The organism is Variovorax sp. DXTD-1, assembly GCF_003984625.1.
Taxonomy (GTDB): Bacteria; Pseudomonadota; Gammaproteobacteria; order Burkholderiales; family Burkholderiaceae_C; genus Variovorax.
The window spans coordinates 394,767-443,924 of sequence record NZ_RWKH01000001.1 but is presented as its reverse complement, the minus strand read 5'-3'; the positions used below and the strand labels follow the sequence as shown (position 1 = coordinate 443,924).

The window sequence follows — 49,158 nt, the reverse complement described above, 5'->3', positions numbered from 1 at the left end:
ATCACCACCATCGCCTGCGGCCAAGCCATGAAAAAGCCCGATATCAAGCTCAACCCGCATCCGAAGATGCGCTATGAAATCACGCTGACCATCGAGGACGCCCCGGGGCCGTTCGATGCCGTTGAAGGATTCTCTAGCTACCAAGTGTCGAATAACCGCTGCGTACCACTGCAACCCATCAGCGGAGCGCAGCACACACCCAGAAAATCCGTGCCGTTGAGCCTGACCCGCGTGAGTGACAAGCTCTACAAGGGCACGTTCTACGTCGACTACTTGCAGGACGAAAACTACTTCGGCCTGGGCGTATGTCAATGGTCGATGACGTTCGTCGGCTTCAGTCTGCAGATCGGGAACCTGGTATTTAGTCATTCCCTTGATCTCAACGAAGCCCTGGCGGGCAAGCCAGTGCCTAGGTTTTTCAACAACGGGTCTTACTTCAGCGAGTACGCCAAGTCGAAGAAGGACGACCACCCGCTTATCAGCAGTGGCAGGGAAAACCGGTCCGACTTTGGGCAAGACTCGAAGAACACTTTCTCGATGACGCTCACTGCCAAGGAGAAATTCCAATGACGATTAAGTCCACGGATTACGCATTGCTGGCAAAGGATTCGTACAACGATCCTGATCTCGACCCGAAGAAAAGAGAGATCACCCTTGACGGTGTCAAGTACAAAATCGTCGACCATGAAGACAAACCGACGACAGGCTTCCAGGCAACGGCCTACCAGCGGGTCGATACGGGCGAAGTTGTCATTGCATTTCGTGGCACCGAGTTTGATCGCGAGCCCGTGCACGACGGCGTCGTCGATGTCGGCATGGCGTTGGCGGGCGTCAATGCGCAAGCGGCCGATGCCGACGCTTTCACGGAAAGGGTGATGGAGAAAGCCAAGGCCGATGCACAAAAAAACAATCAACCCCTGAACGTCACCGTCACCGGTCACTCGCTGGGTGGCACGCTGGCCCAGCTGGAGGCGCACAAGTTAGGCCTCAAGGGCGAAACCTTCAACGCCTTCGGCGCCGCCGGGCTGGTGCATGGCGTTCCCAAGGGCGGCCACCAGGTCATCAATCACGTTCGCGCAGGCGATGCGGTGAGCGCGGCCAGTGCGCACTTTGGCGAGGTGCGGGTCTATGCGGTCCAGCAGGATATCAATACGCTGGGCAAGGCCGGGTACCGCGACGATGGCAGCATTGTGAGTGTGCGCAACCCCGCCAAGGCGACCGATTTCAGTGCGCATCGCGTCGACAACTTCGTGCCCAACAGCGAGACGCTGGGCCGCTCGATCATCTCGCGGGAGAACGAGGCGCGTTATGACGCCCATCACAGCATGATCGATCGCTACCGCGACGACGTACACAGTGCCCGTGTCACCCTATCCGCATCCACCCCTCTGCGCTCTGGGGTACAGGCTGGCCAGACGGTCGTTGCGGGTGCAAAGGCCGTTGGCCATGCGGCGGGGCAGGCCTACGATGCAACCAGCACTGCGGTTGTTTCGGGGGCGAAGACCGTCAGCCATGCGGCCGAAACGACGGGCAAGGCGATTGTTTCAGGCGCACAGGCCGCCGGTCGCGCAGCCGAGCGCACCTACGATGCCACCAGCACCGCTGTTGTTTCGGGTGCTAAGACCGTCGTCCACGCTGCCGAAAGGACTGGCAAGGCAGTCGTTTCGGGCGCGCAGGCGGCCAGCCAAGCGGCCGAGCGAACCTACGATGCCGCGCGCGAGCAGGTGATCACGGGCGCCCAGCGGGCAGAGCGGACGCTGGAGGAGACCGGTCAAAAAATTCACGAGGGCGCCTCCCGCGCGATGGACAAACTCACCCGTCCGTGGCTTCACAGCCAGACTGAGGCAGCCCCGCTCTTGAACCAGCCAGGGCACCCTGGCAATCGGCTGTACAAGCAGGCCTTGGCCGGCCTGGAGAAGATCAACGCCGAGCGCAGCATCCCTTCCGATCAACGCACCTGCAATGCCGCCGGCACGTTGGCCGCATCGGCGTGTGAATCCAGGTTCAGGCAGATCGATCATGTGGTGCTGAACGACAACGGCAGCAAACTCATTGCGGTGCAGGGCCCGCCGGGCGCCGCGCTGTCGAAGGTGATCGGCGTGGACACGACGGCAGCCCTGAACACACCCCTTGCGCAAAGCTCGCAGGCCTTCGCCGAGGCGCACAACCTGCAACAGAACCAGCAGTTCCAGCAGGTGAATCGGCCTGTACTAGCGCAAACCGGGCCCGTACTGGCTTGAGCTAGCGCTGTCAGTCATTCCAGCCCATTACGTTACCCAAGGGAATTTGAAGTGAAATCAAAAACACACATCAAGAGCATCGCTCTCGGAGTTCTTTTCAGTGTTTTCATGGCACCCCTTGCCGCATACGCGCAGGACAACATTGTCAGGGTGCAAACTCTCCAGGACGCGTGGCAGGTACGCCGCGCGGAGACGCGTGCATTCATCACGGCAATTGGTGACGCGAAAGCCACTCAGGCGCAGCATGCCAGCGCGCGGCGCGCCTTCGATGCGCGTTTGACTGCCGCCGAGAAGGGCGAACTGACGCCCATGGAGACCATGGAACTGTTTCAGGTCTTCTACATCCCAAAGGGGTTGCAGCAAAAGCCGCCGCGCTTCGACACAATGCTTCGAATCATTGCCGCGCAGGCCACGATGGGTTGGTACGACGCGTTGCGCTTCGCGGACGACAGTGGCCGGGCCGAGATCTCGAGCAACGAGGCCTTTTTTACGCTCGCCTTCGATAAGAACACTCGGGACTTTGTCCGGTTCATGAAGGAGCAGCCCGATCAGGCCGCCGCAGCGGTCAAGGCCGGCATCCAAGATGCCCGCGACAAGATCGCGGCCAAGCACATCAACTACGACCCGACCTGGCCGGCCTCCTATGGCATGTTGCGCATGCAATGCGCCATGACGAACGCCAAGACATGCGAGGGGCCCACGCCGCGCCCCGCTGGCGAATGGCCTGCGCTGCTCGATCAGGCCGCCCAGCGGGTCAGCACCGTCTACCGGGCCGCTAAAGGCGAGTGAATGACACCTGCTCCCGTCTTGTCGATCTGAAACCGGCGTCCTGCGCCATCAGTCGTTGAGCAACTGCCGCAGCACAAACGGCAGGATGCCGCCGTGCTTGTAGTAGTCCACCTCGATCGGCGTGTCGATGCGGAGGCGCACCGTCACTTCCTGGTGCGAGCCGTCGGCACGATGCACGACCAGCTTCACGTCCATCTGAGGCTTGAGTTCGCCGCCAATGACCACGTCGATCTTTTCGTCGCCCGTGAGGCCCAGCGTCTGCCATGAATCGGCGCCGCGGAACTGCAGCGGCAGCACGCCCATGCCGACCAGGTTGGCGCGGTGAATGCGCTCGAAGCTGCGCGCCACCACGGCCTTGATGCCCAGGAGCTGAGTGCCCTTGGCGGCCCAGTCGCGCGATGAGCCGGTGCCGTATTCTTCGCCGCCGAAGACCACCGTGGGAATGCCCTGCTCCATGTACTTCATGGCGGCGTCGTAGATGAACATCTTCTGGTTGCCGGGTTGGAACAGCGTGACGCCGCCCTCTTCCTGCGTGCCATTGATGTCCGGTGGAATCATCAGGTTTTTGATGCGCACGTTGGCGAAGGTGCCGCGCATCATCACGTCGTGGTTGCCGCGGCGCGAGCCGTAGCTGTTGAAGTCGGCCTTGGGCACGCCGTTCGCCTTGAGCCAGATGCCGGCGGGCGAGCTTTCCTTGATGGACCCGGCCGGCGAGATGTGGTCGGTGGTGATCGAGTCGCCGAAAAGCGCCATGATGCGCGCGCCCTTGAAGCCGGCGTCCGATGCATGCGGCTGCATCTTGAAGTCCGCGAAGAACGGCGGCTCGGCAATGTAGGTCGACGTGGGCCAGTCATAGACTTGGCCCGTGGTGCCCTGGATGCTGCTCCAGAACTTGCCCGGGTCGGTCTTGACCTTGTCGTAGTTCGCGCGGAACGACTTGGCGTTCATCGCGAAGCGAAGGTTCTCGTCGATTTCCTTCGGCGTGGGCCAGATGTCGCCCAGGTACACGTCCTTGCCGTTCTTGCCCTTGCCCACGGGCTCGGTCATCAGGTCGACCATCACGTTGCCGGCAATTGCAAAAGCCACCACCAGCGGCGGCGAGGCCAGGAAGTTGGCCTTCAGGTTCGGATGGATGCGCGCCTCGAAGTTGCGGTTGCCCGAAAGCACGGCCGCGCCGACCAGGTCGTTCTTGATGATGGCGTCGTTGATCTCGGGCGTGAGGTCGCCCGCGTTGCCGATGCAGGTGGTGCAACCGTAGCCGGCCAGGTAGAAGCCGAGCTTTTCGAGATACGGCAGCAGGCCGGCCTTCTCGAGGTATTCGGTCACGATGCGGGAGCCGGGCGCGAGCGAGGTCTTGACGTGCGGCTTGACCGTGAGGCCCGCCTCCACCGCCTTCTTGGCCAACAGCCCGGCCGCGAGCATCACGCTCGGGTTGGAGGTGTTGGTGCACGAGGTTATGGCCGCGATCAGCACGTCGCCGTTGCCGATGGTCACCCCGCCCTTGGGCGCGGCAGGCGCCGTGGCGTTCACATGGGCGGCGGCCTTGGTCGACCGATTGGCCACCATCTCGACCAGTTCGCGCGGCGCGCCGGGGGGCGGCGGCGCGGCTTCGTTGTCGTCGCCCTGGCCGCTCGTGGTCAGCGGATAGCGCAGCTTGAGCCGCTCGGCCGGCTGGTTGAATCCGTTGGCGTCGTTGGGCTTGCTGAAGAGCTCGGAGAACTTGGTGGACAGGTGGCCCAGGTCGATGCGGTCTTGCGGCCGCTTCGGACCCGCGAGGCTCGGCGATACGGTGCCCAGGTCGAGCTTGACGATCTTGGTGTAGTCGATGTCGCCTGGCGCCGGCATGCCGAAGAGGCCTTGCGCCTTGTAGTAGGCCTCGAAGCGCTCGACCTCTTCCTTGGTGCGACCGGTGCCTTCGAAGTAGGCGACCGTGGCTTCGTCGACCGGAAAGAAGCCCATGGTGGCACCGTACTCGGGCGCCATGTTGCCGATGGTGGCGCGGTCGGGCACGCCGATCGAAGCAGCGCCGGGTCCGAAGAATTCGACGAACTTACCCACCACCTTCTCGGCCCGCAGGATGGAGGTGACATACAGCACCAGGTCGGTGGCCGTCACACCTTCGCGCAGCTTGCCGGTGAGCTCGAAGCCCACCACGTCGGGCGTCAGCATGTACACCGGCTGACCCAGCATGGCGGCCTCGGCCTCGATGCCGCCCACGCCCCAGCCGACCACGCCAACGCCGTTGATCATGGTCGTGTGGCTGTCGGTACCGACCAGCGAATCGGGGTAGTACACCGGCACCTCGGCGTTGTCGCTCGAACTCTTGTAGACGCCGCGCGCAAAGTATTCAAGATTGACCTGGTGCACGATGCCGAAGCCTGGCGGCACCACGCGGAAGGTGTCGAAGGCTTGCATGCCCCATTTCATGAACTGGTAGCGCTCGTTGTTGCGCTGGAACTCCAGCTTCATGTTGAGGTCGAGCGCCTTCGGCGTGCCGTAGTAGTCGACCATCACCGAGTGGTCGACCACCAGGTCGACCGGCACCAGCGGCTCGATGGTCTTGGGCGACTTGCCGAGCTTGGCGGCCACGCTGCGCATGGCGGCCAGGTCGGCCAGGAGCGGCACGCCGGTGAAGTCCTGCAGCACCACGCGGGTGACGACGAAGGGGATTTCATCCACGCGGTCTGCGTTGGGTGCCCAATGCGCCAGTTCTTCGACATGCTTGGGCGACACCTTCTGCCCGTCGCAGTTGCGCAGCACCGACTCGAGCACGATGCGGATGGACACCGGCAGCCGGTTCACGGAGGGATATTGTTTGGCCAGCTCCTTCAGGGACCAGTATTTGCCCGATGCGCCGGACGGGGTCTTGAAGGTCTTGAGGGTGGACGCAAAGGCGTGCGCCGGTGCTTTGGCCATTGAGGAACTCCTGTTGGTTCGATCTGTTCGTGGAAGCACCTCAAAGATAGCAGGGATCGATGTCAGTTGTTGTAGTCGGTCTTCCCTGCAATGCCCCCGAGGTGCCACGTTCCTCATGGCCGCAAATGCCGGGTAAATGGGTGTTGCCGGCATCCGCTCTCGCTCAGGCCAGGGCCATGTTCGCGCTGCCGCGGGTCCGGCGCAGGCCCGTCCATTGCAACTCGGCCAGCACCACCACGCACAGCGCCTGCGCCAGCACCCAGGCCATGCCCAACGCAGTGACCGCGAGCAGGCCGCTCATCAGCAGCGCCACGCAGGCCACGGCCCAGCCGAAGTTGCCGACCACCACCAGCCCGATGAGCGTGCGAGGCGGTGTGCGACGGGTGGCCATGAAGGCCGCGGCTGCCGCATATGCCAGCAGGAATACGCCAGTCCCCATGAGCAGCGGTGCCGGCAGGCCGGTCAGCCGCGACAGCGCATCGGTGAACGCCACCTGCATTGCGCCGGTGGCGGCGCATGAAGCGGCGTCGGCCCACATGACATTGGGGAGGAAACGGGGGGACGCAAAGACGGACATGAGAATCTCCTTCGGGTGGTACGCCGCAAGCCTGTCCTGCCGCGTTGGACCCAATGATTTCGAAAGGCGGGCACAGCGTCGATAACCTCGGAGGTCATGGCGCGCCGGCGCCCTCGCGCCAGAATGCGGGCCATGAACATTCCCCGCACTCATTCGTCCAAGGCCGGCCAACCCGGCGCGCGCGACCCGTTCGGCGCGCATCTTCGGCACTGGCGCACGCATCGCCGGCTGAGCCAACTCGACCTCGCGCAAGAGGCAGAGGTTTCAACCCGGCACCTGAGCTATGTGGAAACCGGCCGCGCCGCGCCCAGCCGCGAGATGGTGCTGCGCCTGGCCGAACGATTGGAAGTGCCGCTGCGCGAGCGCAACGCCCTGCTGGTGGCAGCGGGCTTCGCGCCGATGTACCGGCAGCGCTCGCTCGACGACCCTGCCCTGGCCTCGGCGCGTCGCGCCGTGGACCTGGTGCTGAAGGGCCACGAGCCGTTTCCCGCCCTCGCGGTCGACCGCCACTGGAACCTGGTGGCGCACAACGCGCTGGTGCCGATGCTCATGGCCGGCGCGGCGCCGGAACTGGTTCAAGCCCCGATCAATGTGCTGCGCCTGAGCCTGCACCCCGAGGGCCTGGCCTCGCGCATCGCCAACCTTGCGCAGTGGCGCGCCCATCTGCTCGAACGTCTGCAGCAGCAGATTGCCGCGACAGGTGATGCCGTGCTGCAGGCGCTGCACGACGAGCTCGAGGCCTACCCCACGCCCAGCGTGAGCCATGACGCGCCGGCCGCCAACACCGAACTGTCAGGCGTCGTGGTGCCCTTTCAGCTGGTCACGCCCAACGGCGTGCTGAGCTTCATCAGCACTACCACCATCTTCGGCACGCCAGTGGACGTCACGCTGCAGGAGCTGGCGGTGGAGTCGTTCTTTCCGGCCGATGCGCAGACGGCCGCGGCGCTGACCGCGCTGGCGGCCCAACCTGCTGGCTGAACTGTGCATGCGTCAGGTCGCGCAGGCTGCCGCGCGAGTCGCGGTAAAAGCTCATTCTTGAGCAGGAGTGCCGGCTTCACCCGCCGGCCGAAGCCCCCCCCTGCTCGACGGCAACGAGCGCAGGGCCGGCCGGTCCCTAGAATCGCCGCACCCAGTCAGGACGGCTGGTGCAGCGCCCCCCCTCAATGGAACCCGACATGCTCCAAGCCTCTGAATTGCGCCAGTTCTTCCCCGTGATCGTAACGCCGAGCCATGACGGCAAGTTCTTCCAGAACTACGTCGTCTCGATGATGAACTTCGCCATCGAGGCCGAGCGCGCGGGAATGCATCTCCAGGTGCTGTTCCACCAGGGCGAAAGCCTGGTGACCCGTGCGCGAAACAACTGCGTGGCCCAGTTCCTGGCCAACCCGCAATGGACGCATCTGTTCTGGATCGATGCCGACATCGGGTTCTCGGCCGAGGCCGCCTTCCGGCTGCTGCGTTCGGGCTACGACATTGCAGCCGGCGTGTACCCCCTCAAGCGCGAAAACTGGCCTGCGGAGGGCGTGGCCGAAGGCACCACGCGCCAGCGGTTCGACGCCACCTTCACGCGCTACACGGTCAATGCCAAGGCGTCGTCTTCGTCCGGGGCCGGTGCGCAAATCGACCTCGAAGTGCAGCCGGACGGCTTCATGAAGATGACCGAAGCACCGACCGGCTTCATGGCCATCAAGCGCAGCGTGTTCGAACGGCTCATCGCGAGCTACCCCGATCTCAACTACGTGCCCGACAGCATCGGCGAAGCCGATCTTGGCCTGCACTACCGCTTCTTCGATGTGATGGTCGATCCCGAGACCCGCCGCTATCTCTCCGAGGACTATGGCTTCTGCCGCCTGTGGTCGGGCCTGGGCGAATCGATCTACATCGACGCCAATTCCAACCTGACCCACCAAGGGGCCAAGACCTACGGCGGCGACTTCGCGACATCCCTGCTGACCTCGTTGCCCCATGCAGTGGGCGGTCCGCTCGGCTCGACCATGGTGCTGACCGGCCAGGAATACCTGAAGCCGAACCCGCCGCCGCTTTGATTCAGCAGCAGCCTACGAACAGCGCACATGAAAAAGCCCCGCCGAAGCGGGGCTTTTTCAAGAGCGGGAGCTCTGCGCCGATCAGGCCGCGACCACGGCAGCAGCCGCTTCGGTCTTGTACTCGTCGAGCTTGTCGAAGTTGAGGTACTGGTAGATCTGGGCGCTCGATGCGTCGAGCACGCCCGTTGCGGCCATGTACTCCTCGCGCGTCGGAATGCGGCCAAGGCGCGAGCAGATGGCGGCCAGTTCCGCCGAGCCAAGGTACACGTTGGTGTTCTTGCCGAGGCGGTTCGGGAAGTTGCGGGTGCTGGTCGACATGACCGTCGCGCCCTCGCGCACCTGTGCCTGGTTGCCCATGCACAGCGAGCAGCCCGGCATTTCGGTGCGCGCACCGGCATTGCCGAACACGCCGTAGTGGCCTTCCTCGGTGAGCTGGTGTGCGTCCATCTTGGTGGGCGGTGCAATCCACAGCTTGACCGGGATGTCGCGCTTGCCTTCGAGCAGCTTCGAGGCAGCGCGGAAGTGGCCGATATTGGTCATGCACGAGCCGATGAACACCTCGTCGATTTGCGCGCCGGCCACGTCGGACAGCGTCTTCACGTCGTCCGGGTCGTTCGGGCAAGCCACGATCGGCTCATGGATGTCGGCCAGGTCGATCTCGATGACGGCCGCATAGTCGGCGTCGTCGTCGCCCTTGAGCAGCTGCGGGTCCTTGAGCCAGGCTTCCTGCGCGGCGATGCGGCGTGCCAGCGTGCGGGCGTCGGCATAGCCTTCGGCGATCATCCACTTCATCAGCGTGATGTTGCTGTTGATGTACTCGATGATCGGTTCCTTGTTCAGGTGCACCGTGCAGCCGGCGGCCGAGCGTTCGGCCGAGGCGTCGCTCAGTTCGAAGGCCTGTTCCACCTTCAGGTCAGGCAGGCCTTCGATTTCGAGGATGCGGCCCGAGAAGATGTTCTTCTTGCCCTTCTTCTCGACCGTGAGCAGGCCGCTCTTGATGGCGTACAGCGGAATGGCGTTGACCAGGTCGCGCAGCGTGACGCCGGGCTGCATCTTGCCCTTGAAGCGCACGAGCACCGACTCGGGCATGTCCAGCGGCATCACGCCGGTGGCGGCCGCGAAGGCCACGAGGCCGGAGCCGGCCGGGAAGCTGATGCCGATGGGGAAGCGGGTGTGGCTGTCGCCGCCCGTGCCCACGGTGTCGGGCGTGAGCAGGCGGTTGAGCCAGCTGTGGATCACGCCGTCGCCCGGGCGCAGCGACACGCCGCCGCGCGTGCTGATGAAGTCGGGCAGCTCGTGATGCATCTTCACGTCCACCTTCTTGGGGTAAGCCGCGGTGTGGCAGAACGACTGCATCACGAGGTCGGCCGAGAAGCCCAGGCAGGCCAGGTCTTTCAGCTCGTCGCGCGTCATCGGGCCGGTGGTGTCCTGCGAGCCGACCGAGGTCATCTTGGGTTCGCAGTACGTACCCGGGCGAACGCCCTGGCCTTCAGGCAGGCCGCAGGCGCGCCCGACCATCTTCTGTGCAAGCGAGAAGCCCTTCTTGGTGTCGACCGGGCTTTGCGGCAGGCGGAACAGCGTGGAAGCCGGCAGGCCCAGCGCTTCGCGCGCCTTGGACGTGAGGCCGCGGCCGATGATCAGCGGAATGCGGCCGCCGGCGCGCACTTCGTCGAACAGCACATCGCTCTTCACCTTGAATTCGGCAATGACCTTGCCGTCCTTCAGTGCCTTGCCTTCGTAGGGGCGCAGCTCGACCACGTCGCCGGTGTCCATCTGGCTCACGTCGAGCTCGATGGGCAGCGCGCCTGCGTCTTCCATGGTGTTGTAGAAGATCGGGGCGATCTTGGTGCCCAGGCACACGCCGCCGAAGCGCTTGTTGGGGATGAACGGAATGTCGTCGCCGGTGAACCAGAGCACCGAGTTGGTGGCCGACTTGCGGCTGGAACCCGTGCCGACCACGTCGCCCACGTAGGCGACCTGGTGGCCCTTCTGCTTCAGCGACTCGATGAACTTGACCGGACCGCGCTTGCCGTCTTCTTCCGGCTCGAAAGCCGTGCCTTCGCGCTTGTTCTTGAGCATGGCCAGCGCGTGCATGGGGATGTCCGGGCGCGTGGTGGCGTCGGGCGCGGGCGACAGGTCGTCGGTGTTGGTTTCGCCGGGCACCTTGAAGACCGTGATGGTCAGGCTTTGCGGCACTTCGGGCCGGCTGGTGAACCATTCGGCATCGGCCCAGCTTTGCAGCACGCCCTTGGCGTTGGCGTTGCCCTTGTCGGCCTTTTCCTTGACGTCGTGGAACTGGTCGAACATCAACAGGGTTTTCTTCAGGCCCTCGGCCGCCACGGCGCCCACTTCGGCGTCGTCGAGCAGGTCGATCATCGGGCTGATGTTGTAGCCGCCGAGCATGGTGCCGAGCAATTCGGTGGCGCGAGCGCGCGAGATGAACGCGTTCTTCTCGGTACCGTGGGCCACGGCCGCCAGGTAGCTCGCCTTGACCTTGGCCGCGTCGTCGACGCCGGCGGGCACGCGATAGGCGAGCAGATCGAGCAGGAAGGCACCGTCCTTGGCATTCGCGCTCTTGAGGAGCTCGATGGCTTCGGCGGTTTGCTTCGCGCTCAATGGCAGCGGCGGAATACCGAGCGCGGCGCGTTCGGCAACATGGTCAACGTAGGCTTGCAACATCTTCTTTTCTCCGGAAACTGGGCTGTCGGGCGTGCAGTGCGGCAAGCAAGAGCCGCGCCGCACCCCTGGTTCGGTACTCTTACTTCTTGGCCGCGTCAGCGCCTTCGAACAGGCTCTTGGGCGGGTTCTTCTTCATTTCTTCGGCAAACGCGACCTGCTCCGCCGTCTGGCATTCGTCGGCAATGCGCAGGCCTGCCTTTTGGTTCATCAGCATCGACTTGTTGCCCAGCTGCAGCCACATGGCGCCTGCGCGGGGGTCTTCGAGGCGGATGGCGCCGGTGCGGCTTTCGACCGGGTGCATGCGGTACTTCAGGCCCTTGGTCGACACGTTGAAGAAGCCGGGCTTCTTCTCATCGGCGGCCACGGTCACGTCGGCGCCGAGTTCGCATTGCGCCTTGCCGAGCGACACGCGCTTGGCGACTTCGAGGTCGGCGTCGGTCAGCACGATGTTGGTTTCACCGGCGATGGGCGTTACTTCTTCCACAGCCTTGGCGGCCTTGCGGGTGACCTGCTTCTTGGGGGGGGCCTTCTTGGCTTCAGCCTTGGCGGCCGGCTTGGCAGGGGTGGTTTGCGCCGTGGCGGCAAACGGGAGCGCCAGGGCCAGGGCTGCGATCAGAGCAATTTTCTTCATGGGTGTTTCCTTGAGGCTGGATTCGTAAGTTTCAGGAGGCCGCGAGTGCAAACCAGGCTTTTGCCGCTGGAGGCAACGCGCGCCCTGTTGCGTGGGCACGCGTCAGCACTTGCCAAAAATGGCGATAGCTCGCGCGGTCGTGCAATGTGCCATCAATTTGTGTCGGCGCCCAATCCGCGAGTGCGGCATTTGTAATGATTTCTACGGCAATCTGAATCTGGGCCTCGTCCGGCGCAAACGCTTCGAGGATCGGCCGGATCTGGTTAGGGTGGATGCTCCACATGCGCGTGTAGCCGAATTCGGAGGCTGCCTTGCGGGCCGCCGTGCGCATGGCGCCCGTGTTGTTGAACTCGGTGACCACGCAGTGCGAAGGCACCTTGCCGTAGGCGTGCGCAGCGGACGCGATGGCGAGTTTGGCGCGCACCACCAGCGGATGCGTGAACTGGCCGGCGGCCCCCATGCCATCGGCCGGAATGGCGCCCGCATGCGCGGAAACGAAATCCATCAGGCCGAAACTCAGCGATTGCACGCGCGGATGCGCGGCGATTTCGAATGCGTTGTGCACCGCCAGCGGCGATTCGATGAGCACGTGCAGCGGCAGCGCATCGGCGTCGGCTGCCTCGAGCGCCGCCACGGCCTGCGCCACGTCGGCCACGGATTCGACCTTGGGCACCATCAGGTGGCTCAGCCGGTGGCCGGCACGCCCGGCAATGGTGATCACGTCGCCGGCGAAGGCCGGGTGATCGACCGGATGAACGCGCACGCCGACTCGCATGCCCGGCTTTGCGGCAAGTGCCAGTTCGGTGACGAGCGCGGCATGCTCGGCCTCGCCGCCGACCGGGGCGCCGTCTTCGCAGTCAAGGGTGACGTCGAACACGCAGGCGCCGAACTCCTCGGCCATTTCGGCCTGGAGCGCGAGGCTCTTCTTCATGCGCGCTTCGACCCCGCTGTAGTGGTCGCACACAGGCAGCGTCACGGCGCCGGCTTGCGCGCCGAGCAGCACTTCAGCGGGATGGACCGGGTTCGTCATGCCTTTTTCTGCGCCACGATGAACATGCGCGGAAAGGCAAGCAGCCGCTTGCCGTCGGTGCGGGCGGGATAGGCCTGGTCGACACGGCGCTCGTATTCGGCGAGATAGCTTGCGCGCAGCTCATCCGGCAACCGGTCGACGAAAGGCTTCAGCCCCGTGCCGCGCACCCATTCGACAATGGCTGCGGCGTCGGCCATGGGGTGCTGGTAGATGGTGTGCCACACATCGACCTTGGCCGATTCGGGCGCCAGCAGGTCGTAGTAGCCGCCGAGCGGCAGCAGCAGCGTGCGCATGCGGTCGGCGTCGCCAATGGGCTCGGCCCACGGCGCCTCGGAGGCCACGGCGCGCATGAGGCGGTGCGTGGGCTCCTGGCGGTTGTCAGGCATCTGGATGGCGAGCACGCCGCCCGGCGCCAGCGCAGCAAAGAGGCGCGGGATCAGCGCTTCGTGATCCGGCACCCACTGCAGGGCTGCGTTGGCGTAAATGAGGTCGGGCGCTTGGTCTAGGTCTTGCGGCGCCCAGGTCGCGATGTCGCTCAACTCGAAGCTCGCTTGCGGCAGGCGCTCGCGCGCGCTGGCCAGCATGGCTTCGGAGTTGTCGGTCCCGACGACACGCGCCTTCGGGAACCGGTGAAACAGCAGCTCGGTGGAATTGCCCGGTCCGCAGCCGAGGTCGACCACATGGGCCGCCTCGGACAGCGGCACCCGCGCCAGGAGCTCCTGTGCGGGCCGGGTGCGCTCGTCCTCGTAGCGACGGTAGAGCGCGGGGTTCCAGTCGAGCATGCCGATGCTGCGATTTGCGATTACAGGAGGTGAGCGACGCCCGCCTGTTCGCCCTGCAGCTCTTCCAGGGTCTTGTTGATGCGTTCCTGGCTGAACGCGTCGATTTCCAGGCCTTCGACCAGCTTGTATTCGCCGTTCTCGCAGGTCACGGGGAAGCCGAACATCGTGTCCTTCGGAATGCCGTATTGGCCGTCCGACGGAATGCCCATGGTGACCCACTTGCCATTGGTGCCCAGGGCCCAGTCGCGCATGTGGTCGATGGCGGCGTTGGCGGCCGAGGCGGCCGACGACAGGCCGCGTGCTTCGATGATGGCCGCGCCGCGCTTGCCGACGGTCGGCAGGAAGGTGTTGGCGTTCCATTCCTGGTCGTTGATCATCTTGGCGACGCTTTCGCCGTTGATGGTGGCAAAGCGGTAGTCGGCGTACATCGTGGGCGAATGGTTGCCCCACACGACGAGCTTTTCTATGTCGGCCACGGGCTTGCCCGTCTTGGCGGCGATCTGGCTGGCGGCGCGGTTGTGGTCCAGGCGCAGCATGGCGGTGAAGTTCTTGCGCGGCAGGTCGGGCGCGCTCTTCATCGCGATGTAGGCGTTGGTGTTGGCGGGGTTGCCGACCACCAGCACCTTCACGTTGCGGCTGGCAACGGCGTTCAGCGCCTTGCCCTGTGCCGTGAAGATGGCGCCGTTGACGGCCAGCAGTTCGGCACGTTCCATACCCGGGCCACGCGGACGCGAGCCGACCAGCAGGGCGTAGTCGGCATCCTTGAAGGCGGTCATCGGGTCGCCGTGGGCTTCCATGCCGTCCAGCAGCGGGAAGGCGCAGTCGTCGAGTTCCATCATCACGCCCTTGAGCGCCTTCTGGGCCTTCTCGTCGGGGATTTCGAGCAATTGCAGGATGACCGGCTGGTCCTTGCCGAGCATTTCGCCGGAAGCGATACGGAACAACAGGGCGTAACCGATTTGACCGGCGGCACCGGTGACGGCAACGCGGACGGGTTTTTTGCTCATGGGAAGACTCCAGAAGATGGTGAAAACGGTGTCGGCGGGCGCGCGTGGCGCCGGTGTCCTGCAGGGCGGAAATCCTTCCCGCGGCGCAGGCCGGCCCGCATTTTAAGCCGAATCGACGCAAGCCGTCTTATGTCTTATATAAGATATGCTCGGAGGTTCCGCCACGGCGCACCCCCACCGCTGCCATGAATGCCCCCACCGTCCTTGAAGAATCTGCGACGCCATCCTTCAGTCCGCTCTATCAGCAGATCAAGACTTTGATCCTGCAGAGCCTGCAGGCCGGCGAGTGGAAGCCGGGCGAGCCGATTCCGAGCGAAATGGACCTTGCGGTGCGGTACCGCGTGAGCCAGGGCACGGTGCGCAAGGCCATCGACGAGCTGGCGGCCGAAAATCTGGTGGTGCGGCGCCAGGGCAAGGGCACCTTCGTTGCCACGCATGCCGAGCAGCACGTGCAGTACCGTTTTCTCAAGCTCGTGCCCGATGTAGGCACGCCGAGCACCGAAGGCCCGGCCGAGCGCACCATCGTCGATTGCCGCCGCCAGCGCGCCTCGGCCGACGTGGCGCGCGCATTGGGCTTGCGCACGGGCGATGCCGTACTGCAGGTGCGGCGCGTGCTCGCCTACGCGGGCGTGCCGACCATTCTCGAAGACCTCTGGCTCCCCGGGGCGCCGTTCAAGGGCCTTACGGCCGAGCGGCTGCGGGCCTGGCCGGGCCCGATGTACGCGATGTTCGAAACCGAATTCGGCGTGCGCATGGTGCGCGCCGAAGAAAAAATTCGCGCGGTGCTGCCCGATGCGGAGCAGGCGGCGCTGCTCGACGTGTCGCTGCAGATGCCTTTGCTCAGCGTAGAGCGCCTGGCCCACACCTATCACGACATGCCGATGGAACTGCGTCGCGGCCTCTATCGCACCGACACGCACCACTACCGCAATCAGCTCGGCTGAGATCGCGTCAAATGAAACCACGACCGACCCGCATCGCAGCATCGGCACCCCGTGCGCAGCACGCTCCGAAGTCAATAGCATCCGACTGCAGCGCTGCGCCGACAAGAGCACCTCCGCCATGCAATGGTGCATTGCAATAGAATTTTGCGTTGTTTGCATTCCGCAGAAGAAACAAAGCGTTCGCTATCAGAACAAGCCACCAAGCCACGAAAGCCTCCCCCCAATGACAGAGCTTGCAACCCCTCCCCGGCCGCCGCGCCGCGAATTCCGGAACATCAATGCCTTCACCGATCTCACGACCTACCGCTTGCCGCCGGCCGGCATCGTGTCGATCCTGCACCGCGTGAGCGGCGTCCTCATGTTCCTGCTGCTGCCGTTCATCATCTGGATGTTCGACACCTCGCTCTCGTCCGACTATTCGTTCGCCAGGTTCAAGGCCGCCTTCAACAGCGGCCTTGGTTTCGTTCCGGGCTGGTTCTTCAAGCTGGTCGCGCTCGCGCTGATCTGGGCCTACCTGCACCACTTCATCGCCGGCCTGCGCCACCTCTGGATGGACGTGAGCCACGCCGCCGTCACCAAGGAGTTCGGCCAGAGTTCGGCCCTGGTCACGCTGGCCCTGAGCGTTCTGCTCACCGTGGTGCTCGGCGCCAAGTTGTTCGGCCTGTACTGAGAAGGAGCCAACCATGTCTGTGAATTACGGCTCCAAGCGCATCGTCGTCGGCGCACATTACGGTTTGCGCGACTGGCTCAGCCAGCGCATCACGGGCGGCCTGATGGCGCTCTTCACGATCATCCTGCTCGCGCAACTGATCTTCACGCGTGGCCCTCTCGGCTACGACCTCTGGGCCGGCATCTTCGCCGCGCAGTGGATGAAGGTGCTGACCTTCTCCGTGATTGTTTCCCTGCTCTATCACGTGTGGGTTGGCATGCGCGACGTGTGGATGGACTACATCCAGCCCGTCGGCATTCGCCTCGCCCTGCAAATTTTCACCATCGTCTGGCTTGTCGGTTGTGCGGGTTGGGCCATTCAAGTGCTTTGGAAGATCTGACCCCACCATGACCTACACAAAAGAACAAATCACCAAGCGCAAGTTCGACGTCGTGATCGTCGGCGCCGGCGGCTCCGGCATGCGCGCTTCGCTGCAACTGGCGCGCGCCGGCCTGAACGTGGCGGTGCTCTCCAAGGTGTTCCCCACCCGTTCGCACACGGTCGCCGCGCAAGGCGGCGTGGGCGCATCGCTCGGCAACATGAGCGAGGACAACTGGCACTATCACTTCTACGACACGATCAAGGGCTCCGACTGGCTCGGCGACCAGGACGCGATCGAATTCATGTGCCGTGAAGCACCGAAGGTCGTCTACGAACTCGAACACTTCGGCATGCCGTTCGACCGCAACCCCGACGGCACGATCTACCAGCGGCCGTTCGGCGGCCACACGGCCAACTACGGCGAAAAGCCCGTGCAGCGCGCCTGCGCCGCAGCCGACCGCACCGGCCACGCCATGCTGCACACGCTCTACCAGAAGAACGTCGAGGCGCGCACCCAGTTCTTCGTCGAGTGGATGGCACTCGACCTGATCCGCGACGCCGAAGGCGATGTGGTCGGCGTGACCGCGCTCGAAATGGAAACCGGCGACCTGCACATCCTGCAAGCCAAGACCGTGCTGCTGGCCACCGGCGGCGCGGGCCGCATCTTCCAGGCTTCGACCAACGCCTTCATCAACACCGGCGACGGCCTGGGCATGGCCGCGCGATCGGGCATTCCGCTGCAGGACATGGAGTTCTGGCAGTTCCACCCGACCGGCGTGGCCGGTGCCGGCGTGCTGCTGACCGAGGGCTGCCGCGGCGAAGGCGCCATCCTGCTCAACAGCAACGGCGAACGCTTCATGGAGCGCTATGCGCCCACGCTGAAAGACCTGGCACCGCGCGACTTCGTTTCGCGCTCGATGGACCAGGAAATCAAGGAAGGCCGCGGCTGCGGTCCCAACAAGGACTACGTGCTGCTGAAGCTCGACCACCTCGGTGCCGAGACCATCCACAAGCGCCTGCCTTCGGTGTACGAAATCGGCGTGAATTTCGCCAACGTCGACATCACCAAGGAGCCGATTCCCGTGGTGCCAACCATCCACTACCAGATGGGCGGCATTCCGACCAACATCAATGGCCAGGTCGTGGTCCAGCAGGGCGAGCAGAACAGCGCCGTGGTGAACGGCCTCTATGCCGTGGGCGAATGCTCCTGCGTGAGCGTGCACGGCGCCAACCGCCTGGGCACCAACTCGCTGCTCGACCTGCTGGTGTTCGGCCGCGCGGCCGGCAACCACATCGTCGAGTTCAACGACAAGCTGAAAGAGCACAAGCCGCTGCCGGCCGATGCCGCCGACCGCACGCTGGAGCGCCTGAACCGGCTCGAAGCCGCCACCGACGGCGAATACGCGCAGGACGTGGCCGGTGAAATCCGCTCGGTCATGCAGCAGCACGCCGCCGTGTTCCGCAAGCAAGCCTCGATGGACGAAGGCGTGGTCAAGATCGCCGCCGTGCGCGAGCGCGTCAACGCCATCGGCCTGAAGGACAAGTCCAAGGTGTTCAACACCGCGCGCATCGAAGCGCTTGAAGTCGACAACCTGATCGAAGTGGCGCAAGCCACCATGGTTTCGGCGGCCGCCCGCAAGGAATGCCGCGGCGCGCACACGGTGGAAGACTACGAGCGTCCGTCGGACGACCCGGTTGCACCGCTCGGCCGCGACGACGCCAACTGGATGAAGCACACCCTCTGGTACAGCGAAGGCAACCGCCTCTCCTACAAGCCGGTCAACCTCAAGCCGCTGACGGTCGACTCCGTTCCTCCCAAGGTCCGTACGTTCTAAACAAGAACAACATCACAAGGTTTCACGATGAAGCGCACATTCCAGATCTACCGCTACGACCCGGACAAGGACGCCAAGCCCTACATGCAGACCATCGAGATCGAACTCGACGGCCATGAGCGCATGCTGCTCGACGCCCTGATGAAGCTCAAGGCGCAAGATCCCACGCTGTCGTTCCGCCGCTCGTGCCGCGAAGGCGTCTGCGGTTCCGACGCGATGAACATCAACGGCAAGAACGGCCTCGCCTGCCTGACCAACATGCTCACGCTCAAGGGCACGATCGTGTTGAAGCCGCTGCCGGGCCTGCCGGTCATCCGCGACCTGATCGTGGACATGACGCAGTTCTTCAAGCAGTACAACTCCATCAAGCCATACCTGCAGAACGACAACGTGCCGCCCGAGAAGGAGCGCCTGCAGTCGCCGGAAGAGCGCGACGAGCTCAACGGCCTGTACGAGTGCATTCTGTGCGCGAGCTGCTCCACGAGCTGCCCGAGCTTCTGGTGGAACCCCGACAAGTTCGTGGGTCCGGCCGGCCTGCTGCAGGCCTACCGCTTCATCGCCGACAGCCGCGACGAAGCCACCGCCGAGCGCCTGGACAACCTCGAAGACCCGTATCGCCTGTTCCGCTGCCACACGATCATGAACTGTGTGGACGTGTGCCCGAAGAACCTGAACCCGACGAAGGCGATCGGCAAGATCAAGGAACTGATGGTGCGTCGCGCCATCTGATTCTTTGCCGAGAGAAACCATGCAAACCGCCGCCGAACTCGCACAGCCTCTCAGCGAACGAGCGCTGAGCAAGCTGAAATGGCGCTGCCGGCGCGGTCTGCTCGAGAACGACCTGTTCATCGCGCGCTTCTTCGAGCGGCACGAGTCGCACATGACCGTCGGCCAGGCGGGAGCGATGGAGACATTGATGGACCTGTCGGACAACGACCTCCTCGATCTTCTGCTGCGAAGAAAGGAGCCCGAGCCCGCATGGGCCGGGGCCGAGGTGGTCGAGTTGCTCCAGTTGATGCGCACCGACGGCGCGCAGCGTCCCTCCACCTCTGTTCCCGCCTCCGTTTCCTCTTCGCCTTCCTGAATACTCTCTGAAAGAAACCCGAAATGAAAGCTTCCGATACCAAGGCCACGCTGTCGTTCAGCAACGGCGGCGACAGCGTCGAACTGCCGATCTACAAGGGCACCGTGGGCCCGGACGTGATCGACATCCGCAAGCTGTATGCACAGACCGGCATGTTCACCTATGACCCGGGTTTCATGTCGACCGCCGCATGCCAGTCGGCCATCACGTACATCGACGGCGACAAGGGCGAACTGCTGTACCGCGGCTACCCCATCGAGCAGCTTGCCACCAACTGCGACTTCCTCGAGACCTGCCACCTGCTGCTCTACGGAGAGCTGCCCGACCAGGCCAAGAAGACCAACTTCACGAAGCTCGTGACCAACCACACGATGGTCAACGAGCAGATGCAGTTCTTCCTGCGCGGTTTCCGCCGCGATGCGCACCCGATGGCCATCATGACCGGCCTGGTGGGCGCGCTGTCGGCCTTCTATCACGACAGCACGGACATCAACAATCCCGAGCACCGCGAGATCGCCGCGATCCGCCTGATCGCGAAGATGCCCACGCTCGTGGCCATGGCCTACAAGTACACGATCGGCCAGCCGTACATGTACCCGAAGAACGACCTGAGCTACGCGGGCAACTTCCTGCACATGATGTTTGCCACGCCGTGCGAAGAGTACAAGGTGAACCCGGTGCTAGAGCGCGCGCTCGACCGCATCTTCATCCTGCACGCAGACCACGAGCAGAACGCCTCGACCTCGACCGTGCGCCTGTGCGGTTCGTCGGGCACCAACCCCTTCGCGGCCATCGCGGCCGGCGTGGCCTGCCTCTGGGGCCCGGCGCACGGCGGTGCCAACGAAGCGGCGCTCAACATGCTGTACGACATCCAGAAGGAAGGCGGCGTGGAGAAGATCGGCGAGTTCATCAAGAAGGTGAAGGACAAGAACTCGAACGTCAAGCTCATGGGCTTTGGCCACCGCGTGTACAAGAACTACGACCCGCGCGCCAAGCTGATGCAGGAAACCTGCAACGAAGTGCTGACCGAACTGGGCCTGGAAAACGATCCGCTCTTCAAGCTGGCCAAGGAACTGGAAAAGATCGCCCTCGAAGACGAATACTTCGTCTCGCGCAAGCTCTATCCGAACGTCGACTTCTATTCGGGTATCGTGCAGCGCGCCATCGGCATTCCGGTGCCGCTGTTCACCGCAATCTTCGCGCTGGCCCGCACGGTCGGCTGGATTGCCCAGTTGAACGAAATGATCGGCGACCCCGAGTACAAGATCGGCCGCCCGCGCCAGCTGTTCGAAGGCTCGCCCAAGCGCGACGTGCAACCCATCGGCAAGCGCTGAAGGCGCACCGGCGCTCACCGCGGAAAGCTGCCTTCGGGCAGCTTTTTTGCGTCTTGGCTGACAGGATTCGCAGCACGGCCTCGGTACGTTGTGCATCGGAGGCCCGAGGTCGGGCCGCCTTTTTCAACGACTTCAGGAGATCCGTCATGAAGAAAATTGCCGCGCTGATTGCCGTCACCTTCGCTTTCGCCGTTCCGCTGTCCGGCTGCAACACCTTCCGGGGCGCAGGCCAGGACATTCAGAAGGGCGGCGAAAAAGTTGAAGACGCCGCCAAGAAGCGCCAGTAAGTAGGCACCGACCCCCGGGTCTTTCGAGACCTGCGTACCGCGCGCTGACGCACGCCCTGCTCCCTCGCCCGCAAGCGAGGAGCGGGGCGTTTTGCCATGTGCAGTGGGGAAATTCACCGCACCAAGGGCTGCAGGCCGGAGCTCCTCGCCTCAGGGCAACGAACCCATCGCAGATGACGATGGCAAGTTGGTCAAAACCCAGAGAAAATGGCGAACTCATCGCCAGACGCGATGTCCAGTACCCCATGAGCACTTCAGAACGCAACTTCGCCCGGCGCATCGACCTCACGTCGCTGCAGTTGTTCGTGGCCGTGTGCGAATTGGGCAGCATCGGGCGGGCCGCGGAACGCGAATTCATTGCCGCCTCGGCCATCAGCAAGCGGCTGTCCGACCTTGAAGCCACTCTGGGCACCACCCTTCTCTACCGCCACGCGCGCGGCGTCGATCTTTCGCCCGCGGGCGAAAGCCTGTTGCACCACGCGCGCTCGGTGCTCTACAGCCTCGAGAAGATGCAGGGCGAACTCAGCGAATACGCCGAGGGCGTGCGCGGGCATGTGCGGGTGCACGCCAACATCTCGGCCATCGTGCAGTTTCTTCCTGAAGACCTCGGTGCCTTCACGCGCGAGCACGACGCGATCAAGATCGACCTGGAAGAGCACCTGAGCAACGAAGTGGTGCGCGCGGTGCAGGAAGGCGCCGCCGACCTCGGTATTTGCCACATTCCAGACGGCACGAACGAATTGCAGACGCTGCCCTACCGCCACGACCGGCTCGTGCTGATCGTGCCCGCCGGGCATCCGCTTGCAACCCAAGGTTCGATCGATTTCACGGCTTCGCTCGATTTCGACCATGTGGGCCTGCACACCAACAGCTCGATCTACGTGGCCATGCACCAGGCCGCGGTTGAAGCGGGCCGCAACGTCAAGCTGCGCATCCACGTGACCGGGCTCGACGCCATGTGCCGCATGATCGACAACGGCCTGGGCATCGGCGTGATGCCGGAGCGTGCGTTCGAGCTGCTGCAGGCGGGCATCGGCAGCCGCCTGTGCAGCGTGGCGCTGAACGACGCCTGGTCGAACCGCGAAATCCGGCTGGTAGCACGCGACTTCTCGACCCTGCCGGTGGCCGCGCGCACGCTGGTCAACCACTTGCACACGCCGGCCGCCGCCCACGATCTGGCCGAGCCGATCACCGCATAGAAAACAAGACAATTCACTTCCCCACGAAAGACAAGAGAACGACATGGCACGCACGCTCTACGACAAGATCTGGGACGAACACGTCGTCCACACCGAGGAAGACGGCACCGCCATCCTCTACATCGACCGCCACCTGGTGCACGAAGTCACCAGCCCGCAGGCCTTCGAGGGGCTGCGGGAGGCCGGCCGCAAGCTGTGGCGCATCAGCTCGGTGGTGGCCACGGCCGACCACAACACGCCCACCACAGGCTGGGAGCGCGGCTACGAAGGCATTGCCGACCCGACCAGCAAGGAACAGGTCACCACGCTCGACAAGAACATCGCGGAATTCGGCGCCGCGGCGTTCTTTCCGTTCCTGAGCAAGCGCCAGGGCATCGTGCATGTGATCGGCCCCGAATCGGGCGCCACGCTGCCCGGCATGACCGTGGTCTGCGGCGACTCGCACACCTCGACGCACGGCGCGTTCGGCGCGCTGGCGCACGGCATCGGCACCAGCGAGGTGGAGCACGTGATGGCCACGCAGACGCTGCTTGGCAAGAAGGCGAAGAACATGCTGGTGAAGGTCGAAGGCAAGCTGCCGTTCGGCTGCACGGCCAAGGACATCGTGCTTGCGATCATCGGCAAGATCGGCACTGCCGGCGGCACGGGCTACACGATCGAATTCGCGGGCTCTGCGATTCGCGATCTGAGCATGGAAGGCCGCATGACGGTTTGCAACATGGCCATTGAGGCCGGCGCGCGCGCGGGGCTCGTCGCGGTCGACGAAAAGACCATCAGCTACATCAAGGGTCGCCCGCTTGCCCCCTCCGGCGTGGAATGGGACCAGGCCGTGGCCTACTGGCGCACGCTGCAGTCCGACCCCGATGCGAAGTTCGACGCCGTGGTCGAACTCGATGCAACGCAGATCCAGCCGCAGGTGACCTGGGGCACGTCGCCCGAAATGGTGGTCGACATCAACGGCCGCGTGCCCGATCCCGACAAGGAAAAGGACGCCAGCAAGCGCGGCGCCATCGAGCGCGCACTGGTCTACATGGGCCTGGAGCCCAACAAGGCGATGAACGACATTTTCATCGACAAGGTGTTCATCGGCTCGTGCACCAACAGCCGCATCGAGGACATGCGCGAAGCCGCGGCCGTGGTGAAGAAGCTCGGGCAGAAGGTTGCGAAAAACGTGAAGCTCGCCATCGTGGTTCCGGGCTCCGGCGTGGTGAAGGAACAGGCCGAACGCGAAGGCCTCGACGTGATCTTCAAGGCTGCGGGCTTCGAATGGCGCGAGCCCGGCTGTTCGATGTGCCTGGCCATGAATGCCGATCGCCTGGAACCCGGCGAGCGCTGCGCATCGACCAGCAACCGCAACTTCGAAGGCCGCCAGGGCGCCGGTGGCCGCACCCACCTGGTGAGCCCGGCCATGGCCGCCGCCGCTGCGGTGCACGGCCACTTCGTCGACGTGCGCACCTTCGCCTGAACAAGAAGAGAGATTCACATGCAGAAATTCACCGTGCACAAGGGCCTTGTCGCCCCCATGGACCGCGAGAACGTCGACACCGACGCCATCATTCCGAAGCAGTTCCTCAAGTCGATCAAGCGCACCGGCTTCGGCCAGAACCTGTTCGACGAGTGGCGCTATCTGGACGCGGGCTTTCCGGGCCAGGACCCGGCCAGCCGCAAGCCGAACCCCGACTTCGTGCTGAACCAGCCGCGCTACGCGGGCGCATCGATCCTTTTGGCGCGCAAGAACTTCGGCTGCGGTTCGTCGCGCGAACATGCGCCGTGGGCGCTCGACCAGTACGGCTTTCGCGCGATCATTGCGCCGAGCTATGCCGACATCTTCTTCAACAACAGCTTCAAGAACGGCCTGCTGCCGATCGTGCTGCCCGAAGCACAGGTGGCGCAGCTGTTCGACGAGACCCTTGCCTTCCCCGGCTACTCGCTGACCATCGACCTGGAGCGCCAGGTGGTCGTGAAGCCCGACGGCGGCGAGTTCGCGTTCGACGTGCAGGCCTTCCGCAAGTACTGCCTCATCAACGGGCTGGACGACATCGGCCTGACGCTGCGCCACAAGGACAAGATCAAGGCCTTCGAGGCCGAGCGGCTGGCGCAGAAGCCCTGGCTCGCGCACACGATGATCGCCTGAAGCTTCGCATCTCCAATATCAAACCTCAGACCAACTTATGAAAATCGCAGTTCTCCCGGGTGACGGCATCGGCACCGAAATCGTGGCCGAGGCCATCCGCGTGCTCGACGCGCTCGACCTCTCGTTCGAAATGGAAACTGCGCTGGTCGGCGGCGCGGCCTACGAGGCGCATGGCCATCCGCTCCCCGAATCGACGCTCAAGCTCGCGAAGGAAGCGGATGCGGTGCTGTTCGGCGCCGTCGGCGACTGGAAATACGACAAGCTCGACCGCCCGCTGCGTCCCGAGCAGGCGATTCTCGGCCTGCGCAAGAACCTCGGTCTGTTCGCCAATTTCCGCCCGGCCATCTGCTACGAGCAGTTGGTGGATGCATCGAGCCTGAAGCCCGAGCTCATCGCGGGCCTGGACATCCTCATCATTCGCGAGCTGACCGGAGACATCTACTTCGGCCAGCCGCGCGGCCGCCGCACCGCTGCGGACGGGCACTTTCCGGGCGCCGAAGAAGCGTTCGACACGATGCGCTATTCGCGCCCCGAGGTCGAGCGCATTGCCCGCGTGGCCTTCGAGGCGGCACGCAAGCGCAACAAGCGCGTGACCAGTGTCGACAAGGCCAACGTGCTCGAGACCTTCCAGTTCTGGAAGGACGTGGTGACCGAGGTGCACAAGGACTATCCGGACATCGAACTCGACCACATGTACGTCGACAACGCGGCCATGCAGCTGGTGAAGGCGCCCAAGAAATTCGACGTGATCGTCACCGGCAACATGTTCGGCGACATCCTCTCGGACGAGGCCGCCATGCTCACCGGCTCCATCGGCATGCTGCCCTCGGCCTCGCTCAATTCGAGCAACCAGGGCCTGTATGAGCCCAGCCACGGCAGTGCCCCCGACATTGCCGGCAAAGGGGTCGCCAATCCTTTGGCTACAATACTGTCCGCTGCCATGATGCTCCGCTTTTCACTCAACCAAGCCGAAGCTGCCGACCGTATCGAGTCGGCGGTCAAGCATGTGCTCGCCTCCGGGCTGCGCACGGGTGACATCTGGTCAGAAGGTACGAAGCGCGTCGGCACCCGTGAGATGGGCGACGCGGTTGTTGCAGCAATCACCAAAAAGACGATTACCGGCTAACCGCAGCCCGCTTCGTCACGCCCCTCCCCGGCTCGACGAGTCGGGGGCAAAAAAGACAATTTCTTTCTTTTTCACAAGGGCAAACTGAAATGGCGAACGCATCTCAACCTCTGGTCGGCCTTGTAGGCTGGCGCGGCATGGTCGGCTCGGTCCTGATGGACCGCATGCAGGCGGAAGGCGACTTCGGGCTCATCGAGCCGCTGTTCTTCTCGACTTCCAACGCCGGCGGCAAGGCTCCGGCCATGGCCAGGAACGAGACCGCGCTGAAGGATGCGAACGACATCGACGCACTGAAGAAGTGCGACATCATCATCACCTGCCAGGGCGGCGACTACACCAGCGAGGTGTTTCCCAAGCTGCGCGCCGCGGGCTGGAGCGGCCACTGGATCGACGCCGCTTCCACGCTGCGCATGAACAACGACGCGGTCATCGTGCTCGACCCCGTCAACCTGCCGGTCATTCAGAACGCGCTCGCCAACGGCGGCAAGAACTGGATCGGCGGCAACTGCACCGTGAGCTGCATGCTCATGGGCGTGGGCGCCCTCTACAAGGCCGGTCTGGTCGAGTGGATGACCAGCATGACCTACCAGGCTGCGTCGGGCGGCGGTGCGCAGCACATGCGCGAGCTGCTGACGCAGTTCGGCACCCTGAACGCCGAAGTGCGTGCCCTGCTGGACGACCCGAAGTCGGCCATTCTCGAAATCGACCGCAAGGTGCTGCACAAGCAGCAGAACCTCAGCGCGGCCGAAACAGCCAACTTCGGCGCGCCGCTCGGCGGCTCGCTGATTCCCTGGATCGACAAGGACCTGGGCGACGGCACCTCCAAGGAAGAATGGAAGGCCGGCGCGGAAACCAACAAGATTCTCGGCCAGGGCGCGGGCTTCGGTACCGCCGCAGTGCCGGTCGACGGCTTCTGCGTGCGCATCGGCGCGATGCGCTGCCACAGCCAGGCATTGACCTTCAAGCTCAAGAAGGACGTGCCGCTGGCAGACATCGAGGCCATGATCGCCGCCGACAACCCGTGGGCCAAGGTGGTGCCGAACACCCGCGAAGCCAGCCTCAAGGAACTGACGCCGGTGGCCGTCACGGGCACCATGGACATCCCGGTGGGTCGCATTCGCAAGCTTGCCATGGGCCCTGAATACGTCGGCGCTTTCACCATCGGCGACCAGTTGCTGTGGGGTGCGGCCGAACCGCTGCGCCGCATGCTGCGCATCTTGCTCGAGGCTTGATGGGGGCGCGCCGGCTCACCGCAAGCCCGAAATGTTGCTTAACAGCAACGGAAGATGTGTGCGTAAGTATGCGCGTACTGGGTAGAACAGGCGCAGCGCCTTGTCAGTACCCGGTGTTGGTGCTAACGTCCTCTTACAATTTCTGGGCCTGAGCCGCCCCCTATCAGCATGACAAGACATCTGTTGCCCGCGGCCCGCCCATCGGCCGCTCGCCCTTCCCTGCCTTTGAAAGGCCTCCGCCTTTCCGTTCTCGGTGCCGCCATGGCGGTCGCCTTGGGCGTTTCGAGCACCGATGCGAGCGCTTTTGCACTGGGCCAACTGAAGGTGCAATCGGCACTGGGCGAGCCCCTTCGCGCTGAAATCGACGTCACCGAGATGGCGGCCGCGGAAGCGGACAGCCTGAAGATCAACGTTGCCAGCGCCGACGCCTTCAAGAACGCGGGCGTCCCGTACAACGCGGCCTTGAGCGACGTGAAGGCGACGCTGCAGCGCCGGGCCGGCGGCCAGTACGTGGTGCGCCTGACGGGCACCCGTCCGCTCAACGACCCCTTCATCGACCTATTGCTCGAAGCCAACGGCTCGTCGGGCCGCATGGTGCGCGACTACACCGTGCTGCTCGACCCGCCGGTCACGCGCCAGGCAGCGCCAAGCGCGCCGATTTCGCCCTCCACGCCACAGGTCACCGCGCCTCCCGCGGAGCGTTCGGGCTCGGCTGCCGCTCGTGCACGCCGCGAACGCCCCCCTGTCGCTCCTGTCACGGTTCCGTCCGCAACCGCTCCGGCGCCTGCAACCGCGGCACCGCAAGCTCCCAGCGCCGCCGCGCCAACTCGCCCGGCAAGCGGCGGCGAACAAGTCACGGTGCAGCGCGGCGATACCGCCAGCAAGATCGCCAGGGCCCACAAGCCGGCCGACGTATCGCTCGACCAGATGCTGGTGGCGCTTTTGCTCGCCAACCCCGACGCGTTCATTGGCGGCAACGTCAATCGCATGAAGGCCGGCGCAGTGCTCGATTTGCCGGGCGCCGCCGAAGCCGGCGCCATTCCGCCCGCGGAAGCACGGCGCACCGTGACCGCGCAAAGCCGCGACTTCGGTGCCTACCGCCAGCGCCTGGCCGAGAACGCGCCCACCGCGAATGTGGCCGCCGCCGGCCGCAACGCCTCCGGCAAGGTGCAAGCCAATGTCGAAGATCGCAACGCCACGGCAAGCGCACCCGACAAGCTGACGATCTCGCAAGGCAGCGCGGCCGCTCGCGCCGCCGACGAGAAGGTTGCCCAAACCCGCCAGGCTCAGGAAAGCAACAACCGCGTTGCGGAGCTTTCCAAGAACATCAACGAACTGGCCAAGCTCAAGGCGGCCACCGGTTCCGCAGCAGGCTCGGCACCCGCGCCGGCTGCTCCTGGCATTCCGGTCCCCAACCCAGGCGTGGCGGCCACGGTTTCGCCGACGGCGGCCAGCCCTGCACCGGCTGCGCCTGCCACGGCGACGGCACCTGTGGCTCCTGCCGTGCCTGTTGCACCAGCCGCAACGCCTGCCGCGGCGCCCAGCGCGTCGGCACCGACAGAAGCTCCTGCACCCGCAGCGGTAACGCCGGCAACCGCTCCCGCCGCCGTTGCACCCGACGCTGCGGCATCGGCCGAAACGATGCCGGGCGCACCTGCGGCGGCAGCGAGTGCCGCAGCTCCGGCGCCGGCACCCAAGCCGGTGGTCAAGGCAGCCCCCCCGCCTCCTCCCGTCGAACGCAGCTTCTTCGACGAATTGATGGACAACCCGCTGATGCTGGCCGGTGCGGCACTGATCGCACTGCTGATCGGCTTCCTGCTCTACCGCGTGCTGGGCCGCCGGCGCGAGGAAATGAGCGAAAGCGTGTTCCTCGAAAGCCGCATCCCGAAAGACTCGTTCTTCGGCGCCAGCGGCGGAGAATCGGTCGACACCAAGCACCGCGGCGATTCCACCGTCTCGTCGCTGTCGTACTCGCCGAGCCAGCTCGACGCAGGCGATGTCGACCCCGTGGCCGAAGCCGACGTGTACCTTGCCTATGGCCGCGACCTGCAGGCCGAGGAAATCCTCCGCGAAGCCCTGCGCGTGAATCCGGACCGCACGGCCATTCACCTCAAGCTGCTCGAAATCCACGCCAAGCGCCGCGACGTCCGGGCCTATGAAGGCCTGGCGACCGAAGTGCACAAGCTCACCAACGGCACCGGTTCCGACTGGAACCGCGTGGTCGAAATGGGCAAGGATCTCGATCCGGGCAATCCGCTGTACGAATCGGGCACAGCCCGGGGCGGCGTGAGCCAAGCCGAAAGCGCCGCCTTTGCAGGCGCGCTTGCCACGGCCGCAAAACCCGCTGCGGCTTCCCCCGCCCCGGCGCTCGCCCCCGTTGCTGCTGTCGCGGCGCCCGCCTTCGTGCCATCGGTCGCACCGCTGGACTTCGACCTCGACCTGAGCCAACCCGCGGCACTCGCACCAAGCCCCGCTCCGGTGAGCGCCAGCCTGCCGAAGACCGCCTACGCACCCGCCGCAACCGCGCCCCTGTCCAACGGCCATGCGCATGCACCGGCGCCGGTCGACCTGGAAAACGACTTCGACACCGCGCCCGGCGCTCTGGCGCCGATCACCCGTCCTGCCGGGCTGAGCGAAACCGACGACAACACCCGTCCGGCGGCGCTGCGCAGCGGCAACAATCTTCCCGCCGATTCGGGTTTTATCGAGTTCGACATGAGCGCACTGGCCGGCCTTCCCGCCCGTCCAGTGGCCGGCACTGCCGAACCGAGCCGACCCGCCGCCGCCATGTCCGAAGACGACGGCGACGACAGCCCCCACGCGGTCAAGCTGTCGCTGGCGCGCGAGCTGCAGGCCATCGGCGACGTCGAAGGCGCCCGCTCGCTGGTCGAGGAAGTCGAAGCCGAAAGCGCCGGCGACCTCAAGTCGCAGGCAAAGCAACTGCTCGCAGAACTGCGCTGAGCGGCTGCTTTTCCCCCGTTTTCTGAATTTGTGAGGCTGGCGCTAGGCATCCGCTACAACGGCCAGGCGTACGAGGGCTGGCAAAGCCAGCGCTCGGGCCGCACGGTTCAGGACAAGCTGGAAGCCGCGCTCGGCAAATTCGCCGCACAGCCCATCGGCACGCTGTGCGCCGGCCGCACCGACGCCGGCGTGCATGCGCTGATGCAGGTGGTGCACTTCGACACCGACGTCGAGCGCGAACCCTTCTCCTGGATGCGCGGCACCAACCGCTACCTGCCCGACGACATTGCCGTGCAATGGGCGCACCCGGTGCCCGACGAGTTCCATTGCCGCGCCAGCGCCCTGGCTCGCCGCTACCTTTACGTGCTCTCGCAATCGCCCGTGCGGCCCAGTCTCGATTCGGGCCGGGTCGGCTGGTCGATGCACCCGCTCGACGGCGACGCCATGCGCGCGGCCGCCGCTCTTCTGGTGGGCAAGCACGACTTCAGCTCGTTTCGCGCCTCGGCCTGCCAGGCGCGCTCGCCGGTGAAGGACCTGCGGCGCATCGAGATCACGCGCCATGGCGCAGGCGACCGCTGCCGCTGGCACTTCGAGTTCGAGGCCGATGCCTTCCTGCACCACATGATCCGCAACCTGATGGGCTGCCTGGTGCGCATCGGGCGCGGCGACGAGCGGCCCGAATGGATTACGGAAGTGCTCGAGGCGCGCAGCCGCAAGGTGGCGGCGCCCACCTTCTCCGCCGACGGGCTGTACTTTCTTGGGCCTTTGTACGACGCCAAGTGGGGTCTGCCGGCCGAGGCCACGCTGCAGGCCGGCGGTGCTCCTTATGATGGGCCGCCATGACCTCGCCTCGCACCCGCATCAAGATCTGTGGCCTCACGCGTGAAGCCGACGTCGATGCCGCGGTCGACGCGGGCGCAGATGCGGTCGGCTTCGTGCTCTATCCCAAGAGCCCCCGCGCCGTAACGGCCGCTCGCGCCGCGGAACTGGCTTCGCGCCTCCCCCCTTTCGTCACGCCGGTGCTGCTGTTCGTGAACGAGGCTGCTCCTGAAGTCGCAGCGTCCCTCGCGCGCGTGAGAGGATCGATCGCGCAGTTTCATGGCGAGGAAACGCCGGAACAATGCGAAGAAGCCGCCGGCCAGGGCCGCTTTCGCTACATGCGCGCCGCGCGTATTCCGCTGGGGGCTGCCGGAGCGGGCTTCGACCTCGTAAAATACGCTTCCGATTACTCCCACGCCCAAGCCATCCTGCTCGACGCCCATGTCGAAGGTTATGGCGGTGGCGGCAAGGCATTCGATTGGTCACTTCTTCCACCCGCCGTCGACGCTCACCTCGTCTTGAGTGGTGGGCTCACACCTGCAAACGTGAGCGATGGCATTCGCATCCTGCGGACGCGCTGCAAGACGCTGTCCGTTGATGTGAGCTCGGGCGTCGAACTCGACGGCCCGGGAAACAAGGGCCTGAAGGACGCCGAAAAAATCCGGCAATTCGTCGCCGCCGTGAGAGCGGCGGACGCCTCGTCCTTCTCCAGTTAGCCGCCGCACCCGATCGTGATTTCGGGCTGCGGCCCAACGATCGAGAACCATGCAAAGCCAATTCCAGGACTACCAGCAACCCGACGCCACCGGCCATTTCGGCAACTACGGCGGCACCTTCGCAAGCGAAACGCTCACCCACGCGATCAACGAACTGCGTGATGCGTACGCCAGGTTCAAGGACGATCCGGCATTTCTGGCCGAATTCCACTACGAACTGAAGCACTTCGTCGGCCGGCCCTCCCCCATCTACCACGCGGCCCGCACGAGCCGTGAAATGGGCGGCGCGCAGATCTACCTGAAGCGCGAAGACCTCAACCACACCGGCGCGCACAAGATCAACAACGTGATCGGCCAGGCGATGCTCGCCCGCCGCATGGGCAAGCCGCGCGTCATCGCCGAAACCGGCGCAGGCCAGCATGGCGTGGCCACGGCCACCATCTGCGCGCGCTACGGGCTCGAATGCGTGGTCTACATGGGCAGCCAGGACGTGAAGCGCCAGAGCCCCAACGTCTACCGCATGAACCTGCTCGGCGCGACCGTGGTGCCGGTGGAATCAGGCAGCAAGACGCTGAAGGACGCGCTCAACGAAGCCATGCGCGACTGGGTGACGAACGTGGAAAACACCTTCTACATCATCGGCACCGTGGCCGGTCCGCACCCCTACCCGACGATGGTGCGAGACTTCCAGAGCGTGATCGGCACCGAATGCATCGAGCAGATGCCCGCCATGCTCGCGGCCGACGGAATTACCGGAGAGGCCGAGGGCAAGCAGCCCGACGTGGTGGTCGCCTGCGTGGGCGGCGGCAGCAATGCGATCGGCATCTTCCATCCCTACATTCCGTTTGCCGGCACCCGGCTCATCGGCGTCGAAGCGGCCGGCGAAGGCCTGGACAGCGGCAAGCATGCCGCGTCGATCCTGCGCGGCAGCCCGGGCGTGCTGCACGGCAACCGCACCTACCTGCTGCAGAACGAAGACGGCCAGATCACGGAAACCCACAGCATCAGCGCCGGACTCGACTACCCGGGCGTGGGGCCCGAGCATGCGCACCTGGCCGACATCGGCCGCGCGGAGTACGTGGGCATCACCGACACCGAAGCGCTCGAAGCCTTCCACTACCTGTGCCGCACCGAGGGCATCATTCCGGCCCTCGAATCGAGCCATGCCGTGGCCTATGCGATGAAGCTCGCCAAGACCATGCGGCCGGACCAGTCGATCCTGGTCAACCTCTCGGGGCGCGGCGACAAGGACATCGGCACCGTGGCCGACCTCTCGGGCGTCGACTTCTACGACCGGCCCTCGATGCGCGGCCTGAGCGTGAAGGGAGGCAAGTGATGAGCCGCATTGCCGCCACCTTCGACGCGCTGAAAAAAGACGGCCGCCGCGCGCTCATTCCTTACGTCACCGCCGGATTTCCCTTTGCCGACATCACGCCCGAGCTGATGCACGGCATGGTCGAGGCGGGCTCCGATGTGATCGAACTCGGCGTGCCGTTTTCCGACCCCATGGCCGACGGCCCGGTGATCCAGAAAGCCGGTGAGGCCGCGCTGGCGTTGGGCGTCGGCATGAAGCAGGTGCTTGCCATCGTGGCGGCCTTCCGCCAGAAGGACACGACCACGCCCGTGGTGCTGATGGGCTACGCCAATCCGGTCGAGCGCTATGACCTCGTGCATGGCAAGAAGGCCTTCATCCGCGATGCATCGGCCGCCGGCGTCGACGGCCTGCTGGTGGTCGACTACCCGCCCGAGGAATGCGAAGACTTCGCCGCGGAGCTCAAGGCCGCGAACATCGACCTGATCTTTCTGCTGGCGCCCACCAGCACCAACGAGCGCATGGCCCAGGTCGCGCGCATCGCGAGCGGCTATGTCTATTACGTCTCGCTCAAGGGCGTGACGGGCGCCGGCCACCTCGACACCGAGGCCGTCGGCCAGATGATTCCGCGCATCCGCGAGCATGTGAACATTCCCGTCGGCGTGGGCTTCGGCATTCGCGACGCGCGCACGGCCCAGGCCGTGGGCTCGGCCGCCGATGCGGTCGTGATCGGCACCAAGATCATTCAGTTGATCGACGGACAGCCGCGTGAAAAGGTCGTGCCGGCGGTGCGCGAATTTCTCGCCGGAATCCGCGAGGCGCTGGACGCCCTGCCCGCGTCTACCCCCAAGAACGCGGCTGGCAGATAATCGCCGCTGCCCTCACCCAGCCCCTTTTCCGCATTGCGGAAAAGGGGAGCTAATTCGGAGTCCTATGAGCTGGCTTGAAAAACTGCTACCCGCCAAGATCGCACAAACCGACCCGTCGGAGCGCCGCCAGGTGCCCGAGGGCCTGTGGATCAAATGCCCCGCCTGCGAAACGGTTCTCTACAAGACCGATCTCGAGCACAACCAGAATGTCTGCCCTAGCTGCAGCCACCACCATCGCATCGGTGCCCGCGCACGGCTCGATGCCTTCCTCGACGCCGAAGGCCGCTACGAACTCGGCCAGGAAGTGCTCCCCGTCGACGCGCTGAAGTTCAAGGACAGCCGCCGGTACCCCGAGCGGCTCAAGGAAGCGCTCGAGAACACCGGCGAAACCGACGCGCTGGTCGTCATGGGCGGCTCGGTCCACAGCATCAGCGTGGTCGTGGCCTGCTTCGAATTCGAATTCATGGGCGGCAGCATGGGCAGCGTGGTCGGCGAGCGCTTCGTGCGCGGCGTCGAAACGGCCATCGAGCAGAAGGTGCCGTTCATCTGCTTCACCGCCACCGGCGGTGCGCGCATGCAGGAAGGCCTGCTGTCGCTGATGCAAATGGCCAAGACCAACGCGGCACTCACGCGTCTTGCGAAGAAGGGCCTGCCCTACATCAGCGTGCTGACCGACCCGACCATGGGCGGTGTTTCGGCCGGCTTCGCCTTCGTGGGCGATGTAGTCATTGCGGAGCCCAAGGCGCTCATCGGCTTTGCCGGCCCGCGCGTGATCGAATCGACCGTGCGCGTGACGCTCCCTGAAGGCTTCCAGCGTGCGGAGTTCCTGCAGACCAAGGGCGCCATCGACTTCATCAGCGACCGCCGCGAACTGCGCAAGACCATTGCGAGCACGCTCGCGATGCTGCTGCGTCAGCCGGCCGACGCGGTCATCTGACAAGAATCCTGCCGGCGGGGCCTCAGCCCAGCCGGTAGGCCCAGACCAGCAGGTTGCCGAGCACGATGGCAATCACCTGCAGCACCACGATGGCGGCCAGGGGCGACAGGTCCACGCCCCCAATCAGCGGAATGAAGCGCCTGAAGGGCCGCACCAGCGGCTCGGCCAATCGCGAGATCAGGTCGAGCAGCATGGGCGACGCGCCCGGTATCCACGACAGCACGGCATAGACCACCAGCAGCGCGGTAAGGCCCGACACCGCGAGTTGCATCAGCCCCACCAGCGACACCAGTGGCAAGGCCGCGATGCGCCCCAGGTTGCCGATCAGCAGCCACAGCAACAGGAACTTCACGATCACCAGCAGCCAGGCCGCAATGGCGCTCGCCAGGTCCCAGCGCTTGACCGACGGCACGATGCGGCGCAGCGGCAGCACGATCCAGTCGGTAATCGCAAAAACGAAGCGCCCGAGCGGATTGCCGAAAGGCACCCGGTGGTACTGCATGTAAAGGCGCAGCAGGCAGGCGCCGCCGAGCAGGCCGACGATCACGTCGAGAAGAAACGAGGGGATCTGGTAGAGCATGGGGCAGGGTCGTGAGCGGAATGCGATGATAGCCATGCAAGGTTCTTCGATGACGACACAGCCCCTTTTGCATTCACTGCCATTGTTCCCGCTCGGTACGGTTCTCTTCCCGGGCGGCGTGCTCCCGCTGCGTATTTTCGAAGTACGTTATCTCGACATGGTCGGCAAATGCCGCAAGGCCGATGCACCGTTCGGCGTGGTCAGCCTCACGAGCGGCAGCGAAGTGCGCAAGGCAGGAGCCGATGCCGAAAGCTTTGCGGCCGTCGGCACGCTGGCCGTCATTCGCGAGTTCGAATCACCGCAAAGCGGCCTGCTCCAGATCGAATGCGTCGGCACGCAGCGGTTCCGGGTTCGCCGGACCGAGCTGCAGAAATACGGCTTGTGGGTGGCCGAAGTCGAAGCAGTGATTGCAGACACCGCCATCGAAATTCCCGACGACCTGCAGCACACCGCGACCGCGCTGCGGCGCCTCGTCGACACGCTCGAAGAACGCCGCCGCGCGCAGGGCGCCGAGGCCGTGCGCCTGCCCATCGGCGAGCCCTACCAGTTCAACGATTGCGGCTGGGTCGCCAACCGCTGGTGCGAACTGGTGCCCATGCAACTCGAACTGCGGCAACGGCTCATGGAACTCGAGAGCCCGCTGATGCGGCTCGAACTGGTCAGCGATCTGCTCGCGCGTGCGGGCATCACTGAATAGCTCGCTACTTTTTTCATAGCGTATCGCACAGGATTGGCGGGCACTGGAGGCCGGTTCCATTCGAACCCTATCGGCTAAAATGGCGGGTTGCGCACGCTCCCGTTGCGCCCTCCTCCGCTTTCCATGTCCGACCACCTGATCCCTTCCATTCCCACGCCCGCTGCAGCTCCGGCTTCCGCACCCGCCGTCGACGACAACCAGCTCATCGCCGAACGCCGCGAAAAGCTCAAGCTGATGCGCACCGCGCAGGCCGAAGGCAAGGGCGTCACGTTTCCGAATGACTTCAAGCCGGGCCATCGTGCAGCGGCCCTGATCGAGGCGCACGGCGCCACCGAAGCCGAAGCGCTCGAAGCACAGGCAGTCTCCGTGAGCGTAGCGGGCCGCATGATGCTCAAGCGCGTGATGGGCAAGGCCAGCTTTGCGACGCTGCAAGATGCCACGAGCCGCATCCAGCTCTACGTGACGCGCGACGCCGTCGGCGAAGAGGCGTACGCCGAATTCAAGCGCTGGGACCTGGGCGACATCGTCGGCGCCGAAGGCACGCTGATGAAGACCAAGACCGGCGAGCTCTCGGTCAAGGTGACCAGGCTGCGCCTGCTCACCAAGAGCCTGCGCCCGCTGCCCGACAAGTTCCATGGCATGGCCGACCAGGAGCAGAAGTACCGCCAGCGCTACGTCGACCTGATCACCGACGAATCCGCGCGCGTGCGCTTTACCGCCCGCAGCAAGGCCGTGAGCGCGCTGCGCGAGTTCATGGTGGCCAACGACTTCCTCGAAGTCGAAACGCCCATGCTGCACCCTATTCCGGGCGGCGCCAACGCCAAGCCGTTCAAGACGCATCACAACGCGCTCGACCAGGAGATGTTCCTGCGCATCGCGCCCGAGCTGTACCTCAAGCGCCTGATCGTCGGCGGCTTCGAGCGCGTGTTCGAAATCAACCGGAGCTACCGCAACGAGGGCATCTCGGTGCGGCACAACCCCGAGTTCACGATGATGGAGTTCTACGCGGCCTACTGGAACTACCGCGACCTGATGGACTTCACCGAAACGCTGATCCGCACCATTGCCGACAAGGCCGTGGGCACGCAGCAGCTCACCTACCAGGGCAAGGCGGTCGACCTGACCCAGCCCTTCGAGCGCCTGACGATCCGCGAGGCCATCCTCAAGTACACCGAGGCCGGTGATGGGGTGGACGACAGCGCCTGGCTCATCAACGCCCTGCGCAAGATCGGCCTGAATGAAGAAAAAGACAAGCTCTCGCAACGCAGCCTTGCCAGCCTGCAGGTGATGTACTTCGAAGAAACGGTCGAAGAAAAGCTCTGGCAGCCGACCTTCATCATGGAGCACCCGACCGAGATCTCGCCGCTGGCCCGCGCCAACGACGAACGTCCCGAGGTTACCGAGCGCTTCGAGCTCTACATCACGGGCCGCGAGTTCGGCAACGGCTTCAGCGAGCTCAACGACGCCGAAGACCAGGCCGCGCGCTTCAATGCCCAGGTGGCCGCCAAGGACAGCGGCGACGACGAAGCCATGTACTACGACCACGACTTCGTTCGCGCGCTCGAATACGGCATGCCGCCCACCGGCGGCTGCGGCATCGGCATCGACCGGTTGATGATGCTGCTGACGGATTCGCCCAGCATCCGCGACGTGATCCTGTTCCCGGCGCTGCGCAGGGAATCTTGAGTGTGAAGTTACCGTCGTCGCTGCCGACGATCGGCATCGACTTCGGCACCTCCAATTCCGCCGTGGCCTGCCGGGTCGATGGCGTGGCCCGGCTTCTGCCCATCGAAGGTGCGGCCACCACGCTGCCCACCGCAATCTTCTTCAACGCCGAAGACCGCACCACGCACTTCGGCCGCGATGCGATTGCGCTCTACCTCGCGGGTGTCGAAGGCCGCCTGATGCGTTCGCTGAAGAGCCTGCTCGGCAGCGCGCTGATGCAGGAAAAAACGGCCATCTACGATGGTCTCGTGAGCTTCGAGGACATCATCGCCCGCTTCTTGCGCGAGCTGGCCGCGCGGGCCGGCCGTGAACTGGGCGGGGTGCCCGAGCGCGTTGTCATCGGCCGCCCGGTTCATTTTGTCGACGACGACTCGAAGCGCGACGAGCGCGCGGAAGAAAGCCTGCGCCACGCCGCCCGTGCCGCGGGGTTTCGCGACATCGCCTTTCAGCTCGAGCCCATTGCGGCGGCCTTCGACTACGAGCAGCGCATCACGAAAGAGTCGCTGGTGCTGATCGTCGACGTGGGCGGCGGCACTTCCGACTTCACCGTGGTGCGGGTCGGCCCCGACCGAGCCGCGCGCGAAGACCGCAGCGACGATGTGCTGGCCACCAGCGGCGTGCACATCGGCGGCACCGACTTCGACCAGCGCCTGAACCTCGACCGCGTGATGCCGGAATTCGGTTTTCGCCACACAGGGCAGCAGGGGCGCGAGGTTCCGAGCAAGGTGTTCTTCGAACTCTCGTCCTGGCACCTGATCAACTGGCTCTATGCCGCCAAGGCGGTGCGGCAGGCAAAAGACCTGCGCACGAGCTACAGCGATACGCGGCTGCACGACCGGCTGATGGCGGTGCTCGAAGAACGGCACGGCCACCGCATTGCCAGCGAGGTGGAGCAGGCAAAAATCGACACTTCGGTCAACGATGCGCCCACCGCCATCGACCTCTCGTGCGCCGAACCAGGCCTGATCGCATCGCTCTCGCCCGCCGACATGGCGCAACAGCTCGCGCCGTTGCTCGAAAACGTGATTGCCTGCGCGCACGCCTGCGTCAAGCGCGCCGGGCTGCGCAGCGGCGATCTCGACGCCATCTACCTGACCGGCGGCTCTGCGGCCCTGCGGCCATTCCAGCAGGCCTTGCGCAAGAGCTTCGCCGGCGTGACGCTCGTCGAGGGCGACCTGTTCGGCGGCGTGGCCACCGGGCTCGCCTGCGCCGGCTCGGCTGCATGAAGTATCTCGCGGGGTATCCGCCCACGCTGCTGGCACAGGTGCAGCAACTGGTCGAGACCGAAGGACTCGCGCCGTTGCTGCGCAGCCGCTATCCCGGCTCCATGCACGAGGTGCAGACCGACCGCGCGCTTTATGAATACGTGAGCGAGCTCAAGAGCGACTTCATGCGCAAGGCGCCGCCGCTCTCCAAGGTGGCGTTCGACAGCAAGCTGCACGTGATCCGCAATGCGCTCGGCACGCACACCACCGTTTCACGCGTGCAGGGCAGCAAGCTCAAGGCCAAGCGCGAAATTCGCGTGGCGACCCTGTTCAAGGAGGTGCCGCTCGAATGGCTGCGCATGATCGTGGTCCACGAGCTCGCGCACATGAAGGAGCGCGACCATGACAAGAGCTTCTATGCGCTCTGCGAGCACATGGAGCCCGGCTACCACCGGCTGGAATTCGATGTGCGGCTGTACCTGACGCACCTGGATTCCGGCGGCGAACGCCTATGGACGAACTCGCCGGCGCCGCCTGCAGCGGGCAAGTCGCCGTAAGCAGGCTTCAGGCGCTGGCCAGGCCGACCTTCGCCAGTACTTGCCTTGCTTGCCTGTATCCCGTCGAGCCGACGAGTAGCGCATTCCAGTCGGCGTGCGGTGCATCGGGGAGCAGCGCCCGCCGGCGCGCTTCGCTAGCGGCTTCGGGCTGCCAACGCCCTGCCTTGGCTGCGGCGCCGAAGTCATCGAGCAGCTCGTCGAGCGCCCGTCCTTCGCCGATGCTCTGGTTGCACAGCATCGCCAGGTCGCAGCCCGCATTGAGCGCCGCCAACGCCGCATCGGCATAGCTCAGCAGCTGGCCGCCGATGTAGCGCCCTGCTTCCATGCTCAGGTCATCGCTGAAGATCGCGCCGTCGAAAGCGAGCCGGGTGCGCAGCACATCCTTCAGCCATTTCGAAGAGAAACCGGCAGGCCGCTTGTCCACCTTGGGGTAGATCACGTGCGCCGGCATCACCGCTGTGAGCGTGCCCGACAGCCAGTCGAACGGCCGCGCATCGTCTTCCAGGATCGCCTTCAGGCCGCGGGGGTCGACGGGAATCTCGACGTGCGAATCGGCCGTGACGAAACCATGCCCCGGAAAGTGCTTGCCGCAGTTGCGCATGCCCATCTGCAGCATGCCGTGCATCACGCTCTTTGCCAGCAGCGCCACCACCCGCGGGTCACGGTGAAAGCTGCGGTCGCCGATCACGCTGCTGCCGCCGTGGTCGAGGTCGAGCACCGGCGCAAAGCTGAAGTCGATGCCGCAGGCGCGCAGCTCGGCAGCCAGCACCTGGCCCGTTGCCGTTGCGGCCTGCGTGGCACGCATCGCATCGCGCATCCACAGCTCGCCCAGGGCGCGCATCGAGGGCAGGCGCGTGAAGCCGTCGGTACGAAACCGCTGAACGCGGCCGCCTTCGTGGTCGACACAGATCAGCAGATCGGGACGGATGGTCTTCAACTCTGTATTGAGCGCGGTCATCTGCGCGCGGTCCCGCCAGTTGCGGGCGAAATGAATCACGCCGCCGACGAAGGGGTTGGAGACGCGGCGGCGATCCGCATCGCTGAGTTCCGTGCCCGCCACATCGATGATCAGCGGCGCGTGAATGCTTGTTGTTGCCAGGGTCATGCCTCGTTCTTGTATTCGACCACGACGAAGCTCGCGGCGTATTCGGTTTCATCGGTCACCGTCACGTGCGCCGTGAGGCCCTTGGCCTCGAACCACTCCTTGAGCTCACCATGCAGCACGATGACAGGCTTTCCGCTGCGCAGGTTCGCAATCTCGCACAGGCGCCAGGTCATCGGCATGCGCATGCCCAGGCCGATGGCTTTGCTGAAGGCCTCCTTGGCGGAAAAGCGGGTGGCCAGATAACTCAGGCCACGCTTGGGCCAGCGCTCGCTGCGGGCCTTCCACACCGCGAACTCGGCGTCACTGAGCACCCGGTGGGCAAAGCGTTCACCCTGGCGCTCGAACGTCGCGGCGATGCGACGCAGGTCGCAAATGTCGGTACCAATGCCGTAGATCATGCCGCTGGAGCGCTCACTTGGCTTCGTCGATGCAGCGCAGGTACTCCCGCGTGGTGGCTGCGTAGCCCAAATCAAGCGCATCGGCGATGAAGGCGTGGCCGATCGAGACCTCCCGAACGCCGCGCACCGCACGCAGGAAAGCGGTCAGGTTGTCGCGGCTCAGGTCATGGCCCGCGTTGATGCCGAGGCCCGCGGCCTGCGCCGCACGCGCCGATTCGACGTAGCGCGCAAGCACGGCTGCTTCGTTCGAGGTGCCGCGCGATGCGGCATAGCCTTCGGTGTACAGCTCCACGCGATCGGCGCCCACGGCCTTCACCGCAGCCATCATTTCGGGGATCGGGTCCATGAACAGGCTCACACGGACGCCCAGGGCCTTGGCCTCGGCAATCACCGGGCGCAGGCGCTCGGCGTCTTCCGGAAAGCTCCAGCCATGGTCGCTGGTCGATTGCGATTCGCTGTCGGGCACAAAAGTGGCCTGGTGCGGCTTGAGCTCACGCACGAAGTCCATCAGGTTGTGGAACGGATTGCCCTCGATGTTGAACTCGATGCCCGGCCAGTCCTTTGCAAGCAGCGCGGAGAGGTCGCTCACGTCGTGCGCGCGGATGTGGCGCGCGTCCGGCCGCGGATGCACCGTGATGCCGTGCGCACCGGCGGCAAGGCAGGCGTTGGCAGCCTTCAGCACGCTCGGAATGCCCAGGTGGCGCGTGTTGCGCACAAGGGCCACCTTGTTCAGGTTGACCGACAGCGACGTGGTAGCGGAATGGCCGGGAGTGCTCATAGGGCTTGCAAATCTCTCATCATCTGCCGCGTGCGCAGCGTGGACACACCGCAATGGTAGTTGAGCAAGGCGCGCAGCTGGTTTCTGAGGGCACTGTTGCTGCCGGCGTTCATGGTCGCCACCTCCCGCAGCGTGGAGGTGAAGGGGGCGCGGTCATCGAGCACGCCCTGCAAGGACCGCCAATCGGCGCCGGCCAGCGCCGCCTCGCCCTCGCCCGCCAGCCGCAAACCCGCTTCCGGCACCAGGCTGTAGCGTGCCTCGGCCACGAGAGGTTCGAGCGTGAGAGTCTGCGCATCGAGCGACGGCAAGAGGCCCACTTCGCGCAGCAGCAGCAGCTCGAACGCCCGCAGCGCCGCAGCCTGGGTTGCGGCCTGCGCGCCGGCGTGGTCGCCCGCCAGCACCTGCACCACGCCCGCGTAGGCGTCGAACAGCGCCTCGTGGGCGTCGTCCCGCGCGAGCAGGCGCAGCAGCAGTTCGTTGACATAGTAGCCGGAGAGCAGCGCCTCGCCTGTCGGCATGACATGGCCGCCCATCCACTCGGCGCCCTTGAGCGTGCGGATCTCGGCGTCACCGCCATAGTTGAGTTGCAGCGGCTGCAGCGGCAGCAGCACGGGCCGGAAATTGGAGCTCGGCCTCTTCGCCCCCTTGGCCACGAGCGCAATGCGTCCGTGGTGGCGGGTGAAGACCTCGAGGATCAGGCTCGATTCGCTCCAGTCGTAGCGATGGAGCACATACGCCGGTTCGTGCGAGACGCGGTGGGCAGTCGCCACTTCATTCGTAGCCGAACGAGCGCACGCGCGCTTCGTCGTCTGCCCAGCCGGAGCGCACCTTTACCCACAGTTCGAGGAAAACCTTGGCGTCGGCCAGCTTCTCAAGCTCGACCCGGGTTTCCATGCCGATGCGCTTGATGCGCTCGCCCTTGTCGCCGATGACCATGGCCTTGTGGCCGTCGCGCTCGACCACGATGGTGGCGGCAATGCGCAGCAGCCGCTTCTGGCCCTTTTTCTGCGGCGGCTCTTCCTCGAACTTGTCGATGATCACGGTCGAGGTGTAGGGCAGTTCGTCGCCGGTCAGGCGGAACAGCTTTTCGCGCACCAGCTCGCCGGCCAGGAATTTCTCGCTCCGGTCGGTGAGCTCGTCCTCGGCGTAGAACCAGGGTTGCTCGGGCAGGTATTTTTCGCAGATACCGAACAGGCGTTCGACATCCTTCGGGTTCTTGGCCGACATGGGCACGAACTCGGCAAAGGGGTGCTTCGCCTGCATGGTCTGCAGCCAGGGCGCGATGTCGCCGCGGCGGTGCACGTTGTCGAGCTTGTTGGCCAGCAGCACGGTCGGAATGCCCTTGCCGAGCAGCTTGAGCACCCGCTCGTCGGCCGGCGTGAAGCTGCCCGCCTCGACCACGAACAGAATCAGGTCCACGTCGCCGACCGCGCCCTGCACGGTCTTGTTGAGTGACTTGTTCAGCGCGTTGGCGTGCAGGGTCTGGAAACCCGGCGTATCGACGAACACGAACTGCGTGGCACCGATGGTGCGCATGCCCGTGATGCGGTGCCGCGTGGTCTGCGCCTTGCGCGAGGTGATGCTGATCTTCTGGCCCACCAGCGCGTTGAGCAGCGTCGACTTGCCCACGTTGGGCTTGCCGACAATGGCCACCAGGCCGCAGTGCTGGGGCCCCGTTGTACCCATACCGCCCGCTGCGTCTTCGGGGTTTTCTGCTGCTGAATTTATAGCGTCGTTCATTCTGGTTTCACGCGGCCCCGCGTGCCTTGAGCCGGATCAACATGGCCGCCGCGGCAGCCTGCTCGCCGGCGCGGCGCGAGCCACCGATGCCGCGTTCGCGCAGGCCCAGCTCCGGCACCTCGCACTCGACATCGAAAGTCTGTTTGTGCGCGGCGCCGAGCGTGGCCGCTACGCGGTACACCGGCAACTTCATTTTGTGGCCCTGGAGCCATTCCTGCAATTCGGTCTTCGGGTCCTTGGCGGCCGCTTCCATGCGCGGATTGATCTCCACGGATTCATAGAGGCGGCGCACCAGCGCCTCGGCGGCCGCAAAGCCCGCGTCGAGGTAGACCGCACCGATCAGCGCTTCGAGCGCATCGGCCAGGATCGAAGGCCGGTTGGGCCCGCCGGAACGCGCTTCGCCCTCCCCGAGCCGAAGCAGCGGCGATAGCTGCAGTTCGAGCGCCAGGCGGTGCAGCGTGTCCTGCTTGACCAGGTTGGCACGCACGCGCGACAGATCGCCTTCGGGCAAGGCCGATAAACGGGTGTAGAGCAGGTGCGAAACGGCGAGGTTGAGCACCGAGTCGCCGAGAAACTCCAGGCGCTCGTTGTGGTCAGCCGAAAAACTGCGGTGCGTAAGCGCGAGCTGAAGCAGCCGCGTGTCGGAGAACGAATGCTTGAGGCGCTCCTGCAGCGCTACGAGGCCGCCGTCCACCTTGCGTGTCGCCGCGTTCAGCGGGTCTCGCCTTTGTACTTGAGCACCAGGTAGGCCGGGCCGAACAGCGGAATTTCCCGCTCGTAGGCATACGACACGACGACCTTGTCGCCGACCTTCTTGATGTCGAGGTCCTTGCCCGAAACGGACTTGAAGTCGTCGATGGCCTGCGCGCGGTCGAAGATGGCGCGCACTTCGGGCACGGTGGTGCCTTCCTTGGCTTTGTTGGCGGCCTTGTCGATGGCCTGGTACTCGATCAGCGTCGGGATGACCTGCGCGATGACCACGCCCAGGCAACCCAGCACCACGGCGACAAACACCAGACCGATGAACGAGATGCCGCGCTGGTGCGCGGCCCTGCTGCGGATGGACCGATTTGTTCTCATGCCCTCTTACCCCTCGAACAATGCTGATTACTTATTGAAATGGACCGATGCGACCCAGATCGCCGAAGTTCATCCACACGAAGAACGCCCTGCCCACGATGTTCTTGTCCGGCACGAAACCCCAGAACCGGGAGTCCGCCGAATTATCGCGGTTGTCGCCCATCATGAAGTAATTGCCGGCGGGCACCTTGCAGACCACGCCTTCGACCGAATAGCGGCAGTTTTCGCGGTAGGGAAAGTCGGTGGCACCTTGCACGAAAGCCGGGCCGGCGTCGTCGTTGAGCAGCCTGTGCTGCTTGCCGCCGAGGTCTTCGGTGAACTGCTTGAGCAGGCGCATCGAGTCGCCGTCGAGGTAATCGGGCATCGGGCTCTTGGAAACCGGCTGTCCGTTGATCGTGAGCTTCTTGTTCAGGTAGGCCACCTCGTCGCCCGGAATGCCGACCACGCGCTTGATGTAGTCCATGCTGGGCTTGGGCGGGTAGCGAAACACCACCACGTCGCCGCGCGCCAGCGGCGTGCCGTCGGTGATCTTGGTGTTGATGACCGGCAACCGCAGGCCGTAGGTGAATTTGTTGACCAGGATCAGGTCGCCGGTGAGGAGCGTCGGCATCATCGAACCCGACGGGATCTTGAATGGCTCGTACAGGAACGAGCGCAGCAGGAACACCACCAGGATCACCGGGAACAGCCCGGCCGTCCAGTCGAGCCACCACGGCTGCATGAGCAGGCGTTCGCTCGCCTTGGCGTCGACCGTATCCACCTGCGTGATGCCTTGGCCGGCCAGGCGGGCGTTGCGCTCGCTCAGCGAAGCCTCGAGTGCGGCGGCCGCGCGTTCGCGGCGTGGCAGGAAGTAGAAGCGCTCGGCCAGCCAGTAGAGACCGGTAACCACGGTGGCGCAGAACAGAAGCAGCGCGAAGTTGCCTTCGATGGCACCAAAGTACCAGGCACCGACGTAGCCGGTAAAGGCCGCGAGGACCAGAGTAGTGATGAATGCCATTTTTGAGATCAGTCTTCGACTTGCAGAATCGCGAGGAAGGCCTCTTGCGGGACCTCGACGGAGCCGATCTGCTTCATTCTTTTCTTGCCCGCTTTCTGCTTCTCGAGCAGCTTTTTCTTGCGGGTGATGTCGCCGCCGTAGCACTTGGCAAGAACGTTCTTGCGCAGCGCCTTGATTGTCTCACGCGCAATGATGTTCACCCCGATGGCCGCCTGGATGGCAACGTCGAACATCTGGCGCGAAATGATCTCGCGCATCTTCGACACCACCGCCCGGCCGCGGTACTGCGACTGGGTGCGGTGCACGATGATGGACAGCGCGTCGACCTTCTCGCCGTTCAGCAGGATGTCGACCTTGACCACGTCGGACGCGCGGTACTCCTTGAACTCGTAGTCCATGGAGGCGTAGCCGCGGCTGACCGACTTCAGCTTGTCGAAGAAGTCGAGCACGATTTCGCCCAGCGGCATTTCGTAGGTCAGCATGACCTGGCGGCCGTGGTAGGCCATGTTCATCTGCACGCCGCGCTTCTGGTTGGCCAGCGTCATCACCGCGCCCACGTATTCCTGCGGCATGTAGAGGTGCACGGTGACGATCGGCTCGCGAATCTCGCTCATCTTGCCGACGTCGGGCATCTTGGACGGGTTCTCGACCATGATGACTTCACCGTCGTTGCGCACCACCTGGTACACCACGCTCGGTGCGGTGGTGATCAGGTCCTGGTCGAACTCGCGCTCGAGCCGCTCCTGCACGATTTCCATGTGCAGCAGGCCGAGAAAACCGCAGCGGAAGCCGAAGCCCAGCGCCTGGCTCACCTCGGGCTCGTAACGCAGCGACGAATCGTTGAGCTTGAGTTTTTCCAGCGCGTCGCGCAGCGAGTCGTACTCGCTGGCTTCGGTCGGGTAGAGGCCGGCAAACACCTGCGGCTGGATTTCCTTGAAGCCCGGCAGCGCCTCGGTGGCGGTGGCGGCAGCGCCGCCGGTGCCCGGCTTGATGAGCGTCACGGTGTCGCCGACCTTGGCGGCCTGCAGCTCCTTGATGCCCGCGATGATGTAGCCCACCTCGCCCGCCTCGAGCGACGCGCGCGGCTCGTTGGCCGGCGTGAACACGCCGATGTTGTCTGCGTTGTACATCGCGCCCGACGCCATCATCTTGATGCGCTCGCCCTTCACCAGCCGGCCGTCCACCACGCGCACCAGCATGACCACGCCGACGTAGGGATCGAACCAGCTGTCGACGATCATCGCGCGCAGCGGGCCGTCGGGGTTGCCGCGCGGCGGCGGCATCTTGTGCACGATGGCTTCGAGGATCTCCTCGATACCGAGACCTGTCTTGGCGGAACACGGAATCGCATCGGTCGCGTCGATGCCGATCACGTCTTCGACTTCCTTGCGCGCGTTGTCGGGGTCCGCGTTCGGCAAGTCCATCTTGTTGAGCACCGGCACCACTTCCACACCGAGGTCGAGCGCGGTGTAGCAGTTGGCCACCGTCTGCGCTTCGACACCTTGCGATGCGTCGACGACGAGCAGTGCACCTTCGCATGCAGACAACGAGCGGCTCACTTCATAAGAGAAGTCGACGTGGCCCGGCGTGTCGATCAGATTGAGGTTGTAGACCTGTCCATCGAGCGCCTTGTAGTGCAGCGCAGCGGTCTGCGCCTTGATGGTTATCCCACGCTCTTTTTCGATGTCCATCGAGTCGAGCACCTGCGCTTCCATCTCGCGTTCCGCGAGGCCGCCGCAACGCTGGATCAAACGATCGGCGAGCGTCGACTTGCCGTGATCGATGTGCGCAATGATCGAAAAATTTCTGATGTGATTCATCAACGGGAACGCTTAAGTACTTGAATTGGCTCGTGCGCAGAGTGCGACAGGCAAGAAAAAAGGGCGCGTCTTCTGGAGACGCGCCCTGAACCAACAAGCAATGGCAACTGCAGTAGTTGGAACTTCATTGTAGGCAAAAAGGGAGGCACGTACATCCAGGGACAGGGTCAAAACGGGTCGTTGCGGGTCCACAACATGAAAGATATAAACAACTTATCCACAGGTTCGGTGGGGCACTCGATGAACAACTTGTGGGCGATCTGTGGAGCAGCGGTGGACTGCTGTCTGACATCTCGCATCGTGAAGGAATTCACCTTCCTTATGCATGGACCCACCGCCCAATGGCTCCTATTCTACCGAAAACCGTCCTAAGCCCGCTTACAAGTTAGTGAACACCAACAAAATAGCGGCTCATCGCGCCCCGAAAAAATTTTTGAGCCAGGCTACCGAGCGTCGCAAACACCTCAAAAAAAGGCCCCAAACCCGACTGCCGGGTGGGGCCACTTGACGGCAGCGCCAGATCAGCGTGCGGGTCGGATCAGGGCATATTGCGCCCACTCGCCCCGCCGGAACAGCACGCTGAGCGGCTTGTTCTTGTCGGCCTTGGCCAGGGCGGATTCGAATTCCTTGACGCTGGTCACTTCGATATTGCCGACCGAAAGAATCACGTCGCCCTCGCGAAGACCGGCCCGCGCGGCAGCATCGGTCGCCGCGTCGATACGCACGCCGCGCGCCTTGAGTTCCTTCTTCTGCGCCTCCGTCAGGTCGCTGACCACGAGGCCGATCGACTTTCCGGCGGTGGACGACGGCTTGGCCTGCGGCTCCTCGCGGTCCGACTGGCGCTTGCTCGAGGGCTTGGCTTCGGGGTCGCCCTCTGCAACGGTGATCGAAAGTTCACGCGAGCTGCCGTTGCGGAACACAGTCAGCGTGCTCTTCACGCCTGGCTTGGTGCTGGCCACCGAGCGCGAGAGATCGCTCGGCGTTTCGATGACCTTGTCGCCGTACTTGGTGATGATGTCGCCTTCGCGCACACCGGCCTTGTCGGCCGCCGAGCCCGGCACCACGCTGCTCACCACGGCGCCGCGCGCCTTGCCGAGGCCAAGGGACTCGGCCACGTCCTTCGAGACCGAGCCGATGGTCACCCCGATCAGGCCGCGCGAGACACGGCCGGTGGTGCGCAGCTGGTCGCTGACGCGGATCGCCTCATCGATCGGAATCGAGAACGAAATGCCCATGTAGCCGCCGGAGCGCGAATAGATCTGGCTGTTGATGCCGACCACCTCGCCGCGCAGGTTGATGAGCGGCCCGCCCGAATTGCCGGGGTTGATGGCAACGTCCGTCTGGATCAGCGGCACCAGGTCACCGGTGTCGCGCTGCTTCGCGCTCACGATGCCGGCGGTGACGGTGTTCTCGAGGCCGAAGGGTGAGCCGATGGCCATCACCCATTCGCCGACGCGCAGCTTCGAGATGTCGCCAACCTTCACCACAGGCAAGCCCGTGGCCTCGATCTTGACCACGGCGACGTCGCTGCGCTTGTCGGCGCCAATCAGCTTGGCCTTGAACTCGCGCTTGTCGGTAAGCGTGACCAGGATTTCGGACGCATCCTCGATGACGTGGGCATTGGTCATCACATAGCCGTCCGCGGTCAGGATGAAGCCCGAGCCCACGCCGCGTGGACGCTCTTCTTCCTGGGGCTGCGGCCGGTTCGGACGCGGGCCCGGGCGCGGATTGCCGGGCAGCGGCTGTCCGAAGAAGCGCCGGAAGAACTCCTGCATTTCCTCGTCCATTTCTCCACCGCCGCCGCTGCGGGAGGAAACCTTCTCGACGGTGCGGATCCCGACCACGGCGGGCCCGACCTGCTCGACCAGATCGGCGAAGTCGGGCAAGCCGCGCGCTTGCGGTGTCTGGGGCGTCTGGGCGACGGCCGACGTTACCGGCAGGAAACCCACGCTGGCCGAACA

At 64.7% G+C, this 49,158-nt stretch carries 46 protein-coding genes (1 of these 46 cut by a window edge); 28 read left to right on the top strand and 18 right to left on the bottom strand.

Going from position 1 to position 49,158, the window contains the following annotated elements; genetic code table 11:
* From EJI00_RS02080 to EJI00_RS02070, 3 genes are all read left to right on the top strand, one after another.
* The coding region (locus tag EJI00_RS02080; RefSeq protein ID WP_221885018.1) for a hypothetical protein at positions 1-570 on the top strand (570 nt) is incomplete at its 5' end.
* On the top strand, positions 567-2,240 hold the full coding sequence (locus EJI00_RS02075; protein WP_126745795.1) for an XVIPCD domain-containing protein: 1,674 nt from the start codon (positions 567-569) through the stop codon (positions 2,238-2,240). The genes EJI00_RS02080 and EJI00_RS02075, both read left to right, overlap by 4 nt.
* A 51-nt stretch (positions 2,241-2,291) precedes the next feature.
* A complete protein-coding gene (locus tag EJI00_RS02070) occupies positions 2,292-3,029 on the top strand; it encodes a hypothetical protein (protein ID WP_126745794.1) in 738 nt (245 codons plus the stop codon).
* 48 nt (positions 3,030-3,077) lie between these two features.
* On the opposite strand, the gene EJI00_RS02060 is transcribed toward EJI00_RS02070, so the two are convergent.
* Complete coding sequence (locus tag EJI00_RS02060; protein ID WP_126745793.1) at positions 3,078-5,945, bottom strand: aconitate hydratase; 2,868 nt, start codon at positions 5,943-5,945, stop codon at positions 3,078-3,080.
* A 163-nt stretch (positions 5,946-6,108) separates the two neighbouring features.
* Positions 6,109-6,522 carry a hypothetical protein gene (locus tag EJI00_RS02055; protein ID WP_126745792.1) on the bottom strand — a complete coding sequence of 138 codons (414 nt, stop codon included), beginning with the start codon at positions 6,520-6,522 and terminating at the stop codon, positions 6,109-6,111.
* Between the two features lie 132 nt (positions 6,523-6,654).
* Between EJI00_RS02055 and EJI00_RS02050 the strand changes: the two genes are divergently transcribed.
* A complete protein-coding gene (locus tag EJI00_RS02050; protein ID WP_126745791.1) occupies positions 6,655-7,500 on the top strand; it encodes a helix-turn-helix domain-containing protein in 846 nt (281 codons plus the stop codon).
* Positions 7,501-7,697: 197 nt separating this feature from the next.
* The gene (locus EJI00_RS02045; protein WP_126745790.1) at positions 7,698-8,567 is read left to right on the top strand and encodes a hypothetical protein; all 870 of its coding nucleotides are present in this window, start codon (positions 7,698-7,700) and stop codon (positions 8,565-8,567) included.
* Positions 8,568-8,648: 81 nt separating this feature from the next.
* Here the strand turns inward: EJI00_RS02045 and EJI00_RS02040 are convergent, their stop codons facing one another.
* The 5 genes from EJI00_RS02040 to EJI00_RS02020 all read right to left on the bottom strand — a co-directional run bounded on the left by EJI00_RS02040 (position 8,649) and on the right by EJI00_RS02020 (position 14,696).
* Positions 8,649-11,246: a bifunctional aconitate hydratase 2/2-methylisocitrate dehydratase gene (locus tag EJI00_RS02040; RefSeq protein WP_126745789.1), complete on the bottom strand. Its 2,598-nt coding sequence runs from the start codon at positions 11,244-11,246 to the stop codon at positions 8,649-8,651.
* Positions 11,247-11,325: 79 nt separating this feature from the next.
* Complete coding sequence (locus EJI00_RS02035) at positions 11,326-11,877, bottom strand: hypothetical protein (RefSeq protein ID WP_126745788.1); 552 nt, start codon at positions 11,875-11,877, stop codon at positions 11,326-11,328.
* Positions 11,878-11,908: 31 nt separating this feature from the next.
* The gene (locus EJI00_RS02030) at positions 11,909-12,907 is read right to left on the bottom strand and encodes an HpcH/HpaI aldolase/citrate lyase family protein (RefSeq protein WP_126745787.1); all 999 of its coding nucleotides are present in this window, start codon (positions 12,905-12,907) and stop codon (positions 11,909-11,911) included.
* Complete coding sequence (tam, locus tag EJI00_RS02025) at positions 12,904-13,689, bottom strand: trans-aconitate 2-methyltransferase (protein WP_126745786.1); 786 nt, start codon at positions 13,687-13,689, stop codon at positions 12,904-12,906. The genes EJI00_RS02030 and tam overlap by 4 nt, the downstream gene beginning before the upstream one ends.
* Positions 13,690-13,709: 20 nt before the next feature.
* On the bottom strand, positions 13,710-14,696 hold the full coding sequence (locus EJI00_RS02020) for a malate dehydrogenase (RefSeq protein WP_126745785.1): 987 nt from the start codon (positions 14,694-14,696) through the stop codon (positions 13,710-13,712).
* A gap of 185 nt (positions 14,697-14,881) precedes the next feature.
* On the opposite strand from EJI00_RS02020, the gene EJI00_RS02015 reads away from it, so the two are divergent.
* From EJI00_RS02015 to accD, 19 genes are all read left to right on the top strand, one after another.
* Positions 14,882-15,640 (top strand): GntR family transcriptional regulator, encoded by a 759-nt coding sequence (locus EJI00_RS02015; RefSeq protein WP_126745784.1) that lies wholly within the window; start codon positions 14,882-14,884, stop codon positions 15,638-15,640.
* A 223-nt stretch (positions 15,641-15,863) separates the two neighbouring features.
* A complete protein-coding gene (gene sdhC / locus EJI00_RS02010) occupies positions 15,864-16,310 on the top strand; it encodes a succinate dehydrogenase, cytochrome b556 subunit (protein ID WP_126745783.1) in 447 nt (148 codons plus the stop codon).
* A 13-nt stretch (positions 16,311-16,323) separates the two neighbouring features.
* On the top strand, positions 16,324-16,689 hold the full coding sequence (gene sdhD / locus EJI00_RS02005; RefSeq protein WP_126745782.1) for a succinate dehydrogenase, hydrophobic membrane anchor protein: 366 nt from the start codon (positions 16,324-16,326) through the stop codon (positions 16,687-16,689).
* Positions 16,690-16,696: 7 nt separating this feature from the next.
* Positions 16,697-18,505: a succinate dehydrogenase flavoprotein subunit gene (sdhA, locus tag EJI00_RS02000; RefSeq protein ID WP_126745781.1), complete on the top strand. Its 1,809-nt coding sequence runs from the start codon at positions 16,697-16,699 to the stop codon at positions 18,503-18,505.
* A 27-nt stretch (positions 18,506-18,532) separates the two neighbouring features.
* Positions 18,533-19,234, top strand: a complete 702-nt coding sequence (locus tag EJI00_RS01995; RefSeq protein ID WP_055804283.1) for a succinate dehydrogenase iron-sulfur subunit — start codon at positions 18,533-18,535, stop codon at positions 19,232-19,234.
* A 19-nt stretch (positions 19,235-19,253) separates the two neighbouring features.
* Complete coding sequence (locus EJI00_RS01990) at positions 19,254-19,589, top strand: succinate dehydrogenase assembly factor 2 (protein ID WP_126745780.1); 336 nt, start codon at positions 19,254-19,256, stop codon at positions 19,587-19,589.
* 23 nt (positions 19,590-19,612) lie between these two features.
* Positions 19,613-20,923, top strand: a complete 1,311-nt coding sequence (gltA, locus tag EJI00_RS01985; protein WP_126745779.1) for a citrate synthase — start codon at positions 19,613-19,615, stop codon at positions 20,921-20,923.
* Positions 20,924-21,069: 146 nt separating this feature from the next.
* Complete coding sequence (locus EJI00_RS01980) at positions 21,070-21,210, top strand: entericidin A/B family lipoprotein (RefSeq protein ID WP_126745778.1); 141 nt, start codon at positions 21,070-21,072, stop codon at positions 21,208-21,210.
* Positions 21,211-21,455: 245 nt separating this feature from the next.
* Positions 21,456-22,409 carry a LysR family transcriptional regulator gene (locus EJI00_RS01975; protein ID WP_126745777.1) on the top strand — a complete coding sequence of 318 codons (954 nt, stop codon included), beginning with the start codon at positions 21,456-21,458 and terminating at the stop codon, positions 22,407-22,409.
* A 43-nt stretch (positions 22,410-22,452) separates the two neighbouring features.
* Complete coding sequence (gene leuC, locus EJI00_RS01970; protein ID WP_126745776.1) at positions 22,453-23,874, top strand: 3-isopropylmalate dehydratase large subunit; 1,422 nt, start codon at positions 22,453-22,455, stop codon at positions 23,872-23,874.
* Positions 23,875-23,892: 18 nt separating this feature from the next.
* Complete coding sequence (gene leuD / locus EJI00_RS01965) at positions 23,893-24,543, top strand: 3-isopropylmalate dehydratase small subunit (protein ID WP_126745775.1); 651 nt, start codon at positions 23,893-23,895, stop codon at positions 24,541-24,543.
* 37 nt (positions 24,544-24,580) lie between these two features.
* Positions 24,581-25,669, top strand: a complete 1,089-nt coding sequence (gene leuB, locus EJI00_RS01960; protein ID WP_126745774.1) for a 3-isopropylmalate dehydrogenase — start codon at positions 24,581-24,583, stop codon at positions 25,667-25,669.
* Positions 25,670-25,758: 89 nt separating this feature from the next.
* Complete coding sequence (asd, locus tag EJI00_RS01955; RefSeq protein ID WP_126745773.1) at positions 25,759-26,901, top strand: aspartate-semialdehyde dehydrogenase; 1,143 nt, start codon at positions 25,759-25,761, stop codon at positions 26,899-26,901.
* Positions 26,902-27,162: 261 nt separating this feature from the next.
* On the top strand, positions 27,163-29,862 hold the full coding sequence (locus EJI00_RS01950) for a FimV/HubP family polar landmark protein (RefSeq protein ID WP_409513998.1): 2,700 nt from the start codon (positions 27,163-27,165) through the stop codon (positions 29,860-29,862).
* Between the two features lie 30 nt (positions 29,863-29,892).
* Positions 29,893-30,705: a tRNA pseudouridine(38-40) synthase TruA gene (truA, locus tag EJI00_RS01945; protein ID WP_126745771.1), complete on the top strand. Its 813-nt coding sequence runs from the start codon at positions 29,893-29,895 to the stop codon at positions 30,703-30,705.
* A complete protein-coding gene (locus tag EJI00_RS01940) occupies positions 30,702-31,397 on the top strand; it encodes a phosphoribosylanthranilate isomerase (protein ID WP_126745770.1) in 696 nt (231 codons plus the stop codon). The genes truA and EJI00_RS01940 overlap by 4 nt, the downstream gene beginning before the upstream one ends.
* 49 nt (positions 31,398-31,446) lie before the next feature.
* Positions 31,447-32,733: a tryptophan synthase subunit beta gene (gene trpB / locus EJI00_RS01935; protein ID WP_126745769.1), complete on the top strand. Its 1,287-nt coding sequence runs from the start codon at positions 31,447-31,449 to the stop codon at positions 32,731-32,733.
* Positions 32,733-33,578 (top strand): tryptophan synthase subunit alpha, encoded by an 846-nt coding sequence (gene trpA / locus EJI00_RS01930; RefSeq protein ID WP_126745768.1) that lies wholly within the window; start codon positions 32,733-32,735, stop codon positions 33,576-33,578. The genes trpB and trpA overlap by 1 nt, the downstream gene beginning before the upstream one ends.
* Positions 33,579-33,642: 64 nt before the next feature.
* Complete coding sequence (gene accD / locus EJI00_RS01925; RefSeq protein ID WP_126745767.1) at positions 33,643-34,515, top strand: acetyl-CoA carboxylase, carboxyltransferase subunit beta; 873 nt, start codon at positions 33,643-33,645, stop codon at positions 34,513-34,515.
* Positions 34,516-34,537: 22 nt separating this feature from the next.
* On the opposite strand, the gene EJI00_RS01920 is transcribed toward accD, so the two are convergent.
* Positions 34,538-35,095 (bottom strand): YggT family protein, encoded by a 558-nt coding sequence (locus EJI00_RS01920; RefSeq protein ID WP_126745766.1) that lies wholly within the window; start codon positions 35,093-35,095, stop codon positions 34,538-34,540.
* A gap of 49 nt (positions 35,096-35,144) precedes the next feature.
* On the opposite strand from EJI00_RS01920, the gene EJI00_RS01915 reads away from it, so the two are divergent.
* The 4 genes from EJI00_RS01915 (at position 35,145) to EJI00_RS01900 (ending at position 39,279) form a co-directional block, all read left to right on the top strand.
* Entirely contained in the window at positions 35,145-35,792 is a 648-nt protein-coding gene (locus tag EJI00_RS01915; RefSeq protein WP_260590420.1) for an LON peptidase substrate-binding domain-containing protein, read from the top strand.
* A 123-nt stretch (positions 35,793-35,915) separates the two neighbouring features.
* On the top strand, positions 35,916-37,478 hold the full coding sequence (gene lysS / locus EJI00_RS01910) for a lysine--tRNA ligase (protein WP_126745764.1): 1,563 nt from the start codon (positions 35,916-35,918) through the stop codon (positions 37,476-37,478).
* The gene (locus EJI00_RS01905; protein WP_260590419.1) at positions 37,475-38,743 is read left to right on the top strand and encodes an Hsp70 family protein; all 1,269 of its coding nucleotides are present in this window, start codon (positions 37,475-37,477) and stop codon (positions 38,741-38,743) included. Before lysS ends, EJI00_RS01905 begins: the two co-directional genes overlap by 4 nt.
* On the top strand, positions 38,740-39,279 hold the full coding sequence (locus tag EJI00_RS01900; RefSeq protein ID WP_126745763.1) for a M48 family metallopeptidase: 540 nt from the start codon (positions 38,740-38,742) through the stop codon (positions 39,277-39,279). The genes EJI00_RS01905 and EJI00_RS01900 overlap by 4 nt, the downstream gene beginning before the upstream one ends.
* A gap of 7 nt (positions 39,280-39,286) precedes the next feature.
* Here EJI00_RS01900 and nagZ read toward each other — a convergent pair whose 3' ends face one another.
* The 10 genes from nagZ to EJI00_RS01850 form a co-directional block, all read right to left on the bottom strand.
* Positions 39,287-40,384 carry a beta-N-acetylhexosaminidase gene (nagZ, locus tag EJI00_RS01895; protein ID WP_126745762.1) on the bottom strand — a complete coding sequence of 366 codons (1,098 nt, stop codon included), beginning with the start codon at positions 40,382-40,384 and terminating at the stop codon, positions 39,287-39,289.
* Complete coding sequence (acpS, locus tag EJI00_RS01890; protein WP_126745761.1) at positions 40,381-40,782, bottom strand: holo-ACP synthase; 402 nt, start codon at positions 40,780-40,782, stop codon at positions 40,381-40,383. Before acpS ends, nagZ begins: the two co-directional genes overlap by 4 nt.
* Before the next feature lie 13 nt (positions 40,783-40,795).
* Complete coding sequence (locus tag EJI00_RS01885; protein ID WP_126745760.1) at positions 40,796-41,560, bottom strand: pyridoxine 5'-phosphate synthase; 765 nt, start codon at positions 41,558-41,560, stop codon at positions 40,796-40,798.
* Positions 41,557-42,330, bottom strand: a complete 774-nt coding sequence (gene recO / locus EJI00_RS01880; protein ID WP_126745759.1) for a DNA repair protein RecO — start codon at positions 42,328-42,330, stop codon at positions 41,557-41,559. Before recO ends, EJI00_RS01885 begins: the two co-directional genes overlap by 4 nt.
* 1 nt (position 42,331) lies before the next feature.
* A complete protein-coding gene (gene era / locus EJI00_RS01875) occupies positions 42,332-43,246 on the bottom strand; it encodes a GTPase Era (RefSeq protein WP_260590418.1) in 915 nt (304 codons plus the stop codon).
* A 61-nt stretch (positions 43,247-43,307) separates the two neighbouring features.
* Complete coding sequence (gene rnc, locus EJI00_RS01870; RefSeq protein ID WP_126745757.1) at positions 43,308-43,994, bottom strand: ribonuclease III; 687 nt, start codon at positions 43,992-43,994, stop codon at positions 43,308-43,310.
* Between the two features lie 17 nt (positions 43,995-44,011).
* Positions 44,012-44,380: a DUF4845 domain-containing protein gene (locus EJI00_RS01865; RefSeq protein WP_126745756.1), complete on the bottom strand. Its 369-nt coding sequence runs from the start codon at positions 44,378-44,380 to the stop codon at positions 44,012-44,014.
* Between the two features lie 31 nt (positions 44,381-44,411).
* Positions 44,412-45,377, bottom strand: coding sequence for a signal peptidase I (gene lepB, locus EJI00_RS01860; protein WP_126745755.1), 966 nt, complete (start codon positions 45,375-45,377; stop codon positions 44,412-44,414).
* An 8-nt stretch (positions 45,378-45,385) separates the two neighbouring features.
* On the bottom strand, positions 45,386-47,197 hold the full coding sequence (gene lepA, locus EJI00_RS01855; RefSeq protein WP_126745754.1) for a translation elongation factor 4: 1,812 nt from the start codon (positions 47,195-47,197) through the stop codon (positions 45,386-45,388).
* Between the two features lie 521 nt (positions 47,198-47,718).
* Positions 47,719-49,158: the 3' portion of a DegQ family serine endoprotease gene (locus EJI00_RS01850; protein WP_126745753.1), read on the bottom strand. The gene runs 60 nt beyond the window's last position; 1,440 of the gene's 1,500 nt are visible here — the last part of the coding sequence; its start codon lies off the right edge, out of view — the gene reads right to left on this strand; its stop codon occupies positions 47,719-47,721.

Bases quoted from the DNA above. Each gene is read 5' to 3' on its own strand.
- EJI00_RS02015 (WP_126745784.1), top strand. From the start codon at position 14,882: ATGAATGCCCCCACCGTCCTTGAAGAATCTGCGACGCCATCCTTCAGT.
- sdhC (WP_126745783.1), top strand. From the start codon at position 15,864: ATGACAGAGCTTGCAACCCCTCCCCGGCCGCCGCGCCGCGAATTCCGG.
- EJI00_RS02050 (WP_126745791.1), top strand. From the start codon at position 6,655: ATGAACATTCCCCGCACTCATTCGTCCAAGGCCGGCCAACCCGGCGCG.
- acpS (WP_126745761.1), bottom strand. From the start codon at position 40,782: ATGATCTACGGCATTGGTACCGACATTTGCGACCTGCGTCGCATCGCC.
- lepB (WP_126745755.1), bottom strand. From the start codon at position 45,377: ATGGCATTCATCACTACTCTGGTCCTCGCGGCCTTTACCGGCTACGTC.
- tam (WP_126745786.1), bottom strand. From the start codon at position 13,689: ATGCTCGACTGGAACCCCGCGCTCTACCGTCGCTACGAGGACGAGCGC.
- EJI00_RS02045 (WP_126745790.1), top strand. From the start codon at position 7,698: ATGCTCCAAGCCTCTGAATTGCGCCAGTTCTTCCCCGTGATCGTAACG.
- EJI00_RS01990 (WP_126745780.1), top strand. From the start codon at position 19,254: ATGCAAACCGCCGCCGAACTCGCACAGCCTCTCAGCGAACGAGCGCTG.
- EJI00_RS02020 (WP_126745785.1), bottom strand. From the start codon at position 14,696: ATGAGCAAAAAACCCGTCCGCGTTGCCGTCACCGGTGCCGCCGGTCAA.
- EJI00_RS02060 (WP_126745793.1), bottom strand. From the start codon at position 5,945: ATGGCCAAAGCACCGGCGCACGCCTTTGCGTCCACCCTCAAGACCTTC.
- lepA (WP_126745754.1), bottom strand. From the start codon at position 47,197: ATGAATCACATCAGAAATTTTTCGATCATTGCGCACATCGATCACGGC.
- leuD (WP_126745775.1), top strand. From the start codon at position 23,893: ATGCAGAAATTCACCGTGCACAAGGGCCTTGTCGCCCCCATGGACCGC.
- EJI00_RS02075 (WP_126745795.1), top strand. From the start codon at position 567: ATGACGATTAAGTCCACGGATTACGCATTGCTGGCAAAGGATTCGTAC.
- trpB (WP_126745769.1), top strand. From the start codon at position 31,447: ATGCAAAGCCAATTCCAGGACTACCAGCAACCCGACGCCACCGGCCAT.
- EJI00_RS01900 (WP_126745763.1), top strand. From the start codon at position 38,740: ATGAAGTATCTCGCGGGGTATCCGCCCACGCTGCTGGCACAGGTGCAG.
- EJI00_RS01885 (WP_126745760.1), bottom strand. From the start codon at position 41,560: ATGAGCACTCCCGGCCATTCCGCTACCACGTCGCTGTCGGTCAACCTG.
- accD (WP_126745767.1), top strand. From the start codon at position 33,643: ATGAGCTGGCTTGAAAAACTGCTACCCGCCAAGATCGCACAAACCGAC.
- asd (WP_126745773.1), top strand. From the start codon at position 25,759: ATGGCGAACGCATCTCAACCTCTGGTCGGCCTTGTAGGCTGGCGCGGC.
- leuC (WP_126745776.1), top strand. From the start codon at position 22,453: ATGGCACGCACGCTCTACGACAAGATCTGGGACGAACACGTCGTCCAC.
- EJI00_RS02055 (WP_126745792.1), bottom strand. From the start codon at position 6,522: ATGTCCGTCTTTGCGTCCCCCCGTTTCCTCCCCAATGTCATGTGGGCC.
- EJI00_RS02040 (WP_126745789.1), bottom strand. From the start codon at position 11,246: ATGTTGCAAGCCTACGTTGACCATGTTGCCGAACGCGCCGCGCTCGGT.
- lysS (WP_126745764.1), top strand. From the start codon at position 35,916: ATGTCCGACCACCTGATCCCTTCCATTCCCACGCCCGCTGCAGCTCCG.
- sdhA (WP_126745781.1), top strand. From the start codon at position 16,697: ATGACCTACACAAAAGAACAAATCACCAAGCGCAAGTTCGACGTCGTG.
- EJI00_RS01940 (WP_126745770.1), top strand. From the start codon at position 30,702: ATGACCTCGCCTCGCACCCGCATCAAGATCTGTGGCCTCACGCGTGAA.
- sdhD (WP_126745782.1), top strand. From the start codon at position 16,324: ATGTCTGTGAATTACGGCTCCAAGCGCATCGTCGTCGGCGCACATTAC.
- leuB (WP_126745774.1), top strand. From the start codon at position 24,581: ATGAAAATCGCAGTTCTCCCGGGTGACGGCATCGGCACCGAAATCGTG.
- EJI00_RS01865 (WP_126745756.1), bottom strand. From the start codon at position 44,380: ATGAGAACAAATCGGTCCATCCGCAGCAGGGCCGCGCACCAGCGCGGC.
- EJI00_RS01950 (WP_409513998.1), top strand. From the start codon at position 27,163: ATGGCGGTCGCCTTGGGCGTTTCGAGCACCGATGCGAGCGCTTTTGCA.
- EJI00_RS01920 (WP_126745766.1), bottom strand. From the start codon at position 35,095: ATGCTCTACCAGATCCCCTCGTTTCTTCTCGACGTGATCGTCGGCCTG.
- nagZ (WP_126745762.1), bottom strand. From the start codon at position 40,384: ATGACCCTGGCAACAACAAGCATTCACGCGCCGCTGATCATCGATGTG.
- era (WP_260590418.1), bottom strand. From the start codon at position 43,246: ATGGGTACAACGGGGCCCCAGCACTGCGGCCTGGTGGCCATTGTCGGC.
- EJI00_RS01995 (WP_055804283.1), top strand. From the start codon at position 18,533: ATGAAGCGCACATTCCAGATCTACCGCTACGACCCGGACAAGGACGCC.
- EJI00_RS01980 (WP_126745778.1), top strand. From the start codon at position 21,070: ATGAAGAAAATTGCCGCGCTGATTGCCGTCACCTTCGCTTTCGCCGTT.
- EJI00_RS01975 (WP_126745777.1), top strand. From the start codon at position 21,456: ATGAGCACTTCAGAACGCAACTTCGCCCGGCGCATCGACCTCACGTCG.
- EJI00_RS02035 (WP_126745788.1), bottom strand. From the start codon at position 11,877: ATGAAGAAAATTGCTCTGATCGCAGCCCTGGCCCTGGCGCTCCCGTTT.
- EJI00_RS02030 (WP_126745787.1), bottom strand. From the start codon at position 12,907: ATGACGAACCCGGTCCATCCCGCTGAAGTGCTGCTCGGCGCGCAAGCC.
- trpA (WP_126745768.1), top strand. From the start codon at position 32,733: ATGAGCCGCATTGCCGCCACCTTCGACGCGCTGAAAAAAGACGGCCGC.
- EJI00_RS01915 (WP_260590420.1), top strand. From the start codon at position 35,145: ATGACGACACAGCCCCTTTTGCATTCACTGCCATTGTTCCCGCTCGGT.
- gltA (WP_126745779.1), top strand. From the start codon at position 19,613: ATGAAAGCTTCCGATACCAAGGCCACGCTGTCGTTCAGCAACGGCGGC.